Origin of the sequence: Janibacter cremeus (assembly GCF_013409205.1) — a bacterium.
GTDB lineage: Bacteria > Actinomycetota > Actinomycetes > Actinomycetales > Dermatophilaceae > Janibacter > Janibacter cremeus.
This window is the reverse complement of sequence record NZ_JACCAE010000001.1, coordinates 169,168-226,838: the sequence shown is the minus strand read 5'-3', so window position 1 is coordinate 226,838 and position 57,671 is coordinate 169,168. Positions and strand designations below refer to the sequence as shown.

53 protein-coding genes (2 of these 53 only partly in view) are annotated in these 57,671 nt (G+C 70.9%); 40 read left to right on the top strand and 13 right to left on the bottom strand.

Annotated elements, in window-relative coordinates:
- Positions 1-723, top strand: the 3' portion of a protein-coding gene (gene trpD, locus BJY20_RS01090) for an anthranilate phosphoribosyltransferase (RefSeq protein ID WP_185989826.1). 336 nt of this gene lie to the left of the window's left edge; only the last 723 of its 1,059 coding nucleotides appear in the window; its start codon lies off the left edge, out of view; its stop codon occupies positions 721-723.
- Between the two features lie 21 nt (positions 724-744).
- Here trpD and BJY20_RS01085 read toward each other — a convergent pair whose 3' ends face one another.
- Positions 745-1,023, bottom strand: a complete 279-nt coding sequence (locus BJY20_RS01085) for an Lrp/AsnC ligand binding domain-containing protein (RefSeq protein WP_185989825.1) — start codon at positions 1,021-1,023, stop codon at positions 745-747.
- Complete coding sequence (locus BJY20_RS01080) at positions 1,020-2,711, bottom strand: DEDD exonuclease domain-containing protein (RefSeq protein WP_185989824.1); 1,692 nt, start codon at positions 2,709-2,711, stop codon at positions 1,020-1,022. The genes BJY20_RS01085 and BJY20_RS01080 overlap by 4 nt, the downstream gene beginning before the upstream one ends.
- A 67-nt stretch (positions 2,712-2,778) precedes the next feature.
- Here BJY20_RS01080 and BJY20_RS01075 point away from each other — a divergent pair, with 67 nt between their 5' ends.
- Both BJY20_RS01075 and BJY20_RS01070 read left to right on the top strand, forming a co-directional pair.
- Entirely contained in the window at positions 2,779-3,816 is a 1,038-nt protein-coding gene (locus BJY20_RS01075) for a DUF2332 domain-containing protein (protein ID WP_246297078.1), read from the top strand.
- 97 nt (positions 3,817-3,913) lie between these two features.
- Positions 3,914-4,195, top strand: a complete 282-nt coding sequence (locus tag BJY20_RS01070; RefSeq protein ID WP_221935203.1) for a hypothetical protein — start codon at positions 3,914-3,916, stop codon at positions 4,193-4,195.
- 14 nt (positions 4,196-4,209) lie between these two features.
- Here BJY20_RS01070 and BJY20_RS01065 read toward each other — a convergent pair whose 3' ends face one another.
- Complete coding sequence (locus BJY20_RS01065) at positions 4,210-6,000, bottom strand: AMP-dependent synthetase/ligase (protein ID WP_425484104.1); 1,791 nt, start codon at positions 5,998-6,000, stop codon at positions 4,210-4,212.
- A 189-nt stretch (positions 6,001-6,189) separates the two neighbouring features.
- Here BJY20_RS01065 and BJY20_RS01060 point away from each other — a divergent pair, with 189 nt between their 5' ends.
- Genes BJY20_RS01060 through BJY20_RS01035 form a run of 6 tightly spaced genes read left to right on the top strand, consistent with a single transcriptional unit; the run spans position 6,190 to position 10,158 of the window.
- Positions 6,190-6,546, top strand: coding sequence for a polyketide cyclase / dehydrase and lipid transport (locus BJY20_RS01060; RefSeq protein ID WP_185989822.1), 357 nt, complete (start codon positions 6,190-6,192; stop codon positions 6,544-6,546).
- Positions 6,547-6,556: 10 nt separating this feature from the next.
- Positions 6,557-7,003 carry an SRPBCC family protein gene (locus BJY20_RS01055; protein ID WP_185989821.1) on the top strand — a complete coding sequence of 149 codons (447 nt, stop codon included), beginning with the start codon at positions 6,557-6,559 and terminating at the stop codon, positions 7,001-7,003.
- A 7-nt stretch (positions 7,004-7,010) separates the two neighbouring features.
- Positions 7,011-7,919, top strand: coding sequence for a hypothetical protein (locus BJY20_RS16340; RefSeq protein WP_185989820.1), 909 nt, complete (start codon positions 7,011-7,013; stop codon positions 7,917-7,919).
- Positions 7,912-8,223 carry a hypothetical protein gene (locus BJY20_RS01045; protein WP_185989819.1) on the top strand — a complete coding sequence of 104 codons (312 nt, stop codon included), beginning with the start codon at positions 7,912-7,914 and terminating at the stop codon, positions 8,221-8,223. Before BJY20_RS16340 ends, BJY20_RS01045 begins: the two co-directional genes overlap by 8 nt.
- A 7-nt stretch (positions 8,224-8,230) precedes the next feature.
- Positions 8,231-9,193 carry an ROK family protein gene (locus tag BJY20_RS15760; protein ID WP_185989818.1) on the top strand — a complete coding sequence of 321 codons (963 nt, stop codon included), beginning with the start codon at positions 8,231-8,233 and terminating at the stop codon, positions 9,191-9,193.
- A complete protein-coding gene (locus BJY20_RS01035) occupies positions 9,190-10,158 on the top strand; it encodes an ROK family glucokinase (RefSeq protein WP_185989817.1) in 969 nt (322 codons plus the stop codon). Before BJY20_RS15760 ends, BJY20_RS01035 begins: the two co-directional genes overlap by 4 nt.
- A gap of 45 nt (positions 10,159-10,203) precedes the next feature.
- Here the strand turns inward: BJY20_RS01035 and BJY20_RS01030 are convergent, their stop codons facing one another.
- A complete protein-coding gene (locus BJY20_RS01030; RefSeq protein WP_185989816.1) occupies positions 10,204-10,815 on the bottom strand; it encodes a hypothetical protein in 612 nt (203 codons plus the stop codon).
- 109 nt (positions 10,816-10,924) lie between these two features.
- On the opposite strand from BJY20_RS01030, the gene BJY20_RS01025 reads away from it, so the two are divergent.
- The 4 genes from BJY20_RS01025 to BJY20_RS01010 all read left to right on the top strand — a co-directional run bounded on the left by BJY20_RS01025 (position 10,925) and on the right by BJY20_RS01010 (position 15,039).
- Positions 10,925-11,737, top strand: coding sequence for a 1-acyl-sn-glycerol-3-phosphate acyltransferase (locus BJY20_RS01025; RefSeq protein ID WP_185989815.1), 813 nt, complete (start codon positions 10,925-10,927; stop codon positions 11,735-11,737).
- Between the two features lie 3 nt (positions 11,738-11,740).
- Entirely contained in the window at positions 11,741-12,928 is a 1,188-nt protein-coding gene (gene macS / locus BJY20_RS01020; protein ID WP_185989814.1) for a MacS family sensor histidine kinase, read from the top strand.
- Positions 12,925-13,623, top strand: coding sequence for a response regulator (locus tag BJY20_RS01015; protein WP_185989813.1), 699 nt, complete (start codon positions 12,925-12,927; stop codon positions 13,621-13,623). The genes macS and BJY20_RS01015 overlap by 4 nt, the downstream gene beginning before the upstream one ends.
- A 63-nt stretch (positions 13,624-13,686) precedes the next feature.
- Entirely contained in the window at positions 13,687-15,039 is a 1,353-nt protein-coding gene (locus BJY20_RS01010; RefSeq protein WP_343062730.1) for a class II 3-deoxy-7-phosphoheptulonate synthase, read from the top strand.
- Positions 15,040-15,107: 68 nt separating this feature from the next.
- Here the strand turns inward: BJY20_RS01010 and pknB are convergent, their stop codons facing one another.
- Both pknB and BJY20_RS01000 read right to left on the bottom strand, forming a co-directional pair.
- Positions 15,108-17,027, bottom strand: a complete 1,920-nt coding sequence (gene pknB / locus BJY20_RS01005) for a Stk1 family PASTA domain-containing Ser/Thr kinase (RefSeq protein ID WP_343062729.1) — start codon at positions 17,025-17,027, stop codon at positions 15,108-15,110.
- A 34-nt stretch (positions 17,028-17,061) separates the two neighbouring features.
- The gene (locus BJY20_RS01000) at positions 17,062-18,210 is read right to left on the bottom strand and encodes a LysM peptidoglycan-binding domain-containing protein (protein ID WP_185989811.1); all 1,149 of its coding nucleotides are present in this window, start codon (positions 18,208-18,210) and stop codon (positions 17,062-17,064) included.
- A gap of 205 nt (positions 18,211-18,415) precedes the next feature.
- Between BJY20_RS01000 and BJY20_RS00995 the strand changes: the two genes are divergently transcribed.
- The gene (locus BJY20_RS00995) at positions 18,416-18,802 is read left to right on the top strand and encodes an Rv2175c family DNA-binding protein (RefSeq protein ID WP_343062728.1); all 387 of its coding nucleotides are present in this window, start codon (positions 18,416-18,418) and stop codon (positions 18,800-18,802) included.
- 28 nt (positions 18,803-18,830) lie between these two features.
- Here the strand turns inward: BJY20_RS00995 and BJY20_RS00990 are convergent, their stop codons facing one another.
- On the bottom strand, positions 18,831-19,916 hold the full coding sequence (locus BJY20_RS00990) for a polyprenyl synthetase family protein (protein ID WP_185989809.1): 1,086 nt from the start codon (positions 19,914-19,916) through the stop codon (positions 18,831-18,833).
- A 127-nt stretch (positions 19,917-20,043) separates the two neighbouring features.
- Between BJY20_RS00990 and BJY20_RS00985 the strand changes: the two genes are divergently transcribed.
- The 7 genes from BJY20_RS00985 (at position 20,044) to BJY20_RS00955 (ending at position 28,109) form a co-directional block, all read left to right on the top strand.
- Entirely contained in the window at positions 20,044-20,442 is a 399-nt protein-coding gene (locus tag BJY20_RS00985; protein ID WP_185989808.1) for a DUF6504 family protein, read from the top strand.
- 10 nt (positions 20,443-20,452) lie between these two features.
- Positions 20,453-20,947: an SAV_6107 family HEPN domain-containing protein gene (locus tag BJY20_RS00980; RefSeq protein ID WP_185989807.1), complete on the top strand. Its 495-nt coding sequence runs from the start codon at positions 20,453-20,455 to the stop codon at positions 20,945-20,947.
- Positions 20,944-24,714, top strand: a complete 3,771-nt coding sequence (locus BJY20_RS00975) for a DNA polymerase III subunit alpha (protein ID WP_185989806.1) — start codon at positions 20,944-20,946, stop codon at positions 24,712-24,714. Before BJY20_RS00980 ends, BJY20_RS00975 begins: the two co-directional genes overlap by 4 nt.
- Before the next feature lie 297 nt (positions 24,715-25,011).
- Entirely contained in the window at positions 25,012-25,371 is a 360-nt protein-coding gene (locus BJY20_RS00970) for a nuclear transport factor 2 family protein (RefSeq protein WP_185989805.1), read from the top strand.
- Positions 25,372-25,519: 148 nt separating this feature from the next.
- Entirely contained in the window at positions 25,520-26,293 is a 774-nt protein-coding gene (locus tag BJY20_RS00965) for a class I SAM-dependent methyltransferase (protein ID WP_343062727.1), read from the top strand.
- 10 nt (positions 26,294-26,303) lie between these two features.
- Positions 26,304-27,575: a DNA polymerase IV gene (gene dinB, locus BJY20_RS00960; RefSeq protein ID WP_185989803.1), complete on the top strand. Its 1,272-nt coding sequence runs from the start codon at positions 26,304-26,306 to the stop codon at positions 27,573-27,575.
- A gap of 75 nt (positions 27,576-27,650) precedes the next feature.
- Positions 27,651-28,109: a DUF3040 domain-containing protein gene (locus BJY20_RS00955; RefSeq protein ID WP_185989802.1), complete on the top strand. Its 459-nt coding sequence runs from the start codon at positions 27,651-27,653 to the stop codon at positions 28,107-28,109.
- 74 nt (positions 28,110-28,183) lie between these two features.
- On the opposite strand, the gene BJY20_RS00950 is transcribed toward BJY20_RS00955, so the two are convergent.
- Entirely contained in the window at positions 28,184-28,699 is a 516-nt protein-coding gene (locus BJY20_RS00950) for a DUF456 family protein (RefSeq protein ID WP_185989801.1), read from the bottom strand.
- A 19-nt stretch (positions 28,700-28,718) separates the two neighbouring features.
- Complete coding sequence (locus BJY20_RS00945; protein ID WP_185989800.1) at positions 28,719-28,940, bottom strand: DUF7455 domain-containing protein; 222 nt, start codon at positions 28,938-28,940, stop codon at positions 28,719-28,721.
- 177 nt (positions 28,941-29,117) lie between these two features.
- On the opposite strand from BJY20_RS00945, the gene BJY20_RS00940 reads away from it, so the two are divergent.
- Both BJY20_RS00940 and BJY20_RS00935 read left to right on the top strand, forming a co-directional pair.
- On the top strand, positions 29,118-31,283 hold the full coding sequence (locus tag BJY20_RS00940) for a DNA gyrase/topoisomerase IV subunit B (protein ID WP_221935202.1): 2,166 nt from the start codon (positions 29,118-29,120) through the stop codon (positions 31,281-31,283).
- A 119-nt stretch (positions 31,284-31,402) separates the two neighbouring features.
- On the top strand, positions 31,403-32,839 hold the full coding sequence (locus BJY20_RS00935; RefSeq protein WP_221935201.1) for an APC family permease: 1,437 nt from the start codon (positions 31,403-31,405) through the stop codon (positions 32,837-32,839).
- A 108-nt stretch (positions 32,840-32,947) separates the two neighbouring features.
- On the opposite strand, the gene BJY20_RS00930 is transcribed toward BJY20_RS00935, so the two are convergent.
- Entirely contained in the window at positions 32,948-35,383 is a 2,436-nt protein-coding gene (locus BJY20_RS00930) for a DNA gyrase/topoisomerase IV subunit A (protein WP_185989799.1), read from the bottom strand.
- A gap of 124 nt (positions 35,384-35,507) precedes the next feature.
- On the opposite strand from BJY20_RS00930, the gene BJY20_RS00925 reads away from it, so the two are divergent.
- From BJY20_RS00925 to BJY20_RS00910, 4 genes are read left to right on the top strand one after another with little or no spacing between them, the layout of a single operon-like run.
- A complete protein-coding gene (locus tag BJY20_RS00925) occupies positions 35,508-38,192 on the top strand; it encodes a bifunctional acetate--CoA ligase family protein/GNAT family N-acetyltransferase (RefSeq protein ID WP_185989798.1) in 2,685 nt (894 codons plus the stop codon).
- A 12-nt stretch (positions 38,193-38,204) separates the two neighbouring features.
- Positions 38,205-38,816: a DUF5998 family protein gene (locus BJY20_RS00920; protein ID WP_185989797.1), complete on the top strand. Its 612-nt coding sequence runs from the start codon at positions 38,205-38,207 to the stop codon at positions 38,814-38,816.
- Positions 38,817-38,824: 8 nt separating this feature from the next.
- Positions 38,825-39,985 carry an alkaline phosphatase family protein gene (locus BJY20_RS00915; RefSeq protein WP_185989796.1) on the top strand — a complete coding sequence of 387 codons (1,161 nt, stop codon included), beginning with the start codon at positions 38,825-38,827 and terminating at the stop codon, positions 39,983-39,985.
- 1 nt (position 39,986) lies between these two features.
- Positions 39,987-40,667 carry a thymidine kinase gene (locus BJY20_RS00910; protein WP_185989795.1) on the top strand — a complete coding sequence of 227 codons (681 nt, stop codon included), beginning with the start codon at positions 39,987-39,989 and terminating at the stop codon, positions 40,665-40,667.
- 46 nt (positions 40,668-40,713) lie between these two features.
- Here the strand turns inward: BJY20_RS00910 and sepH are convergent, their stop codons facing one another.
- Entirely contained in the window at positions 40,714-42,033 is a 1,320-nt protein-coding gene (sepH, locus tag BJY20_RS00905; RefSeq protein ID WP_185989794.1) for a septation protein SepH, read from the bottom strand.
- A gap of 92 nt (positions 42,034-42,125) precedes the next feature.
- Here sepH and BJY20_RS00900 point away from each other — a divergent pair, with 92 nt between their 5' ends.
- From BJY20_RS00900 to BJY20_RS00870, 7 genes are all read left to right on the top strand, one after another.
- Positions 42,126-43,235 (top strand): ferrochelatase, encoded by a 1,110-nt coding sequence (locus BJY20_RS00900; RefSeq protein ID WP_185989793.1) that lies wholly within the window; start codon positions 42,126-42,128, stop codon positions 43,233-43,235.
- A gap of 1 nt (position 43,236) precedes the next feature.
- Positions 43,237-44,100: an inositol monophosphatase family protein gene (locus BJY20_RS00895; RefSeq protein ID WP_185989792.1), complete on the top strand. Its 864-nt coding sequence runs from the start codon at positions 43,237-43,239 to the stop codon at positions 44,098-44,100.
- A 129-nt stretch (positions 44,101-44,229) separates the two neighbouring features.
- Positions 44,230-44,529 carry a DUF4193 domain-containing protein gene (locus BJY20_RS00890; RefSeq protein ID WP_185989791.1) on the top strand — a complete coding sequence of 100 codons (300 nt, stop codon included), beginning with the start codon at positions 44,230-44,232 and terminating at the stop codon, positions 44,527-44,529.
- A gap of 3 nt (positions 44,530-44,532) precedes the next feature.
- Entirely contained in the window at positions 44,533-45,012 is a 480-nt protein-coding gene (gene dut, locus BJY20_RS00885) for a dUTP diphosphatase (protein WP_185989790.1), read from the top strand.
- Positions 45,009-45,794: a DUF3710 domain-containing protein gene (locus tag BJY20_RS00880; protein WP_185989789.1), complete on the top strand. Its 786-nt coding sequence runs from the start codon at positions 45,009-45,011 to the stop codon at positions 45,792-45,794. Before dut ends, BJY20_RS00880 begins: the two co-directional genes overlap by 4 nt.
- Positions 45,794-46,156, top strand: coding sequence for an OB-fold nucleic acid binding domain-containing protein (locus BJY20_RS00875; protein WP_185989788.1), 363 nt, complete (start codon positions 45,794-45,796; stop codon positions 46,154-46,156). Before BJY20_RS00880 ends, BJY20_RS00875 begins: the two co-directional genes overlap by 1 nt.
- Entirely contained in the window at positions 46,149-46,877 is a 729-nt protein-coding gene (locus BJY20_RS00870) for a DUF3159 domain-containing protein (RefSeq protein WP_343062726.1), read from the top strand. Before BJY20_RS00875 ends, BJY20_RS00870 begins: the two co-directional genes overlap by 8 nt.
- 119 nt (positions 46,878-46,996) lie before the next feature.
- Here BJY20_RS00870 and BJY20_RS00865 read toward each other — a convergent pair whose 3' ends face one another.
- The gene (locus BJY20_RS00865) at positions 46,997-47,683 is read right to left on the bottom strand and encodes a potassium channel family protein (RefSeq protein ID WP_185989787.1); all 687 of its coding nucleotides are present in this window, start codon (positions 47,681-47,683) and stop codon (positions 46,997-46,999) included.
- Positions 47,684-47,686: 3 nt separating this feature from the next.
- Positions 47,687-48,352 carry an NAD-binding protein gene (locus tag BJY20_RS00860; protein ID WP_185989786.1) on the bottom strand — a complete coding sequence of 222 codons (666 nt, stop codon included), beginning with the start codon at positions 48,350-48,352 and terminating at the stop codon, positions 47,687-47,689.
- A 43-nt stretch (positions 48,353-48,395) separates the two neighbouring features.
- Between BJY20_RS00860 and BJY20_RS00855 the strand changes: the two genes are divergently transcribed.
- From BJY20_RS00855 to BJY20_RS00830, 6 genes are all read left to right on the top strand, one after another.
- The gene (locus BJY20_RS00855) at positions 48,396-50,402 is read left to right on the top strand and encodes an amino acid permease (protein ID WP_185989785.1); all 2,007 of its coding nucleotides are present in this window, start codon (positions 48,396-48,398) and stop codon (positions 50,400-50,402) included.
- Entirely contained in the window at positions 50,399-51,724 is a 1,326-nt protein-coding gene (locus tag BJY20_RS00850; protein WP_185989784.1) for a class I SAM-dependent RNA methyltransferase, read from the top strand. The genes BJY20_RS00855 and BJY20_RS00850 overlap by 4 nt, the downstream gene beginning before the upstream one ends.
- A gap of 122 nt (positions 51,725-51,846) precedes the next feature.
- Complete coding sequence (locus BJY20_RS00845) at positions 51,847-54,648, top strand: aconitate hydratase AcnA (protein WP_185989783.1); 2,802 nt, start codon at positions 51,847-51,849, stop codon at positions 54,646-54,648.
- Between the two features lie 202 nt (positions 54,649-54,850).
- Positions 54,851-55,294, top strand: a complete 444-nt coding sequence (locus tag BJY20_RS15755; RefSeq protein ID WP_246297077.1) for a hypothetical protein — start codon at positions 54,851-54,853, stop codon at positions 55,292-55,294.
- Positions 55,295-55,381: 87 nt separating this feature from the next.
- Positions 55,382-57,244, top strand: coding sequence for a 1-deoxy-D-xylulose-5-phosphate synthase (gene dxs / locus BJY20_RS00835; protein ID WP_185989782.1), 1,863 nt, complete (start codon positions 55,382-55,384; stop codon positions 57,242-57,244).
- Between the two features lie 166 nt (positions 57,245-57,410).
- On the top strand, positions 57,411-57,671 hold the 5' end (the start) of the coding sequence (locus tag BJY20_RS00830; RefSeq protein ID WP_185989781.1) for a substrate-binding domain-containing protein. The gene runs 936 nt beyond the window's last position; only the first 261 of its 1,197 coding nucleotides appear in the window; it begins with the start codon at positions 57,411-57,413; the stop codon falls past the right edge of the window.

The window sequence follows — 57,671 nt, the reverse complement described above, 5'->3', positions numbered from 1 at the left end:
GTCAAGCACGGCAACCGTGCGGCGTCCTCGAAGTCGGGCTCGGCCGACGTCCTCGAGGCACTCGGGGTCACCCTGTCCCTGCCGACGGAGACCGTGGCCGAGATCGCCGAGAGTGCCGGCATCACGTTCTGCTTCGCGCAGTCCTTCCACCCCTCCTTCCGGCACACCGCCATCCCGCGGCGTGATCTCGGGATCGGCACGGCTCTCAACGTCCTCGGCCCGATGACCAACCCGGCCCACCCGACCTACTCGGTCGTGGGCGTCGCCGACGAGCGGATCGCGCCGCTCATGGCCGGTGTCTTCGCCCAGCGGGGGACGTACGCCCTCGTCTTCCGCGGGGATGACGGGCTCGACGAGCTCACGGTCGCTGACGGCTCGCACCTGTGGTGGGTGGCCGACGGTGAGGTCACCGAGGTGCACATCACTCCCGAGCAGCTGGGCCTGGCCCGCAGCCCGTTGGACTCGCTGCGAGGTGGCGACGCCGAGGACAACGCGCAGGTCGCCCGCCGACTCTTCGCCGGGGACCGTGGCCCCGTGCGTGACGCCGTGGTGCTCAACGCGGGCGCTGCCGTGGGTCTGGCCCAAGCCGGCCCGGGTGTTCCAGCCGACCCGGTTGCCGCGATCCGGACCGGCATGGGCACGATCGAGACCGTCCTCGACTCCGGCCGCGCGGCCGAGCAGCTCCAGCGCTGGGTCGACGCCACGCAGGCTGCCGCTGAGTAGTCTCCGGTTCCTACGCGAGTGTCACTCGAGACCGATGTTGAATGCTGCGTCGAGGTCGTGGTGGCTGTAGGCGCGGAATGCGATGTGCGTCGAGGTGTCGACGATGCCCTCGACCTTGTTCAGCCGGCCGGCGATGACCTCGTTGAGGTCCTCGTGGCGGGTGACCCGGACCATGGCGATCAGGTCGGCGTCCCCGGCGACCGAGTAGACCTCGCTGACGCCCTCGAGGTCGGCGATGGTCTGGGCGACCTCGGGGATGCGGTCGACCTCTGCATGGATGAGCACGATTGCGGTGATCACGAGGCCCAGCCTAGAGCAGGTGCGAGCTCTTGGTGGGCAGCGGCGGCGCCACCGACGGGGCAGGTCCACGCGCCGTCGACGTGGACCAGGCGGGTGCCCTCGGCCTCGAGCCAGCGTAGGACGAGCTCGGTCTCGTCGGGCAATGCACTCGTGCCCGGACCGGTGGGTGCCGGGACGACCTCGGCGCTGGCCCGCAGTGCGGCGACATACGGCATCGGGTCGGCGCCGGCGGGCGAGTGGGTGCTCCCGGCGAGGCGGCCGTGCCGCACGCACACCAGATCCCAGCCACCACGCGGAGCGCGCCGGCCGGCGACGATCTCGACCGCCTCGCGCACGGGTGCCGCGCGCTGGTTGCGGGAGGCGCCCCTGACGAGGGAGGCGAGCCGGTCGCGCAGGGCGGCGGCCTCCTCGAAGCGCTCGCCCTCGGACAGGGTCCGCATCCGCTCGCGTGCCGCGGCGACGGCGTTTCGGGAGTCGCCGAGGAGCACCCTGGCCGCGTCGGCGACGGTCTCGGCGTACTCGTCGACGGTCACGGCGCCGGTGCAGGGCGCCGCGCACCGTCCCATCTGCGCCAGGGCGCAGGCGGAGGTCGGTTTGCGCGGGGAGATCCGGGTCAGGCACTGACGCAGCGGGACGGCGTCGTGGAGCGCGGCCATGGCCTCCTCGGCACGGCCCCGGGAGCCGAAGGGACCGGCATAGGCGAGGTCGTCCCCGCCCACCGAGCGCACGATCGACAACCGGGGAAAGGCCTCGTCGGTGAGCTTGAGCCACCAGACCCGCTCGGGGTTGCGCGATCGACGGTTGTAGCGCGGCTTGTGCTCGGCGATCAGCCGCAGCTCACGCACCTGTGCCTCGAGGGTGGTCGCGCACACGATCGGGGTCACCCGGACGGCCAGGGCGACCATCTCGCTCATCCGACGTCGCTGCTCGGAGGCGGTGAAGTAGCTGCGCACCCGCGTGCGGATGTCCACGGATGTGCCGACGTAGAGAGGCTCATCGTGCTCGCCGAAGAAGACGTAGACCCCCGGGGCCTGCGGCAGCCCGTCGGCGAGGTGGCGCTTGCGGCGCTGGGCGTCGCTGACTTTGCAGGAGTAGGAGCCGAGCTCCTCGAGGGTGTCCACACCGACCGAGCCGAGGCGTCCGATGAGCCCGTGGAGGACGTCGACGGTCGCCCTGGCATCGTGCAGGGCCCGGTGGTCGGGCGTGGTCGCCGCCCCGAAGTGGCGGGCGAGCGTGCCCAGCTTGTGATTGGACACCTCGTCACGGCTGACCACCTGCCGGGCCAACCGGACGGTGTCCACCACCTGCGACCCGGGCCAGCGCAGGTCGTGGGCCGCACAGGCCGCCTTGAGGAAGCCGATGTCGAAGCCGGCGTTGTGCGCCACGAGCACCGCCCCCTTCGCGAACTCGAGGAATCCGGCCACGGCTGTCCCGGTGCGCGGGGCGTCGCGGACCATGGCGTCGGTGATGCCGGTCAGCGACTGGATGAAGGCGGGGATCGGCACGCCGGGGTTGACGAAGGACTGCAGCTCGCCGAGAACCTCGCCGCCGCGCACCTTGACCGCGCCGATCTCGGTGATCCCGCAGTCACGCACGGACCCACCCGTGGTCTCCAGGTCGACGACGACGAAGGTGACCTCGGCCAACGGGGTGCCGAGGTCATCCAACCTGTCCTGTACGACCTGCATGGACCCGACGGTAGGCGGGCGCACCGACAACGACCGGGAGGCGCTCCGTCGTGGCAGTCTGAGGCGTATGCGCACGATGGACGAGCTGGGCGATGTCGCTGCCTTCTACTGCCACTTCGCCGATCACGAGGCGAAGGGGGAGTCCATCACCTTCGCGCGGTGGGCGGCGGGGGTGGCGCAGGACGCCGAGGTGCTCGCCCTGCTGGGGGACCTACCGCTGGCCAAGCGCCAACCCAACCTCGTCTTCGCCGCCGCGCGGTGGCACGGTGCGGCCACACCCTCCCGCTACGAGGACGACGGGGCCCTGCGGGACGTCCTGCTCTCGAGGTGGCCCCAGGTCCGCGAGACCATCCTCAGCCGTGCGACCCAGACCAACGAGGTCGGCCGCTCCGCGACGCTCCTGCCGCTCCTGGCGGGCCTGCCGGGGCCGCTGGCCCTCGTCGAGGTCGGCGCGAGCGCCGGCCTGTGCCTCCACCCGGACCGCTGGTCCTACCGCTACCTGGACGAAGGGGGAGCGGAGGTCGCCCGGATCGACCCGGCCGGGGGAGCATCGCCGGTCGCCCTGGACTGCACGGTGACCGGGCAGGTGCCGATCCCCCCTTCGCTGCCCGAGGTGGCCCACCGCGGTGGGGTCGACCTCAACCCGCTCGACCTGTCCGTCGACGACAACGGCGCGTGGCTGGAGACGCTCGTGTGGCCGGAGCACGAGGACCGTCGGCAGCGCCTGGCAGCCGCGTGCGGCCAGGTCGCCGACGTGGCGGTCGACGTGCTCTGCGGTGACCTGTTCGACCGCCTCGGCGAGGCGGTCGACCGGGCGCGGACCGCTGCGCCCGGAGCCACGGTCGTCGTCTTCCACACCGCGGTCATCGCCTACCTCGAGGAAGGGGGGCGAGCGGCCTGGCCGGAGGTGGTCACCGAGGCGCTGGAGCGGGTGCGCGCCGACGGGGGAGCGGCCCACTGGATCAGCAACGAGGGGATCGACGTTCTGCCCGGGGTGAGCGCCACCGCGGCGTGCGAGCCGGCCGACTCAAGCTTTTGCCTCGCCCTGGACGGGCAGGCGCTCGCGTGGGCCCACGGTCACGGACGACGTCTGGACTGGTGCTGAGCCGCGGAGGCGGGTCGTTGCGTCGGCGCTGTCGGTGGCCCCTCCTAGCGTTGTCTTCTGCCGGGATCGGCCCGGTGACCAGGAGGAGGTGACGGACATGAGCCGTCGAGCAGGAACGTCCCTGACGATCGACTGCGCCACGTGTCCGGTGCAGGACGTCGGGTGTGCCGAGTGCATGGTGAGCGTGCTGCGCCCGCCGGTGCCCCTCGAGGACCCCAGCGCGTCGGATCTGCCGTTGGACCGTCGTGAGCGTGAGGTCGTCTCGCGGCTCGTCGCCAGCGGACTGGTCGGTGCCGAGAACGCGACCAGGGCCCGCGCACAGCGCGAGCCCTGGTCGAGCTACGACGGGGTGGCCAACGTGGCCAACCGCGCGGGGTGACCTGACCGCCCGGCTCAGCTGCCGTAGAGGCTGTCCACCGCTTCGACGAAGTCGCGCATGATGACGTTGCGCTTGAGCTTCATCGACGGGGTGAGGGTGCCGTTCTCCTCGGTGAAGTCCTCCTCGAGGACGGTGAACTTGCGGATCGACTCGGCCTTGGACACGGCCTTGTTGGCCTCGTCCACCGCGCCCTGGATCTCGGCGAGGACCGTCTCGTTGGTGCGCGCCTGCTCGACGGTCAGCCCGTCGAGGCCGTTGTTGGCGGCCCACCCCGGCAGCATCTCCTCGTCGAGGGTGACGAGCGCGGCGATGAAGGGCTTGCCGTCACCGACGACGAGGCACTGGCTGATGATCGGGTGCGCCTTGAGGCGGTCCTCGAGGACGGCGGGGGCGACGTTCTTGCCGCCGGCGGTCACGAGGATCTCCTTCTTGCGGCCGGTGATCTTCAGGTAGCCGTCCTCGTCGAGCTCGCCGAGGTCACCCGTGTGGAACCAGCCGTCCTTGAGCGCCTCGAGGGTGGCCTCCTCGTTGTCGTGGTAGCCACGCAGGACGTTCACGCCCTTGACCAAGACCTCGTTGTCATCGGCGAGTCTGATCGAGACGCCCGGCAGCGGCGGGCCGACGGTCCCGATCTTGACCTTCTCCGGGATGTTGACCGTCGCCGGGGCGCTGGTCTCGGTCAGGCCGTAGCCCTCCAGGATCGTCACGCCGATGCCACGGAAGAAGTGGCCCAGACGGGTGCCCAGCGGTGCGCCACCGGAGACGGCGTACTCGACCTTGTTGCCCATCTTCGCGCGCAGCTTGCTGTAGACGAGCTTGTCGAAGACGCCGTGCAGGATCTTGACCTTCAGCGGGACGGAGCCACTGTCCTGGCCCTCGGACCACGCGATGGCGGTCTCGGCGGCCTTGGCGAAGATTGTGCCCTTGCCGTCTGCGGTGGCCTGCTCGTTGGCCTTGTTGAAGATCTTCTCGAACACGCGCGGCACGGCGAGGATGAAGGTGGGCTGGAAGGACTGGAAGTCGTCGAGGATGTTGGCGATGTCGGCACTGTGTCCCATGCGACGGTTCGCCGCGACGGCGAGCACCTCGATGAAGCGGGCGAAGACGTGGGCGAGCGGCAGGAAGAGCAGCGTGGACGCATCGTCCTTGTTGAGCACGTCGCCGAGCTTGGCGATGGCGTTCTCCGCCAGGCCGAGGAAGTTGTCGTGCGTCAGCTCGCAGCCCTTGGGGCGACCGGTCGTTCCGGAGGTGTAGATGATCGTGGCGATGGAGTCGCGCTGCTGGCCGTCGATCCGGGCCTGCAGGTCCTCGTCGCTGATGGTCGAGCCGGCCTCGACGAGCTGGTCGAGGTCGCCCCTGTCGATGACCCACAGCTCGTCGACGCCGCTGAGGTTGCCACGGGCCTCGGCGGCCACCTCCTCGTGCTTGGCCGTCTCGACGACGATGAAGCGGGTGCCGGAGTTCTTGACGATCCACTCGACCTGCTCGGCGGAGCTCGTCTCGTAGATCGGCACGGGGACGCCACCGGCGGTCCACGCCGCAAAGTCCAGCAGGGTCCACTCGTAGCGGGTGCGGGCCATGATGGCCAGGCGGTCGCCGGCCTCGAGCCCGGCGGCGATCAGGCCCTTGGCCAGGCCGCGCACGTCCTGGTTGAACTGTGCGGCGGTCACATCACGCCACGCGCCCTGCTCCTTGATCGTGAAGGAGACCCGTTGCGGCTCACTCGCCGCGTTCCGTCCCGGCAGGTCCGCCAAGGAGTCGGTGGGGTTGCCCTCGATGAGTCGAGGCATCGCACTGTCGTTCACGAGTTCTCCTTCGTTCGCCGTCCAGGCCAACCGTGCCTAGGGTTGCTGGGATCGTCAGCGAGCCTACCGCCGCGCCGTGGACACGGTCAGCGGACGCCGACGGTGACTCAGGCCATAACGTGGTCGGCGTCCCGCGGCCGGTCACACCGGTCCCTGCCCATCGATCACGCACCTGCCGAAGGAGGCACCATGCGCGTGCAACGCCCCGGAGTCGTCGATGTCGTCGACGAGACCTTCGTGCGCGCCGAGCCACTGACGGTCCGGGCCGCGCTGGAGGAGCCGGGTGTGCTCGACCGGCTGTGGCCGGGCCTGCAGCGCGAGGTCGCACAGGACCGGGGGGCGAAGGGGGTGCGCTGGTGGACCCGGGGTGAGGTCACCGGCCGGTTGGAGATCTGGTTGGAGGAGGTGCCGGGCGGCACGATCGTCCACCACTTCATCCACGGGGAGCAGCAGTCCGGGCGGCGTGGGTGGGAGAAGCGCCACCGTCGTCGGTGGAAGGACGGGGTCCACGAGATCAAGGACCGACTCGAGGGCCGTAGGCGATAGTCTTCCCGCCATGGCCGACAGCACCCGCTCCAGCATCGTCGTGGACGCACCCGCCGGTGACGTCCTCGACATCATCGCCGACCTCGAGGCCTACCCGGAATGGATCACGGAGTTCACGGCCGTGGAGATCCTCACCGAGGACGGCGACGGCTGGCCCGACCGGGCGCAGTTCAGCCTCGACGCCGGCCCGATCAAGGACACCTACATCCTCAAGTACCTCTGGGACGTCGAGGAGGACGGCCAGGGGGTCGCCTCGTGGAGCCTCCTCGAGGCCTCCGTGCTCAAGGCGATGGACGGTTCCTACACCCTCACCTCGACGCCCGAGGGGAAGACCGAGGTCGTCTACGAGCTGACCGTGGACCTCAAGGTGCCGATGCTGGGCATGCTCAAGCGCAAGGCGGAGAAGGTCATCGTCGACTCCGCGCTGCGCGACCTGAAGAAGCGCGTCGAGGTCTGATCTGCCCGTGCGTGCACATCTCGTCGTCGGTGGGGGCGAGCATGCCCCCACGGTGACGGGGCGTGTCGCCGCAGGCACCTCCCTTCGCCCGACCGTGCGCAGCCACCGGGCAGGAGAGGGCACCGACCCCGTGCTCGAGGCCATCGAGCACCACCTGGACCGCCTGCTCGACGCCCTGGACCTGCCGTCCCCCGTCGTCGCCGACCTCGTCGGCCGGCTGCTGCCCCCGGAGCTGCCGACGCTGTTGCGTCTCGCGCGCTCGCTCGATCAGGCCGAGAGCGATGACCACGAGCTCGTCGCCGAGGTCGACCTCGAGGTCGCCCGGGTGCTCGACCTGCCGCAGCGGGTGGCCCGTGCCTTCGCGGCCTTCGTGCCGGTCGTCGCCCGGTGGGAGGTGCTCGTCGCGCCCGAGGGCGTGGGCGCTCTGCCCGCCCCGGAGCCACCCGTCCTCGCCGCCCTGCGTGAGGGCGCGGACCTGCTGGAGCGTCTCGACGCCGCGATCGCCGACCCTGAGGTGACCGCTGTGCACCTCGCCGCACCGGCCGGTCCCGTCGGAGCAGCCCGCCGCGCCGACGCAGAGGTGCTGCTCGCGCTCATGGGCCGCACGCTCACCGCGGTCCACCCCGACGGCGGCTCCGGTGTGGAGAACCTGCCGGTGTCACCGGCCGCGGACCTGCCCTCGCTGGAGCGCCGCGGCGAGGAGTGGCTGCTGCACATCGACCTGCCGGGGGTGCGGGCCGCCGACCTCGACCTCGTGCGCCACGACGACGAGCTCGTCCTCGGCTGTGCCGGACGCACGCGCCGGGTGCTGCTGCCCTCCGTGCTGCGCCGGTGCGACATCGAGCGCGCCGGCGTCGCCGGGGGTGTGCTCACCCTCACCATGACCCCTGATGAGAGGGTGTGGCCCCGTGGATGACACCTCGCAGCCCCAGGACGTGGTCGTCCAACTCCTGCGGATCCTCTCGGAGGTCGACCTCGACGGGCTGGGCGAGGACCTGCGCCGGGTCGACGGAGCCACCGCCCGACGGGCGATGACCGGCGCGAGCATGCTCGCGGAGGCCCTCACCCGTGCCACGTTCGGCAGCAACACCGTCGCGGACGCGTTCGGGGTCGACTTCGGTGACCCGCCCTTCCACGAACCCCAGCGCTCCCCGGGTGTGCGGATCACCGTGCACGACGACGAGGACACCACGGCCCTGGACACCCCGAGTGAGGCGTGATGCAGCAATGAGCCCGGCACCAGCAGTCGGCATCGACATCGGGGGCACCAAGATCGCGGGGGCCCTCGTGGACTCCATGGGCCGGATCACCCACCGGGAGCAGCTGCCCACCCCCGGGGAGGAGACCGTCGACGTCCTCGACACGACCGCCCAGATGGTCACCACCCTCGTGGCCGCGGCCGGTGGCGATGTCTCGGGCATCGGGATGGCCTGTGCCGGGATGGTCGACGGCCGCGCCGGTCGCCTGTGGTTCTCACCCAACCTGCCGCTGCGCGACCTGGACGTCGCTGCGGAGATCCGGCAGCGCACCGGGCACGACGTCGTCCTGGAGAACGATGCCAACGCCGCCGCGTGGGGCGAGTACCGCTTCGGTGCCGGCATCGACTGCAACGACATGCTGCTGGCCACTGTCGGCACCGGCATCGGCGGCGGATGCATCATCGACGACCGGCTCCTGCGAGGTGCCTTCGGCATCGGCGGCGAGATCGGGCACATCACCATCGACCCCAACGGCCCGCGCTGCGGCTGCGGCAACGACGGTTGCCTCGAGGTCTACGCCTCCGGGACCGCCCTGGAGCGGTACGCCCGAGAGCTCATCGCCTCCGGTGAGGCGAAGGGGGCCGGCCTGCGCCACCGCTGCGGCGGCACCCCCGAGGCGCTCACCGGCCAGGACGTGACCGAGCTGGCCCGTGCCGGGGACGAGGGCGCGGTCGCGCTCTTCGCCCAGCTCGGGGCCCGCCTGGGCGAGGGCCTGGCCTCGGTGTGCGCTGTCGTCGACCCGGCCGTCGTGGTCATCGGCGGGGGAGTCGCCGACACCGGTGCACTCCTGATCGGGCCGACCACGGAAGCCTTTGCCGCGCACCTCATCGGGCGGGGCCATCGCCCGTCGCCGACCATCGTGGTCGCCGCCCTCGGCAACGACGCGGGGCTCGTCGGTGCCGCCGCCCTGGCCCGGGAGTCCACCGCGTGAGCACGCGCGTCGGCATCGACATCGGAGGGACGAAGGTCTCCGGCGGCGTCCTGGACGACGACGGCCGGATCCTCGTGCGCACCCGACGCGACACCCCGGACCGTTCCAACGCGCCGCGCATCGTCGAGGACACGATCGTCGAGGTCTTCGAGGAGCTGCTCGCGCTCGCGGATGAGGCGGGGGTCGAGCCGCCGGCCACGGTCGGTGTCGGCGCCGCCGGCTTCGTGGCCGCCGACCGGGCGACCGTCGTCTTCGCGCCGCACCTGTCCTGGCGCAACGAGCCGCTGCGCGAGTCCCTCGGCAAGCGCATCGACCTGCCGATCGTCATCGAGAACGATGCCAACGCCGCACTGTGGGCCGAGTACCGATTCGGCGCTGCGCGCGGGGTCACGCACGCCGTGATGATCACCCTGGGCACCGGCATCGGCGGCGCCGTCCTCGTCGGCGGCCACCTGGTGCGTGGGCGCTACGGGATCGCCGGCGAGTTCGGGCACATGCAGGTCGTGCCGGGTGGCCAGCGGTGCGAGTGCGGCAACCGCGGCTGCTGGGAGCAGTACTCCTCCGGCAATGCTCTCGTGCGCGAGGCTCGGGGCCTGGCGATGGCCAACTCCCCGATGGCGGCCGACCTGATCGCCCACGTCGGCGGTGACGTCGAGGACCTGACCGGGCCGCGCATCACCGACGCGGCCAAGGAGGGCGACGCGACGGCCATCGAGCTGCTCGCCGAGATCGGCCACTGGCTCGGGGTCGGCATCGCCGACCTCGCGGCCGCGCTGGACCCCGAGGTCTTCATCGTCGGTGGGGGAGTGAGCGCTGCGGAGGACCTGCTCCTGGGCCCTGCGCGCGACACCTTCTCGCGACAACTGGCCGGACGCGGTTACCGACCGGCCGCGCGGATCGTCACCGCACGCTTCGGTCCCGACGCCGGGCTCATCGGTGCGGCCACGCTGGGTGCCGAGGGCTGACCCGAGCCCTCGGCCGGATGGTCTCGATGCGGCGCGCCCCCACCGTCAGACGCGGGCGCCGTCGTCGGGGTCGTAGCCGCGGTCCGTCGGCTGGCGCAGCACGAGGCACGCGAAGCCCCCGAGGATCAGCGCGATGACGATCGTCGTCGACCAGAAGCCGCTCGAACGCGTGAGCACGATCCACAACAGCCCCAGCGGACCGAGGACGAGACCGACCATCGCCCCCCAGAACAGGCGGTCGCCCCACGGAGGCAACGGGGCCGGTGGGGGCGGAGTGAAGCCCTCGTCCTCGTCGGCATCGCCGAGGAAACCGTCGTCGTTGCCCAACAGCGCGTCCGCGACGGAGTTGGTCGGGTCGGTGCGCCACGGCACCGGCTCGGGGACCTCCGGCTCACGCGGCCGGCCACCCCGGCCGGGCATCGGGACGTCGACGTCGCCGGTGGACTGGGCCGGTCCCCGTCGTGCCGCAGGTGGGGGCAGCCGGACGTCACCGGTCGACTGGCGGCGAGGCGGGGTGGCGGGGGTGTCGGATGGACCCTCGGTCACCGTCGATGCGCCGGTGGCCGGCCCCTCGTGCGGGGTCTCGTCCCACCGGGCGACGATGGACTCGAAGATCGCATCCACATCCTCTCCCTCGGGGTGCTGTCGCTCGGCCATCTGCTTCTTCCGCCAATCCGTGACGTCCTGCTGCGCTTCCCCCAGTCTCGCACGCGTGCGCACGGCCGGACGTGTCGTAGAGTTCGGTGCGATCAGGAGGAGGCACCAGGTGTTCTATTGGATGCTCAAGATGGTCTTCGTCGGACCATTGCTCAAGCTGTTGTTCCGACCACGGGTCGAGGGCTTGGAGCACCTCCCCGACGAGGGGGCGGCCATCCTGGCCAGCAACCACCTGTCCTTCTCGGACTCGATCTTCCTCCCGCTGGTCATGGAGCGTCGCCTGACCTTCCTCGCGAAGGCCGACTACTTCACCGGGAAGGGGATCAAGGGTCGACTGACCGCGGCCTTCTTCCGCGGCGTCGGTCAGCTGCCGATCGACCGCAGCGGTGGTCAGGCGAGTGAAGCCGCACTCAGTGCCGGACTGAAGGTTCTCGAGGGTGGTGACCTCCTGGGGCTCTACCCGGAGGGCACGCGCTCGCCCGACTCGCGCCTCTACCGCGGTCGTACCGGTGTTGCCCGCATGGCGCTGACCGCCGGCGTGCCGGTCATACCCGTCGCCATGATCGACACGGACAAGGCCCAGCCCACCGGTCAGATCGTCCCCAACATCCGCCGGATCGGGATCAAGATCGGCAAGCCGCTCGACTTCTCCCGCTACGAGGGGATGGAGGGCGACCGCTTCGTGCTGCGCTCCATCACCGACGAGATCATGTACGAGCTGATGCAGCTGTCCGACCAGGAGTACGTCGACATGTACGCCACGTCGATGAAGGAGCGTCTGCTCACCAGGGCGAAGCGGCGCGCTCGCGAGCTGCAGGAGGCCGCACGGCCGGGACGCGCCGCCCCGGAGTTGGAGGAGGCCCTCGGTGGCGACGGGGACGAGAACAACCCCTGGTCCGACGAGAGTCGGGACGGGCTCTAGACCATGGCCATCGAGCCGGGGGGTGGGGCAGCGCCGCGTCGCTACAGCCCCTCCCCGCTCTTCGACAGCGCCGCAGGGCGTGGTCTGGCCGCCTACCGTTTCCTTGCCTTCGTCTACGCCGGGGTCCTCGTCGTCGGCCACCGTGACCACGTCGTCCTGTGGTGGCCGATCATCGCTTACGGCATCGTCGTCCTGACCTGGTCGGTCATCGCCCCGCTACGGCCACGGCCCACCACGCTGGCCGTCGGCATCGAGCTGCTCATCGCCTGCGTCGGCATCTTCCTCACCAGCGAGGTCTACGACCCCGCGTCGGTCGCGGACGGGATCTCCACCGTCCCCGGTGTCTGGGCCGCCTCGCCGGTGATAGCGGGGGCGCTGCTCGCCGGGATGCGCGGGGGAGTCCTCGCCGCGCTCGTGGTCTCGGTGGCCAACATCATCCAGGCCGTCGAGCCCAGTCAGCTGACCTACCACAACATCGTCCTGCTGCTCCTGGTCGGCGCGCTGATCGGCCTGGCCGTGCAGCTGGCACGGGAGAGCCAGCAACGCCTCGAGCAGGCCGTCGCCGCCAGCGAGCGTCTGGCCGAGCGCGAGCGGATCGGACGCCAGGTGCATGACGGCGTCCTCCAGGCGCTCGCCCTGATCCACCGCCGCGGTCGAGCCATGGGTGGCGAAGGGGTGGACATCGCCGAGCTCGCAGCGGACCAGGAGCGGTCCCTGCGCACGATGATCTCGCGGCTCGACCCGGTGCCGCCGAGGGCGGGAGCCGCCACGGCTCGGGCCGAGTGCGCCGATCTCGCCGTGACCCTGAGCCGGATGCGGTCGGCCCGGGTCGAGGTCGTCCTCCCCGCAGGCGAGGTGCGCCTGCCCACCGCGACGGCCAGGGAGGTCGAGGCGGCCGTGGTCGCCGCCCTGGACAACGTCGAGCAGCACGCCGGTGGCGACGCGCGGGCGTGGGTCCTGCTGGACGCCGATGACGAGCGCATCGAGGTCGTCGTCCGGGACAACGGCACCGGCATCGCACCAGAGCGCCTCGTCGAGGCGGCGGCCCAGGGTCGGCTGGGGGCCAGCAGCTCCATCCGCGGTCGGATGGTCGACCTCGGCGGGGACGCGAGCTGGCGATCCCCAGTCGCCGGGGGGACGACGGTGACCCTCACCCTGCCGGCGGAGCACATGGCAGGCTCCGGACCATGACTGCTGCCCCGACCGCACTGACGGTCCTCGTCGCCGACGACCACCCGCTGTGGCGGGACGCGCTCGTGCGTGATCTTCACCAGGCCGGATTCGACGTCGTCGGCACTGCCTCCGACGGACCGTCGACGGTGCGCCGGACCCGCGCGACCACACCCGAGGTCCTCGTCCTCGACCTCAACCTCCCGCAGATGCGCGGCGACGAGGTCTGCCGCGCCATCAGTGACCTGCCGACCCGGGTCCTCATCCTCTCGGCCAGCGGTGAGGAGAAGGACGTGCTGGCGGCGGTCAAGGCCGGCGCGAGCGGGTACCTCGTCAAGTCAGCATCACCGGGGGAGATCCGGGAGGCGGTGACCGCCACCGGTGCCGGGGAGGCCGTCTTCACGCCCGGGTTGGCGGGCCTGGTGCTCGGCGAGTTCCGTGAGATGAGCAGCCGGGCCAAGGCCGCGCCCGAGGACGCAGCCGGCGCTCCCGGGCGATCCAACCCAGCCGACGTGCCGGAGCTGACCGACCGGGAGGTCGAGATCCTGCGGTACGTCGCGATGGGCATGACGGCCAAGGAGATCGCCGCGGATCTCGTCCTCTCCCACCGGACGGTGCAGAACCACGTGCAGAACATCCTCGGCAAGCTCCACCTGCACAACCGCGTGGAGCTGACGCGCTTCGCGATCAGCCGCGGCCTCGACCAGCCGGAGTGAGCACCGGGCGCCGCAGAGTGGACGGGTGTCCGCCGACCGGGCACGGGTGCCTATCCTTGGGTGGTGACCACTGCAGTGCCGACCTCCGCTTCCACCGACCCCTCGCTGCCCGTCGACCGTCCGGCGGCCCAGCAGCCCGAGTGGCCGGACCGTGCTGCCCTCGACGACGCGGTCGCGACGCTCGGCAGCCTGCCGCCCCTCGTCTTCGCCGGGGAGTGCGACGACCTGCGTGACCGCATGGCGGCCGCCTCGGTCGGGGAGGCCTTCGTCCTGCAGGGTGGTGACTGCGCGGAGACCTTCGTCCACGCGACCGCCGACAACATCCGCGACCGGATCAAGACGGTGCTGCAGATGTCCGCCGTGCTCACCTACGGCGCCGGCATGCCCGTGGTGAAGATGGGCCGCATGGCCGGTCAGTTCGCCAAGCCGCGCAGCAAGAACACCGAGACCCGCGACGGCGTGACCCTGCCGGCCTACCGCGGTGACATGGTCAACGACTTCGCCTTCACGCAGGAGTCGCGCACCCCGGACCCGCAGCGGCTCGTCCACGGCTACCACACGAGTGCCTCGACGTTGAACCTCGTGCGCGCCTTCACCCAGGGCGGTTTCGCCGACCTGCGGCGCGTGCACGACTGGAACGTCGGCTTCGTCTCCAACGCCGCCAATCGCCGCTACGAGGGTCTTGCCCGCGAGATCGACAAGGCGATGCGTTTCATGGCCGCCTGTGGTGTCGACTTCGACGCGATGAAGACCACGGAGTTCTGGTCCGCCCACGAGGCGCTGCTGCTGGACTACGAGCGTCCGATGACGCGCGTCGACTCGCGCACCGGCGACCTCTACGACACCTCGGGGCACTTCCTGTGGGTCGGCGAGCGCACTCGGCAGATCGACCACGCGCACCTGGACTTCGTCAGCCGGATCCGCAACCCCATCGGGATGAAGGTCTCCGACAAGGCCGACCCGGAGGAGCTGCTGCGGATCATCGACCTGCTCGACCCGGAGCGCGAGCCCGGCCGCCTGACGTTCATCACCCGGATGGGCCACGACACGATCCGTGAGGCGCTGCCGCCGATCATCGAGAAGGTGCGCGACTCCGGCGCGATCGTCACCTGGATCTGCGACCCGATGCACGGCAACACCTTCGAGTCGGCATCGGGCTTCAAGACCCGCGACTTCGAGCACGTCGTCGACGAGGTCCGCGGTTTCTTCGAGGTGCACCAGTCGCTGGGCACGGTCCCGGGCGGTCTGCACGTCGAGCTCACCGGCAACGACGTCACCGAGTGCCTCGGTGGGGCCGAGCGGATCCTCGATGCGGACCTGAACAAGCGCTACGAGAGCGTCTGCGACCCGCGACTGAACCACCAGCAGAGCCTGGAGCTGGCCTTCCTGACCGCCGAGATGCTCAGCAGTCGCTGAGGTCTCCCCGCACCGCGGACGTCCGCACGCCCCCTTCGCCCTCATGGGTGGAGGGGGCGTCCTCGCGCTCAGAGGCCGTAGATCTTCACCGTCGAGCCCTTCTCCACGCTCTGGCCGCTGGACGGCCGGGTGTCGATGACCTGGTCGAGGAGACTGCCCAGGCCCGGCTGGGGGGCGCCCGTGAGTCCGGCAGCCTTGAGCTTGCGCTTCGCCTCCGCCTCGGACAGGCCCTGCACGTCGGGCACGGTGACCATCTCGGGGCCCTTGGACACGGTGATCGTGACCGTCTCACCGCGGGTGAGGGTGCCGTCGGCGGGGGACTGGCTGGCCACGAGGCCCTTGTCCACCGACGTGGAGTAGACGTCGTCGGTGCGGGTGACGGACAGGTCTGCCTTCTCGAGGGCGGCGATCGCCGCGGCGGCGCTCTGGCCGGTGACGGAGGGGACCGGGATCGGCTCGGGACCCTTCGAGACGGCGACGGTGACCTCTTGGTCCCGCTTCAGCTCGGTGCCGGCCCCGGGGTCGGCGGAGATGATCTCGCCCTTCGCGACCGACTCGTGCCACTGCTGGGTCGTGTCCCCGAGGGCAAGGTTTCGCTTCGCGAGGGCGGCCTTGGCGGCGTCGACCGTCAGTCCGGCGAGCTCGGGGACCTCGTAGCGCTCCGGACCCTTGGAGAAGACGACGGTGACCTCGCTCCCCTTCGCCAGCTCGGTCTCGGCAGGAGGATTGGACGTGATGGCGTTGCCCTTGGCCACGTCTTCGCTGAAGGCGCTCTGCTCGGTCAGCTCGAGGTCGTGCCCGTCCAGGGTGGTGGCGACCTCGTCGCGTGTCTGACCGGCGACATCGGGCACGAGGACGGATCCGCCGGGGCCCGCCGTGACGTACCAGTAGCCGGCGCCACCGGCGAGCAGGAGCAGCGCGAGCAGCGCAGCCAGCAGACCACGACCCCGCCGACGGGACGAAGGGGGGCCCTCCCGGCCGGTGTCGACCGGCACCTCGGCAGTGACGTGGGGAGTGTGGCCCGCGGTGGCGGTCGCCCCCAGAGCGCGCGTGCGAGTCGGTCTGGGGTGGGCGAGGGTCGGCGTGCCGGCTGCCGCACCGGCCGCCCCGGTACCCGTGGGTCGGCGGTCGAGCTGCTGCGATGTCAGCTCGTCCCGGGTGGCGTGGAGCGACTTGAGGTACTCGCCCGCGCCGCGGGGCCGCTCGTCCGGATCCCGGTGCGTGGCCAGGGCGACGAGGTCGTCCAGCGGTGCGGGCAGACCCGTGACCCGCTCGGAGGGCGCCGGGACCCCGCCGTGGACGTGCTGGAAGGCGGTGTGGATCGGGGACTCTCCCTCGATGGCGCGGGTGCCCGTGAGCAGTTCGAAGAGGACGAGCCCGGCGGCGTAGATGTCGCTGCGGGCGTCGGCGATGCCGCGTTCGACCTGCTCGGGAGAGAGGTAGGCGACGGTGCCGTAGAGGACCCCGTCGTCGACGGTCGCCGTCTGCGAGGTGACGGCCCGGGCGAGACCGAAGTCGGCGACCTTCACCTGGCCGTTGTCGGCGATGAGGATGTTCTCGGGCTTGACGTCCCGGTGGATGTAGCCGGCGTCGTGGGCGACGGACAGGCCCATCAGGACCGACTCCATGAGGTCGAGGGCGGCGCGGGGGGTCAGGGCACCCTCGGCGTCGACCAGCTCACGTGCGCTCCGTCCCTCGACGTACTCCATCGCGAGGAAGACCTGTCCGTCGTCCTCGCCCTGGTCGTAGACCGGGACGACGTTGGGGTGGCTCAGCCGGGCGGCGGAGCGCGCCTCGCGACGGAAACGGGAGACGAAGGTCTGGTCCGCGGCGAGGTCGGGACGCATGACCTTCAGGGCGACGTCCCGGTCCAGACGGGTGTCGGTGGCGAGGAGGACCGTGGCCATGCCGCCGTCGGCGAGGTGGCGCAGCACGCGGTACCGCCCGTCGACGAGCTCGCCGACGAGGGGATGGGATGCCGTGGTCACGTCCAAAGTGTAGGTTCGCCCCTTCGCCCGTGAGTCACATGCGCTTGCGCAGCGCCTTGACGTTGGCCACGTACTGCTTGGTGTCGTCGTACATGCCGTTGGCCTCGACCGAGGCGAGGCCCTGGTAGTAGCCGGCGATGGCGTCGGAGTTCGACGAGGCCTGCTGGGTGAGGACCTTCAGCAGCACGACTCCGGCGGTCGCGTTGTCCTGGGTGTCGAGCAGGTCGAGGTCACGGCCCACGAGGGACGAGGTCCACTCGCCCGAGGAGGGGATGACCTGCATCGCGCCGACGGCGTTGGCGACGGAGACCTGACGCTGGTTCCACCCCGACTCCAGGTAGGACACGGCCAGGGCGAGTGAGGGGTCGACGCCGTGCTGCCGGGCGACGCGGGTGATGATCGCCTTGGTCTCGGCGCGACCGGGCATCGAGCGTCCGGCGAGGGTCGCGCGGTTCTTCTCGGCCGCTGAGACGATCGAGTCGGAGTAGGTGCGACCCGCGAAGGAGTTCTTCTTGGTCGCGGCCGGGCCCTCCTGCGAGCTCTTCTTCGGCGAGCCGGTGACCGTCAACCTCTGGCCCGCGTGGATGTGCTTGCTCGTGGAGATGCCGTTGAGCTTGGCCAACTTTGTCACGCTCATGCCCTGGCGTGTTGCGATGCCGCTGAGGGTGTCACCGCTGCGGACCGTGTACGTCGAGTTCGCCGGGCGGCTGGTCGAGCGCTTGGCGGGCTTGGCCGGCGCGCCGCTGACGCGCAGCTTCTCGCCGGGGTGGATGAAGCCGTTGCCGAGGTTGTTGAGGGAACGCAGCCGGTCCAGGCTCATGTTGTGGCGTGCGGCGATGCCGGTCAGGGTGTCGCCGCTGCGCACCGTGTAGGTACGGGTGGACCCGGAGCGCGAGGACGTCTTCCCCTGGCGCCCCTTCGCTGCGTGCGAGCCGGAGCGCTGGGGCACCGTGAGTTTCTGCCCCGGGTGGATGAAGTCCTTGGCGTGGAGGTTGTTGCGCGAGAGCAGTGCGTTGGTGGAGATGCCGTAGCGCTGCGCGATGTCGTAGGCCGTCTCGCCCGGGCGGACCGTGTGCTGCTTGGATCCTTCGGCGCTGATGGCGGTCTCGGTGCCGGCGACGGTCAGGTCGAGCGCCGGGGCAACGGGGGTGGCCGGGACGGGGACGAAGAGCGGCAGAACCAAGGGAGACTCCGATGTCGGCGGGCGAGGAGGAGGTGCCCGGGCGGTGCGGTCAGGGGAGGTGCACGACGTGCCGTGGCACCTGTGAACCATGTGGCGTATGTGGTTGCAGTGGCGACGGTATCGAAAAATGGAGGATTTCGCGCGGATTCCTCGACGATCGGGCTCGAGATCCGTCGTCGTCTCCCGCTCTGTCACACTGGCCCGCGTGAACGACACGCCTGAGAATGTTGCCGCCTCCGAGCCGACCGAGTCGTCCGGGCCCGTGTGGCTGACCCTCCCCGACATCGCCGAGCAGCTCGGTGTACGCATCACCCAGGTGCACCGGATGCTCAAGGACGGTGAGCTCGTGGCGGTGCGCCGCGGGGAACGCAACGTCCTGTCCGTGCCGCAGGAGTTCATCGGTGAGGACGGACCGCTGCCGGAGCTGCGTGGGACATTCACCGTGCTCCACGACGGTGGCTTCACCGACGAGGAGATCGTCGAGTGGATGTTCGCCCGCGACGACCGCCTGGTCGGCGGCACGCCGATCGGCGCCATCCGTCAGGGGGCGAAGACCGAGGTGCGTCGCCGGGCCATGGAAGAGGCCCTCTGACGAGTCAGCGGGCGGGGCGGGGCGCTGGCTAGGTACTGCGCGCGGTCGTGATCTCGATCAGCTCGGCGAGCAGCTCGCGTGCCTCCGGGGCCACCCCGGACGCCTGGGCCAGTGCTGCGCGGGCGGTGTCCGCCCCCTTCGCGATGTCGGCCTCGACGCCCTCGAGCGCCCCGGTGTCGGTGAGCAGCTGCTGGAAGGCGCGGACCTCATCGGCCCCGAGGTCGGGGGCCCCGAGCCACGTCTCGATCCGGGACGTCGTGCTCTGGTCGGCGCCGGCGAGTGCCCGGGCGATGAGCACGGTGCGCTTGCCCTCACGCAGGTCGTCCCCGGCCGGCTTGCCGGTGACCTCCGGGTCGCCGAAGACGCCGAGCACGTCGTCGCGCAGCTGGAAGGCCTCGCCGAGCGCGAGCCCGTAGCGCGAGAGCGCGCCGAGGTCCTGCGCGCAGGCGCCGCCGGCGGCGGCGCCGATGAGCAGCGGGTGCTCGACCGAGTACTGGGCACTCTTGTACCGGATGACGTGGCGGGAGCGCTCGATGCGCTCCGCGTCCTCGAGCTGGTGCCACGGGCGCATCGAGGTGACGATGTCGAGGAACTGCCCGGCCATGAGCTGGCCGCGCATCTTCTCGAAGGTCGGTCGGGCGGCGGACAGGGCCGGCGCGGGCAGTCCGGAGTCGGTGAAGAGGTCGTCGCACCAGCCCAGGCAGAGGTTGCCGGCGAGGATCGCGCCGGCGGTGCCGAAGCGGTCCGCGTCGCCGTTCCACCCGCGGGCGGAGTGGGCATCCGCGAGTGAACGGTGCATCGCCGGCCTGCCGCGACGGGTCTCGCTGTCGTCCATGACGTCGTCGTGGATGAGGGCGGCGGCCTGGAAGAACTCCATGGCGGCGGCCAAGGAGACCGCGCCCTCGTGGTCCTGCTGGCCTGCGGCACGCCATCCCCAGTAGGCGAAGCCGGCGCGCAGCCGCTTGCCGCCCTGCAGCAGGCTGCGCACGGGGTCGATGAGGTCGGCGACGTCGGGGCCGATCTCGGCGAGCTCACTCTCCCACCGGTCCAGCTCGGCATCCAGACGGGCCTGGACCCGCGTACGCAGGTCTACCCGGTCCAGGGGGTGCGGCACGTGTTCTCCAGTCGCGAAGGGGGAGGGGTGGCGGGGTCATGACGGGCCCCTCGGGGCGTCGGGAGCCAGCCTACGTGGCTCGCGTTTGACGCACTGTCGGGCCCTCGGTCTACTGTTGTTCGAACAGATGTTCGACGAAGAGGAGTTGATCATGGTCCGGCTCGTGGAGGAGACCATCGAGGTGCGGGTGGCCGATCCGCAGCGTACGGGGGAGCAGGGACAGCTCTGCGACCGAAGCAGTGATCGACGCGGGAGGCCGGAGCAGTTCCTGTGGCGCGGGCGGCTCTACCGGGTCACCGAGGTCGTCGCCCACTGGCAGGAGCGGCACCCGTGGTGGCGGACGGCCACCGAGCAGCCGCTGGCGCAGGTCCCGCTCGCCCGGGACGTGTGGCGGGTGAGCGCCAGCCGTGGGCTGAGCAGCGCGCCGGGGATCTACGACCTGGGTGTCGACGGTGCCACGGCGACGTCCGCCGGGCCCGTCGGGTCCGTCGGGCCCACCTGGCTGCTGCTGCGGACGCAGGACTGAGGTGGTGACGATGGCTGCCACACCGCTCCTGCACCCCGACCGCGTCGACGGCGCGGTCCACCTGCTCTCCTGCGCCGGCGAGAGCCTGGCGAGCGCGCACTGGGCCCGCACGGCCCATGGGCGCAGCGCCGGGACCCGTCTGGCTGTGCTCCGGGCTGCCGCCGCCGTCCTCGCCGTTCGGGGTCGGCCACGCACGACCGACCCCGAGGCGCTGGGTCCCACGCGCCGCGGGGGCGGCCGACCCGAGCCCCGCAGCACCGGCCCGCTGGACGTGTGGTGCCTGCTCCCGCGGGTGGCGCCCGAGCTGACCGAGTGGGCGCAGTTCTTCGGGGCCGTGCTGCCCGCAGATGCGCGCAGCACGGTGCCGATGAGCGTGCGCGAGGTCGACGACCTGCTGCGCCAGGGGGAGGAGTTCGTCCAGCTCGTCGCGGGCCTGCTCGGCCTGCCTCCGGTCCCCGTCACCGGTGAGCTCACCTCGCTGACCACCCCGGGAGGGCGTGGATGAGTTTTGCCCATCTGCACGTGGCCTCTGGCTTCTCCCTCCGCCACGGCACGAGTACACCGGAGGACCTCGTCGCCCGGGCCGTCGAGCTCGGACAGCCCGCGCTCGCCCTCACCGACCGGGACGGGCTCTACGGGGCCGTCCGCTTCGTCCGTGCGGCGAGCGCGGCCGGCGTGGCGCCGGTGCTCGGGGTGGACCTGGCCGTCGGTGCGCGGACGGGTCCGGCGCAGCGACGAGGGAGCCCCACCCGTACGCCGGTGCGTGGCGGTGCCGAGGTGGACCCGCGCCACCCGCGGGTGACGGTGCTGGCACGGGGTGCCGGTGCGGGGGTGCCACACGGCGTCGGGTGGGCCCGGCTGTGCCGCCTCGTCAGCGAGGTGCACCTGACCGGCGAGCGGGGCGATGCGCTCGCCGACTCGCAGATGATCGCCCGGCACGCCGCCGCGCCCGGGCCCGCGGAGCCGGCGCCGCTGCTCGTCCTGCTCGGCCCGGCCTCCGACGTCGGCGCCGCGCTGCTCGCCCGCCGGCCGGACATCGCCCGGGAGCGTCTCGCGGCCTGGCGCCGCCTGCTGCCGGCGGGCGCCCTCGCCATCGAGGTCGTCGACCACGGCGGTCCGCCCGGCTCGCCCGCCTCGACCGGGCACGCCGCGCACCTGCTCGGGCTGGCCGACGCGACCGGCACCCCGGCCGTGCTCACTGCGGTGACCCGCCACCTGCACCCGCAGGACGCGGTCGTCGCCGACGTGCTCGACGCGACCCGCCGCCTCGTCGTCCTCGACACCCGCCACCTCGACCGGGTCACCGAGGCCGGTCACCTCGCCGACACCCCGACGATGGCCGCGTCCGCACACCGGGTGGCGACCGCGCTCGGCGGCGGGGCCGGCGGTTTCGGCTGTGCCGGCCCGCGCCAGCGCGCCGAGGCACTCCTCGAGACGACGACCCGCACCGCCCTGGAGTGTGCCCAGGACGACCGGAAGGACCTGGGGATCGGCCGGGTCCACCTGCCCGAGGCCCGGGTGATCGGCCTGGGCCCCGACGAGGACCCGCAGGCGGTGCTCGCGCAACGCTGCCGGGCCGCCATCGGTGAGCGGTACCCACAGGCCTCGCCGAGCACGCTCCGGCAGGTCGAGGAGCGACTCGAGGACGAGCTCGATGTCATCGCGGCGCTGGGCTACCCGACCTACTTCCTCACCGTCGCCGAGGTCGTGGACCTCATTGTCGACGCCGGGGTGCGGGTGGCCGCCCGCGGCTCCGGAGCGGGCAGCCTGGTCAACCACCTGCTCGGTATCAGCGCCATCGACCCGATCCGCCACGACCTGCTCATGGAGCGCTTCTGCTCGCCACTGCGGGCCGAGCTGCCCGACATCGACATCGACGTCGAGTCCGCCCGCCGGACGCAGATGTACGAGCGGGTCCTGGAGCGCTTCGGCCGGGACCGGGTCACCTGCGTGTCGATGATGGACACCTACAAGGCCCGGCACGCGATCCGCGACGTCGGGGCGGCGCTGGGCATCCCGCCCGCGGAGGTCGACCAGGTCGCCAAGGCCTTCCCGCACATCCGGGCCAGGGACGTGCGCAGCGCACTCGCGGAGCTGCCGGAGCTGCGCACCCGCGGGCTCGGGTCCGACCCGCACGGTAGGCCCGAGGGGCCCGATGGGCACAGGATGGGGGCCCTCCTCGACCTGGTCGAGCGCCTCGACGGACTGCCACGGCACATCGCCATGCACCCGTGCGGGATGGTCCTGTCCGACGGAGGACTGCTCGACCGCACCCCGGTCGAGTCGAGCTGGCTGGGTTTCCCGATGAGCCAGTTCGACAAGGAGGACGTCGAGGCGCTGGGGCTGCTCAAGCTCGACGTCCTGGGGATCCGGATGCAGTCGGCGATGGCGCACGCGGTCGGGGAGGTCGAGCGGGTCGAGGGCACCCGGGTCGACCTCGACGACCGGGATGACGTCCCGCTCGACGACGCGGCGACCTTCGCGATGATCCGCACGACCCGCACCCTCGGGTGCTTCCAGATCGAGAGTCCGGGTCAGCGTGAGCTCATCGGCAAGCTCGCCCCGACGGCCTTCGAGGACCTGGTCATCGACATCTCGCTCTTCCGACCCGGCCCGGTGAAGTCGGACATGATCCGCCCCTTCCTCGAGGCCCGGCACGGCTGGTCGCGACCGCAGTTCCTCCACGAGCGCCTCGTCCCGGCGCTCGCCGAGACCGAGGGGGTGGTCGTCTTCCACGAGCAGATGCTGCGGATCATCGCCGAGACGACCGGGGTGACCCTGGCCCAGGCCGACGAGGTGCGCCGGACGATGGGCAGCCCCGACGGGCAGGTGCGCATCGAGGCGTGGTGGCGTCCGGCGGCTGCTGCCCGGGGCTACCCGGCGGAGGACGTCGAGCGGATCTGGGCGGTGCTCGCCGCCTTCGCCTCCTTCGGGTTCTGCAAGGCGCACGCTGCTGCCTTCGCCATGCCGACCTACCAGTCGGCGTGGTTGAAGACCCACCACCCGGCGGCCTTCCTCGCCGGGGTGCTCACCCACGACCCGGGCATGTACCCCAAGCGGCTGCTCCTGGAGGAGGCGCGCTCCCTGGGCATCACCGTCCTGGGGGTCGACGTCAACGCGAGCACGGGGGAGTACCGCGCCGAGCGGGCGCCCGTGCCCGGTACCCGCCCCACGGACCCGGACCTGCCGGACGGGTCGGGGTGGGGCATCCGACTCTCCCTCGCGGACGTCAAGGGCATGAGCGAGGGGGAGATCGCACGCGTCGTCGCCGGGGCGCCGTACGACTCGCTCGCCGACTTCTGGCAGCGAGCGCAGGTGAGCCGGCCCGTCGTCGAGCGGCTGGTGCTGATCGGGGCCTTCGACTCCGTGCACGGCACCGGTGCGGGCAGCGGGGGGCCGGGGCTCGGCCACCGGGGTCGGCTGACCCGTCGGGACCTGTTGCTGCACGTCGCCGAGCTGGACCGGTGGACGCGGGCGGGTTCCGTGCGGTCGCGCGGTCGGCCTCGACGCGCTGCGCCGCCGGCCTGGGCCGCGGGCGAGCTCGGTGCGCAGCAGGTGCGCACGACCACCACGACCCCGGTGGCCAGCCAGCTCACCCTCGACCTCGGGGACTCCCCGGAGTTGGGCGAAGGGGTGGGCCTGCCGGAGATGACCGTCCCCGACCAGGTCAGTGCCGAGCTGGAGATCCTCGGCCTGGACGCCTCCCGACACGTCATGGAGTTCTACGCGCCGATGCTCCGGGCGCTCGGGGTCACCCGCAGCGCCGATCTGCTCTCGGTGCGCAGCAACGCCGAGATCCTCGCTGCCGGGGTCAAGGTCGCCACCCAGACCCCGCCGATCCGCTCCGGGCGCCGGGTCGTCTTCCTCACCGTCGACGACTCGACCGGGCCGGTGGACGCGACCTTCTTCGAGGACACCCAGGGCCCCTATGCAGCGACGATCTTCCACTCCTGGCTGCTGCTCGTGCGCGGCACCGTGCGACGGGCGGGTGACCGCGGGGTCTCCGTGCTCGCCTCCGGCGCGTGGGAGCTGTCGGGGCTGTGGGACGCCTGGCAGCGCGGCGGTATCGAGGCCGTGCACGCCGCGCTCGAGCAGGCCGACGACCTCGCCCGGGCCCGCGACGTCGCGCACCAGCGGCCAGACGGGCATCGGGTCCTCGTCCACGCCTCGGGGTTCCGGCAGTCGCCCTGGGCGGACACCCGCCCCGCCGGCTCGGGCGTGCAGCCCCCGCGCAAGCTGTGGCACTCATCGCCGGGCAGCTCGGGCCACTGACGCACCGTCTCTAGTCACACCAGTCACACAAGTCACATGAGCCCCACGATTATCGGGTCACCCGGAAAACCCCTGGTTCGCAAGAGTTTGATCCTGCTGCGAACCCGGGGGAAGTCATGCCGAGTGCTCGTCAGGGCGAGTTGCTACCCCCTTCGCCGTCGTCCCCCGGCCGGGTCGAGGTACTGGGGACCGGACAGCCGGTCGGGGTCACCTCGACCGAGTGGGTCGCGCACGATTGCCCCGCGCATGAAATACGTCGCGCACGTCCCCACGTGCGAGATGTATTTCAATGGCTGCATGGATGACACCGCACTGGCCACGATCCTCGACCTCGAGCGGGAGCTGCAGTCGTCCGCTGCACGCGCTGATGAGGGGCGGCTGCGGGAGTTGCTCGCGCCGGACTTCACCGAGGTGGGCGCCTCCGGGCGGGAGTGGGACCGCGAGTCGATCCTCGGCATGCTGCGCGAGCAGTCCGACGACGAGGCCGCCCCTCCCATCGGGATCCACGACCTGCGTGGCAGGGTCATCGCGCCCGGGGTCATCCGGGTCTCGTGGGACTCCAGCACAGGTGGGAGCCGAGCGCGGCGCACCTCGATCTGGTGCGAGCGGGACTCCGGCTGGCAACAGGTCCACCACCAGGGGATTCCGCTGCCCTGACCCTCCGGGTAGAGGTATCACCGCGTGCTGGGGCCCGCGCCAATACATCGACCGGATGAAGGCGGACCGCCGTCAGGGGCGGCGACTAGGGTTGGAGGATCCGCCGGAGCAGGCGGCCGATCGAGCACCCCACGAGCAGGAGCGACACGTGAACGACGAGCGAGGATGGTCCCGCAGCAGCGGGGTCGAGGCCAACATGCGCACCGCCGCCGTCTGGTCCCAGCTCCGCGAGCTCAGCGAGTCCCGTCGTCAGGAGCTGGGACGCCCACTGCGCGTCCTCGACCTGGGGGGCGGCACCGGGGGGCTGGCCGTCGCGCTCGCCGAGCAGGGCCACACGGTCACCGTCGTCGACCCCAACCCCGACGCCCTGGCCTCCCTCGCCCGCCGGGCCGAGGAGTCCGACGCCGCCGAGCGGGTCAGTGCCGTTCAGGGTGACGCCGACACCTTCGCTGCGTCCGTCACCCCCGGGTCCATCGACCTGCTCTGCTGCCACGGCGTCCTCGAGTACGTCGAGGACCCCGCGTCCACCCTCACCCGCGTCGCCGAGGTGCTCGCCCCGGGCGGCCACCTGTCCCTGGTGACCGCGCAGCGTGCCGCCGCCGTGCTGGCCCGCGCCGTCGCCGGGCGCTTCGACCAGGCCACCGCCGCGCTGACCAGCGCCGACGGCCGCTGGGGTGATGAGGACCCGATGCCGCGCCGCTTCGACCGCGCCGACGTGGCCGACATGCTCAGCCGCGCCGGGTTCACCACGCTCGACGCCCGCGGCGTGCGCATCTTCAGCGACCTCGTCCCGTACGAGTACGTCGACACCGAGGCCGACCGGCAGGCGCTGCTGGAGCTCGAGGAGCTCGCGGCCGGCGACCGCCGGATGGGCCTGTCCACGCTGGGTGCCGCGGTCCACGTCATCGCCCGCCGCGACTGATCGGGCCACGATGAGCCGGCGTCAGTTCCGGCCCCCACCACGGGCCGGCCAGGGCCCCCCGGACGACACCGGGTGCACTGTCCTGCACGTTGACATGGACGCCTTCTTCGCCGGTGCCTCCCTGCTCGCGCGCCCCGACCTCGTCGGGACCCCGGTCATCGTCGGGGGTGGCAACCGCGGCGTGGTCCTCTCCGCGACCTACGAGGCCCGCGCCTTCGGAGTCACCTCCGCCATGCCCATGGGGCGGGCGCGCCGGCTGTGCCCCCAGGCGACCATCCTCCCTCCGGACCACGAGCTGTACGCCCGCATCTCCCGGTCGGTGATGGCGACCTTCGCCGACATCACCCCCTACGTCGAGCCGCTCAGCCTCGACGAGGCCTTCCTCGACGTCGCCGGGGCAGTGCGCCTCATGGGTTCCCCCGCGCAGATCGCCCAGCGCATCCGCGACACCGTCGCCGACGAGCAGGGGGTCACCTGCTCGGTCGGCGTCGCCAGCACCAAGTTCGTCGCCAAGCTGGCCTCCTCCCTGGCCAAGCCGGACGGCCTGCTCGTCATCCCCGCCGCTGAGGTCGTCACCTTCGTCCAACAGCTGCCGGTGGCCGCCTTGTGGGGTGTGGGCGACAAGACCGAGGAGTCCCTGGCCCGGCTGGGCCTGAAGACCGTCGCCGACATCGCCCACACTCCGCGCGAGACCCTGGTGCGCGCCCTCGGGAACGCGACCGGCGCGCACCTGCACGACCTCGCCTGGGGCCGAGACCCACGGTCCGTCGAACCCGTGCGCCGGGAGCGCAGCATCGGCAACGAGCGCACCTACGACCACGACGTCGACGACCCGCAGGCCGTCCACCGCACCCTGCTCGGCCTGAGCGAGAAGACCGCGAGCCGGTTGCGGGCTGCCGGCCTGGTCGGCCGGACGGTGAGCATCAAGGTGCGCTTCGCCGACTTCACGACGATCAGCCGGTCCCGCTCCCTTCGCGACCCGACCGATGTCTCCCGGGACATCGCCGCGATGGCCCGCGACCTCTACGACGCCCTCGGGCTGCAGCGCGCCCGCATCCGACTCGTCGGTGTGCGCGTCGAGCAGCTGAGCGAGGCAGCGTCCACGCCGGTGCAGGTCGCCCTCGACGAACCCGAGCACGGATGGCGCGAGGCCGACCGGGCGATCGATCGGGCGAGTGCCCGTTTCGGCGCCGGAAGTGTACGTCCGGCGAGCCTCCTGGGTGGTGGCGACGATCGTCGCCCCCGCCCGCCTACCGCAAGCCCGGGGAGCGACCTAGAATGAAGAGACCACGGCTGGGTACCTGTCGTGGCGACACGGGTCACCGGGCCCGTCCGAAGGAAGCGTTGGGAGGTCACCGTGGCGCTGTCAGAGCGTGAGCGGCAGATGCTCGAGGAGATGGAAGAGGCCATCCGGGCCGAGGACCCTCGCTTTGCATCCCAAATGAAGGGCCGCAGGACGGGGCCCGGCGGGACGGACCGCCGTCGCGTCGCGGTCGGTGTCGTCGGCGCGATCATCGGTCTGGGTCTGGTCCTGCTGGGGATCAACACGACCTTGTGGATCGGCGTCGCCGGCTTCGTGATCATCGTCGCTGCCGTCGCCTACGCCTTCACTCCCTCCCGGCAGACGGCCGCACTCGGTGTCGTCGATGAGGACGGTTCGGTGAAGAAGCCAACCCAGACCGGGCCCAGCAGCAAGCCCAAGCCCAGACCCGGCTTCGGTCGCAGCCCGGGCCGCCCCGCCAAGGCGCCGCGATCGGGCACCTTCATGGAGCGGATGGAGCAGCGCTGGGAGGAGCGCCGCCGTCAGGGCTGGTAGCGGGCGACAGACCAACGCATGACGAAGGGGGCGGGGCACCCGCCCCCTTCGTCATGCCTCGACACGGGGTCGGATCAGTGCAGCAGGATGCCGACCGTCCAGCTGATCGCGATCGCCAGTGCGGTCGTCAGCTCGATTCCCATGCTGTGCAGGACACCGCGCAGGGCCGACTTCGTCGCGGACCATGCCCTGTCGAGCTCGTGGAACCGCAGGTACTCCGCAGCGAAGATCCCCGCGACGAAGCCGATCGGCAGGCCGAGCAGGGGGATGACGAAGAGGCCGATGATCGCGCCGACGACGCCGAGGACCAGGGTCAGGCCCCCGACCCCCTCCCGCTTCATCCGGCGTCCAGGGATGAGCAGCTGCAGGCTCACCCCGATCAGGTACAGCACGAGGGCCACCCCGAAGGTGGCCCACGCGAGGGTGCCGCCGGTGTCGATGGCCCAGAGCAACACCGCGCCGACGCACAGCAGGAGCCCGGGGAGGACCGGCAGGACGATACCGAGGACCCCGACGACAAAGATCGCCACAGCGACCACCAGGCCGAAGCCGATCGGGTCGGGGGCGGTCTGGGCCGCCAGGGTCAGCACGGGTCGTTACGTCGCAGCGTCAGCGCTCTTCGACCGGCGCCGAGGCCGGGACCTCTTCGAGCCGCGAGGACTCGTCCTCGATCTCCGCGAGGTCCTTCAGTGCGGGGATGTGCTCACGCCCGTGGTGGGCGCAGAAGAGAAGTTCGCCACCCGCGTGGAGGCGGGCGCGCACATAGGCCTTGGCGCCGCAGCGGTCGCAGCGGTCGGCTGCGGTCAAGGGGCTGGCCAGGGTCGCGTTCACGTGTGCCTCATTTCCTACGTCTGTAACCGTGGACGTCCGTGACAACAGTCAAACACGCCGAAGGCTTCCTGCGAAGCACCCGTATCGCGTGACGTGACCGACAACACACCCTCGTCAGGCGCGGGGGCGCGCCTCCCGAGGTGGCCCGCGAGGGCGGTCTAGTCTGCAACCACACCCATGACCCGACGAGAAGGACCGGCCCACCTCGTGCCTCCGGCAGCCAGCACCGCCAAGAAGACCGCCAGCAGCAAGTCCGTCAAGGACTACTCGGCGCACCACCTGCAGGTCCTCGAGGGCCTGGAGGCCGTGCGCAAGCGACCGGGCATGTACATCGGCTCCACCGACCAGCGCGGCCTCATGCACTGCATGTGGGAGATCATCGACAACGCCGTCGACGAGGCGCTCGGTGGTCACGGCGACACGATCGACATCACGTTGCGCGCCGACGGCTCGGTCGAGGTCAGCGACAACGGCCGGGGCATCCCGGTCGACATCGAGCCGCGGACCGGTCTGACCGGTGTGGAGGTCGTCTACACCAAGCTGCACGCCGGCGGGAAGTTCGGCGGCGGTTCCTACACCGCCTCCGGTGGCCTCCACGGCGTCGGCGGGTCGGTGGTCAACGCCCTCTCCTCGCGGCTGGACGTCGAGGTGGACCGGTCGGGCAAGACATATGCGATGAGCTTCCGCCGGGGCGAGCCCGGCACCTTCTCCGACGTGGCCGGGGCGAAGGGGGCGAAGTCGCCCGACAACGAGTTCACGCCCTACGACAAGGGCAGTGAGCTGGACGTCGTCGGCAAGGCCAAGCGCGGTGTCACCGGTACGCGGGTGCGCTACTGGGCCGACCCCCAGATCTTCCTCAAGGACGCGACCATCGACGTGGCCGCGCTGAACGCCCGCGCACGGCAGACCTCCTTCCTCGTGCCCGGCCTGACCCTCGTCGTGCGTGACGAGCGCGGCGACGAGCCGGTCGAGGAGGTCTTCCACCACGACGGTGGCATCAGTGAGTTCGTCGACTTCCTCGCCCCCGACCAGCCGGTGACCGACGTCTGGCGGCTGGAGGGCACCGGGACCTTCACCGAGACCGTCCCGGTCCTCGACGACAAGGGGCACATGACCCCGACGGACGTCGAGCGCGAGTGCGGCGTCGACATCGCGCTGCGGTGGGGGACCGGCTACGAGGCCAGGGCATCCTCCTTCGTCAACATCATCGCCACGCCCAAGGGCGGCACCCACGTCGCGGGCTTCGAGCAGGCACTGCTGAAGGTCTTCCGCAAGCAGCTCGACGTCAACAGCCGCAAGCTCAAGGTCGGCAACGACAAGGTGGACAAGGACGACCTGCTCGCCGGGCTCACCGCGGTCGTCACCGTGCGGTTGGCCGAGCCGCAGTTCGAGGGGCAGACCAAGGAGGTCCTGGGCACCAGCGCCGTGCGCTCCATCGTCGCCAAGGTCGTCGAGACCGAGCTGACCTCGCGGCTGACCTCCACCAAGCGGGGGGACAAGCAGATGGCCGCCCAGCTGCTGGAGAAGGTCGTCGCCGAGATGAAGTCGCGGATCTCGGCGCGTCAGCACAAGGAGACCCAGCGACGCAAGAACGCCCTGGAGACCTCGACGCTGCCGCCGAAGTTGCGCGACTGCCGCAGCACCGACGTGGAGGCCACCGAGCTGTTCATCGTCGAGGGGGACTCGGCCATGGGCACGGCCAAGGAGGCTCGAAGCAGCGAGTTCCAGGCATTGCTGCCCATCCGCGGCAAGATCCTCAACGTCCAGAAGGCCGCGGTCGGGGACATGCTCAAGAACGCCGAGTGCGCCTCGATCATCCAGGTCATCGGCGCCGGCTCCGGCCGTAGCTTCGATCTCGACGCGGCGCGGTACGGCAAGGTCATCATCATGACCGACGCCGATGTCGACGGTGCCCACATCCGCACCCTGCTGCTCACGCTCTTCTTCCGCTACATGCGACCCCTCGTCGAGGCCGGCAAGGTCTTCGCCGCCGTGCCCCCGCTGCACCGCATCGAGGTGGTCAACCCCGGCTCGAAGAAGAACGAGCTGATCTACACCTACTCCGAGGCGGAGATGCGCAAGAAGCTCGCAGCGCTCAATGCCAAGGGCAAGAACATCAAGCAGCCCATCCAGCGCTACAAGGGCCTGGGCGAGATGGACGCCGACCAGCTGGCCGAGACGACGATGGATCCGCAGCACCGCATGCTGCGCCGGGTCACCAGCGAGGACCTGGAGATCGCCGAGGAGGTCTTCGAGCTGCTCATGGGCAAGAACGTCGACCCGCGTCGGGACTTCATCGTCTCCTCCGCCGATCAGCTGGACCGCAAGCGCATCGACGCCTGAGGCCGGCCTCCGACCAATCCACTCGGCGTGTCGTCGCCCATGCAGTTGCGCAACGGGGTGAGGGGGACCACCGTTGGGGAAGCGGTGCGCACTTGCGCATCCGGAGTCAAGGAGGTCCCATGTCCGAGGTCACGTCGGATCGACCCGCTCAGGGGTCGGGCGAGCTCAAGCGGGTCATGGGGCCCAAGCTCCTCCTCCTGTTCATCGTCGGAGACATCTTGGGCACCGGCGTCTACGCCCTCACCGGCGATGTCGCCGCCGAGGTCGGTGGCGCCGCATGGGCGCCCTTCCTGGCGGCCTTCGCCGTCGCGACGCTGACCGCCTTCTCCTATTTGGAGCTGGTGACGAAGTACCCGACGGCCGGCGGCGCGGCGACCTTCATCCACAAGGCCTTCGGGATCCACTTCGTGACCTTCATCGTGGCCTTCGCGGTGATGGCCTCGGGCATCACCTCCGCGTCCACCGCGTCACGGGCCTTCGCCGGGTTCCTCCGCGACGGGCTGCAGACCGGCTGGGACGACAGCTCTCCGGCGCTGCTGCTCATCGCCCTGGGCTTCATGACCGTCATCGGCCTGATCAACCTGCGTGGCGTCGGCGAGAGCGTCAAGGCCAACGTCGTGCTCACCCTCGTGGAGCTGTCCGGTCTGCTGATGATCATCTTCATCGGCCTGTACGCCATGACCCAGGGGCGGGCGGACTTCTCCCGGGTGATCGTCTTCGACAGCCCCGACGAGAAGGGCACCTTCCTCGCGATCACCTCCGCCACGGCCTTGGCCTTCTTCGCGATGATCGGCTTCGAGGACTCGGTGAACATGGCGGAGGAGACCACGGACCCGGCCCGGGACTTCCCGAGGATGATGCTCACCGGCCTCGGTCTCGCCGCCGTGATCTACACGCTCGTCTCGATCACCGCGGTCGCCCTCGTCCCCGTCGGGCAGCTCGTCGGCGGGGAGCAGTCGGCCCTGACCCAGGTGGTCGCGGTCGGTGCGCCGGACCTGCCCTTCGACCGGATCTTCCCCTGGATCGGGATGTTCGCCGTGGCGAACACGGCGCTGATCAACATGCTCATGGCCTCACGACTCGTCTACGGCATGGCCAAGCAGCAGGTGCTCCCGCCCGGTCTGGGGCGGGTGCACGCCGCCCGGCAGACGCCGTGGGTGGCCATCATCTTCACCACCCTGGTCTCCTATGCCCTGATCACCTACGTCACCCTCGACAGCGCGTCGGAGGTGGTCTCGCTGCTCGGTGGGACCACGGCGCTGCTCCTGCTGGTCGTCTTCGTCGTGGTCAACGCGGCCGTGCTCGTGCTGCGCAAGGACCACGTCGACCACAAGCACTTCGTCGCACCCTGGGGCCTGCCGATCCTCGGCGCCGTGACCAGCGCCTTCCTCGTCGGCCCGTGGGCCCGAAGTGCCGAGCAGCAGCAGCAGTACGTCATCGCCGGTGGCCTGCTCCTGCTGGGCATCATCCTGTGGGTGATCACCTGGGTGATCAACCGAGCGGTCTACGGCAGGCGCACCTTCATGCGCGACCCGGAGCACATCGACCACGAGTGACCACACCCGGGGGCTCACGGTCGCTGGGCGACCTGCGCCCCCGGGACCCCCCCGAAGAGAGCCGTGCCACCCCTGCCCTTCGCCCACGCCCGCCTCGCGTCGGCCGGGTCAGAGGGAGCCGATGCCCCCGATGACGGCGCTGGCCGGCACACCGGAGCCGTCGCGGCGGCCCTCGGGGTCGGGGAGGGTGATCGCGACGCCATTGGGCTGGGCGGCGCGGGCGTCGGACCGGCCGACCCAGGCGAGCAGCAAAGCGTCCTCACCCTTGAGGAACCGGTGGGCGCGCACGCCACCGGTGGCGCGGCCCTTGCCCGGGTACTCGTCGAAGGGGGTGACCTTCCACGCGCCGGCGTCAGTGCCGGGCAGGGAGTCGCTCGACCCGGAGACGGTGACGACGATGTTGTCCGCGCGTGGGTCGACGGCGCCGAAGAAGACGACGGAGGCGCCGTCGGTCAGGCGCACGCCCGCGACGCCACCACCCGTGCGTCCCTGCGGGCGCACCTCCTGCGCGGAGAAGTGCAGCAGGCTTGCCTGCGAGGTGACGAAGACCAGCTCCTCCTCGCCGGTGGCCAGCTCGACCGCGCCGACGACGCGGTCGCCGTCCTTGAGCGAGATGCACTCCCAGGCGTGGCCCTTGGGGTACTCGGTCGTCACCCGCTTGACCACGCCGTGGGCGGTGCCCAGCGCCAGGCCGGGGGAGTGGGGGGAGAGGCTGGTCAGGGTCAGCGCCCGCTCGTCACCGGGCAGGTCGACGTAGGCCGCCAGCGGGGCACCGCCGGAGAGTGCGGGGGCGCCGTTGGAGGGCGGTAGCGTCGGCAGCTCCAGCGCGCTCAGGCGCACCATCCGGCCGGCGGAGGTGACCACGGCGATCTCGCCGCGGGCGGTGGTGCGCACGGCGGCGACGACCGCATCGTGCTTGGCGCGGGCACCCTCGCGGCCCAGCGGCTCGTCGTCGCTGGTGCGAGCGAGCAGGCCGGTGCTCGACAGCAGCACCCAGCAGGGGTCGTCGGCGACCTCCAGGGGTGCGGAAGCGGCAGCCGGGACCCCGGCGGACTCGAGCAGGACCGTGCGGCGCGGGTCGCCGTGCTTCTTGGCGACGTCCGCCAGCTCGCCGGAGATCAGCTTGGTCAGCACCCTCTCGTCGCCGAGGATCTCCTCGAGCTCGGCGATCTGGGCGAGCAGGTCCTTCTGCTCCTGCTCGAGCTCGATGCGGGAGAACTTCGTCAGTCGGCGCAGCTGCAGGTCCAGGATGTAGGTCGCTTGCGGCTCCGAGAGGTCGAAGACGCTGCGCAGCCGGTCACGGGCGCTCGCCGCATCGTCGCTGGAGCGGATGACCTGGATGACCTCGTCGATGTCGAGGATGGCGATGAGCAGGCCCTCGACGAGGTGCAGTCGCTCACGCCGCTTGGTCAGGCGGTACTCGGTGCGGCGCAGCACGACCTGCCGACGGAAGTCGACGTAGACGGTGAGCAGCTCCTTCAGCCCCATCGTCCGCGGTTGGCCGTCGACGAGTGCGACGTTGTTGATGGAGAAGGAGTCCTCCATCGGCGTGAGCTTGTAGAGCTTCTCGAGCACGGCCTCGGGGTTGAAACCGTTCTTGATCTCGATGACCATCTGCATGCCCGAGGAGCGGTCCGTCAGGTCCTTGACGTCGGCGATGCCCTGCAGCTTCTTGGACTGGACGGCGTCCTTGATCTTCTCGATGACCTTCTCGGGGCCGATCAGGTAGGGCAGCTCGGTGACGATGATGCCCTGACGACGCGGGGAGACCTTCTCGATCCGGGTGGTCGCCCGGATGCGGAAGCTGCCGCGACCGGTGAGGTAGGCGTCGCGGATCCCCTCGAGGCCGACGATGCGGCCACCACCGGGCAGGTCGGGGCCGGGGACGAACTTCATCAGGTCGTCGAGGCTGGCGTCGGGGTGGGTCAGCAGGTGGCGTGCCGCACCGACGACCTCGACCAGGTTGTGCGGCGGCATGTTCGTCGCCATGCCCACGGCGATGCCGGTGGTGCCGTTGACGAGCAGGTTGGGGTAGGCCGACGGGAGGACGTCCGGCTGGAGGAGCTGGTCGTCGTAGTTGGGCACGAAGGGGACGGTGTCCTCGTCCAAGCCGGTGACCATGAGCAGGGCGGCCGGGGCCATGCGCGCCTCGGTGTACCGGCTGGCGGCCGGTCCGTCGTCGAGGGAGCCGAAGTTTCCGTGCCCGTCGACCAGCGGCACCCGCATCGAGAACGGCTGGGCCAGGCGCACGAGCGCGTCGTAGATCGCCGAGTCCCCGTGCGGGTGGTACTTGCCCATGACCTCACCGACGACGCGGGAGGACTTCACGTGACCGCGCTCGGGACGCAGACCCATCTCGCCCATGGCGAAGAGGATCCGGCGATGGACCGGCTTGAACCCGTCGCGGGCATCCGGCAGGGCCCGCGCGTGGATGACCGAGTAGCTGTACTCGAGGAAGGCATTGCGCATCTCGTCCGCGACGTCGATGTCGACGATCCGCTCAGGGACCTCGGGTCGGGGTGCGGGCGCGGAACGACGGGCCATGCTGGCGGTGGACTCCTGGTCAGGACGGGGCAGTGACCCGCCCATCCTCGCCCCTGCGCGTCCGTGAGGACGGTTGCGACACACATACCGGTCGAGCGAGCCCCTGTCTGGCAGGATTGTCGGCATGACGCAGCTCCCACCGGGGTACCCGGTGCTGGCGGAGGCCGACGTCGTCCTGCGGGACGGCTCGGTCTGCAGATTGCGACCGATCAAGCCCTCGGATGCCGAGGCCATCCGTCGATTCCACGCCGGCCAGTCCGACGAGTCGATCTACCTGCGTTTCTTCGCCCCGATGCGCAACCTCAGCGACCGGGACATCAAGCGCTTCACCGAGGTCGACTACCACGACCGGATGGCGCTGGTCGCGACGATCCGCGACGAGATCATCGGCATCGGCCGCTACGACCGGGTCAGCGAGCACAGCGCCGAGGTCGCCTTCAACATCTCTGACCACTACCACGGCAAGGGCGTCGGCTCGGTGCTGCTGGAGCACCTCGCCGCCCTCGCGCACCACCGCGACATCGAGGCCTTCGAGGCGGAGGTGCTCCCGCACAACCGCAAGATGCTCTCGGTCTTCGCCGATGCCGGTTACCAGGTCAGCCGACGCATCGAGGACGGCATCGTCACCCTGCACTTCGACATCGAGCCCACCGCGGAGTCGCTGTCGGTGCGCTTCGCCCGGGAGCACCGTGCGGAGTCGCAGAGCGTACGGGCGATGCTCCATCCGGCCTCGGTCGCCGTGATCGGGGCCAGTCGCCGCGAGCGTGCGATCGGTCACCAGGTCCTCAAGCACATCCTCGTCGGGGAGTTCACCGGTGAGGTCCACGCCGTCAACCCCAGCGCGGACAGCGTGCTCGGCGTGGACGCGGTGCGGTCCGTGACGGACCTGCCCCACGGCGCCGAGCTCGCGGTCATCGCCATCCCGGCGCAGGAGATCCTCTCCGTCGTCGCCGAGTGCGCCACCGCCGGAGTGAAGACCCTGCTGATCATCTCCTCGGGCTTTGCCGAGATCGGGCAGGAGGGGACCCGCCTGCAGCACGAGGTGCTGCGACTGGCGCGCACGCACGGGATGCGGGTCGTCGGCCCCAACTCCTTCGGCCTGATCAACAACGACCCCTCGGTCAGCCTCAACGCGACCCTGACCCCGACGATCCCCCACAAGGGCTACCTCGGGCTGTTCTCGCAGAGCGGCGCCCTGGCGATCGCGAACCTCGACTCCGCCGCCCGCCGCAACCTGGGCATCTCCGTCTTCGCCTCGGCGGGCAACCGCGTCGACGTCTCCGGCAACGACCTGATGCAGTACTGGGTCGACGACGAGCGCACCCACGCCGTCGGGCTGTACCTGGAGTCGATGGGCAACCCGCGCAAGTTCTCCCGGATCGCTCGCCACCTGGCCTCAAACAAGCCGGTCATCGTCGTCAAGGCCTCCTCGGCCAGCTACGGCGTGCCGCCCGGCCACCGGGTGCGCCAGCCCAAGGTCAGGCCGCACGCCTTCACCGCGATGCTCGACCAGGCCGGGGTCATCCGGTGCGAGAACGTGCACCAGATGTTTGACGTGGCCCAGCTGCTCGTCCACCAGCCACTGCCCAAGGGTCGGCGCGTCGCGGTCGTCGGCAACTCCAGCCAGCTGGCCGCGCTGTCCGCGGACAACGCGACCTCCCGTGGCCTGGAGGTCGTGCACGGGCCCAAGGCCGTGCGCACCGAGGCCTCCGCCCAGGAATTCCGCGAGGCCGTCGACGCCGCCTTCGACGACCCGGAGGTGGATTCGGTCATCACCTGCTTCATCCCCCCGGTCGGCGCCCTCGACCAAGAGGTGGTCGACGCCCTTCGCCATGCCGCCTCGCGCTCGGACAAGCCGTGCGTCGCCACCCTGCTCGGGATGCGCGGAGTCGACACCGGCAGCGACAACGCCTACTTCGCCCACGAGTGGGGCGAGGTCGCGGAGGGGCAGCCACGCCAGGCGATCCCGCTCTACCCGATGCCCGAGGAGGCGATTCGCGCTCTCGCCGCGGCCACCAACTACGGGCAGTGGCGCGAGAAGGACAAGGGCGAGACCGTGGTCCGCGAGGGGATCGACCGGTGGGCCGTGCGGGCGCTGCTCGACCGGATCCTGCAGGAGGACCCCGAGGGGCGTGCGCTGACCACCGACGAGGCCCAGGAGCTGCTCGCGGGCTACGGGATCCCGGTGTGGCCGCGCCACGAGGTGGCCACCGCCGACGAGGCCGTCGCGGCGGCCAACGAGGTCGGGTACCCCGTCGTCGTCAAGTCCCTCTCGCCGCTCGTGCGCGGGCAGGCGGTGCTCGAGGGCATCCGCGTGGACCTGCACGACGAGATCGCCGTGCGGGCCGCGTTCGAGACGATGGACCGGCGCCTGGCGCCGATGGACGCCAACTACTTCGTCGTGCAGCGGATGGCCGGCCCGGGCGTCTCCACCGTGCTCTCGACCGTCGAGGACCCGCTCTTCGGGCCGGTGGTCTCCTTCAGCGTCGCGGGCGCACCGACGACGATGCTCGACGACGTCGCCTACCGGATCCCGCCACTGACCGACATCGACGTGGGTGAGCTCCTGGACGAGATCAAGTCGGCGCCGTTGCTGCACGGATACCGGGGTTCGGCGCCGGTCGACCGGGCCGCGCTCGAGGACATCCTGGGTCGTCTGTCGCTGATGTCGGACGACTTCCTCGAGCTGTCCTCGGTCGAGCTCAACCCGGTGATCGCGCACCCGGACGGCGCGACCGTCCTCGGCGCGGAGATCATCATCGCGCCGGCGCAGCGCCGCACCGACCCCGGCGCCCGGAGCATGACCTGAGGCTGGGGCACAATGGCGGACATGTCCGTTCCAGCCGACCTCACGGCGATCACCCTGCCTGACGACCTCACCGCCGACATCGAGCGCGCGGGGTACTACCCGGCGCTCGTGGCCGACGTCGTCAGGGCGGCCGTCGGTACCGAGGAGGTGCGCAGCCACCTCGTCCACCAGGAGACGACCTTCGACCAGGACTCGGTGCGCCGCCACATCACGGTCTTCGTGCGCACGGACACCCGCCTGGTCATCGCACACGCCGACGACTTCGTCGACCACCTGGTCACCGACGCCTCGCGCGAGGTGGCGACGGCGACGACCGAGTGCATCCCGTTGTCGGCCGTGCGGGGCGTGATGCTCACCCACGTCACCGAGAACCCCTCGGAGTACGTCCCCGGCTCCCTCGGCCGCGAGATGACCCTGACGATCGGCTGGGGAGCGGTCAGTCGGGTGGACCTGCTGCCCGGCCAGTGCAGCGACCCGGACTGCGAGGGGGGCGACCACGGCTACGAGGGCACCATCGCGGCCGACGACATCGGCCTGCGCATCAGTGCCGAGGCCGAGGGCCGCGCTGCCCTGGACCGGGCGATCGAGTTCGCCCGCGACCTGTCCTCGAGCATCGGCCGCTGAGCACGACGATGAACCACCACGGCGCGCAGCCAGTCCCGCTCCTGCCGACGACCCCACGCCTGGACCGAGTCCTTCCGTCCGTCGCCACCAGTCTGGGCGTCCCCGGCCTGGCGAAGGGGGGAGACCGGCACCTCGCGCCGGCCCGCCGGACGGTCGTCGTGCTCGTCGACGGGCTCGGGGCGCAGCTGCTGGCTCGCCGCGGTGGACACGCCCCCTTCCTGCGTCGCCTGCTGCACGACCCGCAGCGGGCCGTGCAGCTGGACTGCGGTTTCCCGTCGACGACCGCGACGTCGATGGGCAGCTTCGGTACCGGCACGCTCACCGGTGTGCACGGGCTCGTCGGCTACGAGGCCTACGACCCCGGGACCGACACCGTCTTCAACGAGCTGTCCTGGGAGGACGGGCCGGAGCCGCACCAGTGGCAGCCGCACCCGACGGTCTTCGAGGCGGCGCAGGACGCCGGGATCGCCGTCACACGCGTCGGCCCGGGCTACTTCGACGGGTCGGGACTGACCAATGCGGCCCTGCGAGGTGGGGCTTTCGTCGCGGCCCGGTCGCTGGCCGAGCGCGTCGACGCGACGGTCACCGCGGTCCGGGCGAGGCCACGATCACTGGTCTACCTCTACTGGGGTGACGTCGACAAGATCGGCCACGTCCACGGCAGCGACTCATGGCAGTGGGGTGAGGAGCTGGAGGAGGTCGACGCGCAGCTCGCGCGGTTGGCCAACCTGCTGCCGCCCGACACCTCGCTGCACATCACCGCCGATCACGGGATGGTCGACGTGCCCCTGGACGCGCGCCCGGACGTCGCGCAGGAACCGGACCTCGATGCCGGGGTGCGGCACCTCTCCGGTGAGCCACGGTGCCTGCAGCTGCACGTGCAGGAGGGCTCCTTGGAGGACGTCCTCTCCGCCTGGCGGACGCGTCTGGGTGACGATGCACACGTCATCGCGGGTGAGGAGGCCATCGAGGCGGGTTGGTTCGGTCCGGTGGCCGACGAGGTGCGTCCGCGCATCGGGGACGTCATCGCCGCCATGACCGGACCGGTCGCGGTCGTCGACTCGCGCCGCCACCGGCCGCTGCTGCGCGGCCTGATCGGGGTGCACGGCTCGATCACCGCCGACGAGGTCGCCATCCCGTGGCTGGAACTGCCGGCGCGGGAGTCCTGACGTGGCGCAGCTGTGCTTCTTCGCCGGGACGATGGACTGCGGCAAGTCGACCCTGGCGCTGCAGATGGACCACAACCACCGGGCCCGTGGCCTCGTCGGTGTCATCTTCACGCGGCTCGATCGCTCGGGGGAGGCGCGCCTGTCCTCGCGGCTGGGGCTGTCGACCGAGGCGGTCGAGGTGGGGGAGGACCTCGACTTCTGGGAGACGACCGTCGCGCAGCTCAGCGCAGGGGCGCGCGTGGACTACCTCATCTGCGACGAGGCGCAGTTCTACACCCCGGAGCAGGTCGAGCAGCTGGCACGGATCGTCGACGAGCTGGACATCGAGGTCTTCGCGTTCGGCATCACCAGCGACTTCCGCACCGAGCTCTTCCCCGGCAGCCGGCGCCTCATCGAGCTCGCCGACAGCACACAGGTGCTGCAGGTGGCAGCGCTGTGCTGGTGCGGGCGGCGGGCCACGCACAATGCCCGCGTCGTCGACGGAGTCATGGTCGTCGAGGGCGAGCAGGTCGTCATCGGCGACACCGCGGAGCCGGTCGAGCAGGGCGAGGTCGAGTACGAGGTCCTCTGCCGTCGCCACCACATGCGTCGGATGAGCTCCACCTCGGCCCACGCGGCAGCGCTCTCGGCCGACGTGCTGCCCTTCGACCTGAACGCCTGCCCGGTCCCGCCGCCGGTCTGACCGGAGCCGCCCCGAGCCGAGAGCAGGGGGCCAGGCCCCGTCGTCGTCAGTCCCGGGTGGTCCCGAACATCACGTCGTCCCAGCTCGGGACGCTCGCGCGGCCCTTGCGGTTGCGGCCGCGACCGGACTTCGACTTCTTGTCGGACGCGCCCTCGACGTCGGCCTCGTCCGTGGCCGCGTCGGGCGTCTCCTGGGTCTCGGAGGTCTCGGCCTCGTCCGCCGCGTTCCGGGCCGTCTCGTCGGGGGCCCCCGACGGTGCGCCGTCGTCGGAGGTGGCGCCGGGCGTGGCACGGGGCTTCGTGGCCGGCGCCTCCGTCCGGTCGCGGTCCGTCTCCGCGGGGGAGACCGTCTCCGCGGGCGAGTCCCGCGTCACCTCCGCCTCGGACGCCGCGTCCTTCTCCGGAGCCCTGGTGGTGGCCGTCGGTGCCGTCGAGGAGGTGGGCTCCTCGGCCCCCCCGGACTCGTCGGGGTCCTGCGTGTTCGGCGTCTGCCGGCTCGACGCGGCCGGCGCAGGCGCGTCCGCGACGTCCTTTGCATGCGGCCCGCGGGCGGCAGGCGGACGCTCGTCGTCCGTCTCGAAGGGCAGGGCGTCGTCCGTCTCCGGGACGTCGGCACTCTGATTGCGCTTGCGGCCACCCTTGCGCCGACGTCGGGCCCCCGAGTGCTCACGCATGGAGGCGATGAGCTCGTCCGGGTCCGCACGGTTGGCGCGCTCGGCCCGCGACTCCTCGACCTCGACGTCGAAGACTGCGGTCGGTCGGTGCACGGCGGTGGGGACGGGGCCCGCGGGCGCGTCGGCCTCGGAGAGCCACTTCGCCTCGTCGTTCTTGGCGACGACGCTCATCCCGGGAACGTCGAGCCACCACACGGCGTTGCGCTCACGGCCGCCCGCGGTGAAGGAGGCGGACACGGTCCACTGGCCCTCCTCGTTGCGGCGGGCGTCCCAGTGGACGGACGAGTTCTCCACACCCCGACCGGCGAACCTGGCCTTGGCCCGGTCCCCGAGGGTCTCCGGGTCCCCGTTGGCGTTGGTGCCCCGCATGCGTACGGCCTGGGCCCGCTCGGCCATGTGCTCGCGCTCGGCGAGCACCGGCCCCTCGAACCGGGCGATCTTGTCCAGGTCCCACCCGGTGCGTGCGGAGACCTCGTCGGCGGTCGCGCCGGCACGGATCATCGCCTGCACCTCGCGGGGGCGCACGTTGTTGTCGATCGCGATCTGCAGCTGCCCCAGGCGCGGGCGGTCCCGCCGGGCGGCCGCGCGCAAGGGCTCGTCGATCCGCAGGCGGTACTCCTCGCCCGTGGAGTCGTCGATCACCACGAGGTGCTCACCGTCGTCGTGCACACCGATGAGTCGCAGGTCGCGCATCAAGATCCCTCTCGTCAGTCGTCCTCGGCACGACTCTGCCACCTGTCGTGCCCGATCCGTGACCGCACACGCCGCAGGGATATCTTGTGTCCATGCCCAGCCCGGATGATGAGCACCCACTGCACCCCTACGACGCGGTCCTCGTCCAGTCCTTCGGTGGACCGGAGGGGCCCGACGAGGTCCTGCCCTTCCTCCGGCGGGTGACGGCCGGACGGGGGGTACCCGACGAACGCCTCGCCGAGGTGGGGGAGCACTACGACCGTGTCGGCGGGGTCAGCCCGCTGCCCGCCCTCAACCGCCGCCTCGTGGCCGACCTGTCCGCCGAGCTCGCGGAGCGGGGCCACCCGCTGCCGGTGGTGCTGGGCAACCGCAACTCCGCTCCCTTCGTCGAGGACGCACTGGGTGAGCTGGTCGCGAAGGGGGCCGGTCGGGTCGTCGTCATCGCCACCAGCGCCTGGCGCAGCTATTCCTCGTGCCGCCAGTACCGCGAAGGCCTCGCCGACGCGGTCGAGGCCCTCCCGGGGCTGTCCGTGGACAAGGTGCGTCCCTTCGGTGAGCACCCCGGCTTCGCCGGCATCTTCGCGCGCGACACCCTCGCCGCTGCCCGGGGTGCCGTGGAGCGGGTCGGCCCCGAGCACGTCGCCCTGCTCTTCGTCACCCACTCCATCCCCGAGGCGATGGACGAGACATCCGGGCCCGGCGACAGCGAGGGCCGCGCGTACTCCGCCGACCAGGCCGAGACGGCCGCGGCGATCCTCGCGGAGGTCGACACCGTCCTCGGCACGGACCTTCCGGGCGGGTTGGCCTTCTGCTCCCGCTCGGGGTCGCCTCGCACGCCGTGGCTGGAGCCGGACGTCAACGACCGGATCCGCGAGCTCGTGGACGAGGGGATCCACCACGTGGTGGTGGTCCCGCTCGGCTTCGTCTCCGACCACATGGAGGTCGTCCACGACCTCGACGTGGAGGCCGCGCAGACGGCCGCCGAGGTGGGGATCGGCCTGACGCGGGTGGCGACACCGGGGGCGGACCCGGCCTTCGTCGCCGGGCTGGCCGACCTGCTGCTCGAGCGCGCCGCCGAGGCGAGGGGCGAAGGTCCCGTGCGTGCCACCTGGCGGGACCTGGACTCCCACCCCTCGGTGTGCCCCCTCGGGTGCTGCCCCAACCTGCGCACCGCCGCGTCGGCACTCTGCGGGAAGGACTGAGATGCACATCCCCGTGCCCGGCGCGGTCGATCCGGTCGCACTCCGCGAGATCGCTGAGCAGGTCGCGCTCGAGGCCGGCCGACTCATCCTTCAGGAGCGTCCCCGCGACCTCGGTGTCGCCGAGACCAAGACCTCGGCCACCGACGTCGTCACGGTCATGGACCAGCGCAGCCAGGACCTGCTGCTGACCCGTCTGGGTGAGCTGCGACCCGACGACGGCTTCCACGGCGAGGAGCGCGGTGGTCGCACCGGTACCTCGGGCATCTCCTGGGTCGTCGACCCCATCGACGGGACCGTGAACTACCTCTACGACATCCCGGCCTACGCGGTCTCGGTCGCCGCGGTCGTCGGTGACCCGACCACCCCGGGGGCGTGGCGGCCCGTGGCGGGGGCGGTGGTCAACCCGATGACGCAGGAGTGCTTCACCGCGGCCCTGGGTGGTGGGGCACGCCGGGTCGTGGGCGCTGGTCCCGGCCGCACTCTGCAGGTGGGCGACTCCCCGCTGAGGATGTCCCTGTGCGGGACCGGCTTCGGCTACGACGCCGACCGCCGACGCCGGCAGGGCGCGGTCGTCGCCGAGGTCCTGCCGCAGGTGCGGGACATCCGGCGCCTCGGCAGCGCGGCCCTGGACCTGTGCCGGGTCGCCGACGGGAGCCTCGACGTCTACTACGAGCGCGGTCTCAACCCCTGGGACATGGCGGCCGGCTGGCTGGTGGCCACGGAGGCCGGGGGAGAGGTCACCGACCTGCACGGCGGTCACCCGGACGCGACGATGACCATCGCCGGTGGGCCCGGCAACCACGCCGATCTGCGTGCTCTGCTCGCCCGACTGGTGGACCGGATCGGTCCGGAAAACGACCACTGAGCGGTTCGAGGTGGCGTATGACGGGTAGATGGGGCACAATCCGGCGCGCCGGGCACAAATTCGGCAGTTGCTGCGTTGACAACGGCGCATCACCGTTCCAGCCCTGCTAACCCCAAGGAATCAGGAGAAATGGCGACTGACTACGACGCTCCCCGCAAGTCCGACGACGATCTGTCCGAGGACTCGATCGAGGAGCTGAAGACCCGACGCGGAGACGCGAGCTCGTCCAATGTCGACGTCGACGAGACGGAGATGGCCGAAGGCTTCGAGCTGCCCGGCGCTGACCTCTCCGGCGAGGAGATGTCGGTGCGGGTCGTTCCCCGCCAGGCGGACGAGTTCACCTGCACGAGCTGTTTCCTCGTGCACCACCGCAGCCAACTGGCCGAGGACGGGAAGAACGGACCGGTCTGCACCGAGTGTGCTGCCTGACCGGTGTCTGACACCGCCCGACCTCGCGTACCGGTGCACCTCGTGCACCGGAACGCCGTCCTGCCCACCTACGCCAAGGAGGGCGATGCGGGCGCGGACCTGACCTCGGTCGCCGAGATGGTCCTCGCCCCGGGCGAACGCGCCCTCGTGCCCACGGGGGTCAGCCTCGCGCTGCCCCGGGGGTGGGTCGGGCTGGTCCACCCACGATCCGGCCTCGCGGCCCGGCACGGCATCTCGGTCGTCAACGCGCCGGGGACAGTGGACTCGGGGTACCGGGGGGAGATCCTGGTCAACCTGGTCAACCTGGATCCGCGTGAGTCCTTCACGGTGCGCGTCGGGGACCGGATCGCGCAGCTGGTGCTGCAGGAGGTGGGTGAAGGGGAGTTCCTCCCCGTGGATTCGCTTCCACGCAGTGACCGGGGGGACACTGGACATGGATCCAGCGGGGGCTTCGGCCCCGTGTCGACGACAGGACGAGGATGATGTTCGGCCGGAAGAAGAAGCAGGTCTCGCAGGACACGGCGAACGAGAGCCCGCAGACACAGTCGTCGCAGCCGGACGTCTCCGGCGCGGATCCTGCTGTCCGGGACGTGCCGGAGACCCCCGCCGACACCGCCGGGGAGGCTCGCGCCGTCGGTGCTGTCGACGGGCCGCGGGACAGCGTCGACGTCGACGACCTGGGGTCGATGGTCGACCTCGGGTGCGTGCACGTACGACCGGCGCCCGGCATGGAGCTGCGCCTGGAGCTGGACGCCAAGACCAACGACGTGTCCGGCCTGCAGTTGGGCAACGACGACGGCGCCGTCCAGGTGCAGGTCTTCGCGGCGCCCCGCTCGAGCGGGATCTGGGACGAGATCCGCGGCGAGATCACCGAGATGATCTCCGGCAACGGAGGCACCGTGGAGGAGACCGACGGCACTTTCGGTACCGAGCTGCGTACCCGACTCGCCCAGACCGGACCGCAGGGCCGCACCGTCTTCGCCCCGGCCGTCTTCGCGGGTGTCGACGGGCCCCGATGGTTCCTGCGCGCGGTCTACTCCGGCGCTCCCGCGATCGACGAATCGGCACGAGCGGCGTTCGACGAGTGTGTGCGCTCGATCGTGGTCACCCGCGGTGAGGAGCCCCGCGCGCCCCGCGAGATGCTCCCGCTGACGATGCCCGCCAACGCGGAGCAGGGGCAGGCCGGGCCCGGCGAGGACGGGACTCCTGTCGACGATGACCTCAAGCCCTTCGAGCGAGGCCCCGAGATCACCGAGGTCCGCTGATGGCCACACTCCTGCGGCGGCTGGTCGACCTCGGTCGCTCCGACGACGACGTCGCCGCGGGAGAGCTGCGGGAGGCAGCGACCGCCCACGGATGCCGACCGGTCCAGCCGGACACCGACCGCGAGATCGTCACCGTTGCCGGCGCGATCGCCGCCGTCACCCTGCGGCCGCGAGCGACCGTCCCGGCGCTGGTCGCGGCGCTCGACGACGGCTCCCTGACCATCCAGCTCGTCTGGCTCGGCCGTCGACGCATCGCCGGGATCGAGCCCGGTGCCTACGTGAAGGTACACGGCCTGCTGTGCCGGCCGGGTGGTGTGCCGACGATCTACAACCCGGCCTACGAGCTGGTGCCCCGTGGCTGAATCCGCCCGCCCCACGGCAGAGCCCGCGCAGCCCACCGTCGAGGCCCTCATCCGGCGCCGGCTCGGCGAGGCCCTCGGTGGCGTGCGCGGGTCCCTCGAGACGACCATGCCGATGCTCGCCTTCGTCATCGTGTGGGCGACGACGAAGGACCGCGACCTGTCCCTGGGCGCTGCCGCCGGCCTGACGCTCGTGCTGGCACTCGCACGCATCGTGCAACGGCAGACGCTGCAGTTCGTCCTCAGCTCGGTCATCGCCACCGCGCTCGCGGCCTTCTTCGCCCTGCGCTCGGGACAGGCCGAGGACGCCTTCCTGCCCGGCATCCTCACGTCGCTCGCCTGGCTCGTCGGCTCGATCGTGTCGGTGCTCGCCCGGTGGCCCATCGTCGGCCTGATGGTCGGTGCGGTCGACCAGGAGGCGGTCGCCGAGGGTGACTGGTTCCGGTGGCGTCGCAACCCGGCGGCGGTGGCCGTGTGCACCCGCCTGACCCTGGTCATGGTCGGCGTCTACGCCATCCGCGTCGGCATCATGGGTCCGCTCTACCTGGCCGACCACATCGCCGGCCTGACGATCACCAAGATCCTGCTCGGGTGGCCCCTGTGGGCCGGCGCCGTCGCGGTCATGGGCGCGATGCTGCTCAAGGGCCACACGCCCATCGACCCCGACGACGAGCTGGTCCACCGCACCGACCTCGGACAGCAGCCGGCCACCTCGCACGACTGACTCCTCGCGCTGGTGGAGCGGTGCGGGCCGAGATGGATACGGCCCGACTCAAGGCCCGAGGAACGAGGGCCAAGGGCCGTGTGCTTCTCGGTCTGCACTGCGGGTCCGGTCGGTTGTGCTCAGGCGCCGCTGTGGTGGCGGGCAGGTTGCCCCGGGCGCATCATCGCCTCGAGGTGGGGTTCCGCTTCCGTCGTGGTGATGAAGAGCAGCTCGTCGTGCGCCTCGAGAGCATCGTCGACGCTCGGACCGATCGGCCGGGCGTCGCGGATGATCCCTACGAGGAGCGTGTCCTGCGGGAAGTCGATGTCCCCGACCCGACGACCGACGTTGGGGTTGTCCGCAGGGAGGGTGATGCCCGCCATCGAGGCGTTGCCCTGCTGGAAGTCGAAGATGCGCACGAGGTCGCCGACACTGACGGCCTCCTCGACGAGGGCGGTCATCAGGCGCGGTGTGGAGACGGCGACGTCCACCCCCCAGGACTCGTCGAACATCCACTCGTTCTTCGGGTTGTTCACCCGGGCGACCGTTCGGGGGATGCCGAACTCGGTCTTGGCCAGCAGCGAGACGACGAGGTTGGCCTTGTCATCACCGGTCGCGGCGACCACGACGTCGCCCGTCTGCAACTCGGCCTCCTGCAGCGTGGCGATCTCGCAGGCGTCGCCGATGAGCCAGCCGGCCCGCGGGAGCCGGGACATCCGCTCGTCGGTCGTCGCCTTGTCGATGAAGAGCACCTCGTGCTCGTTGTCGAGCAGCTCCTGGGCGATGGACATGCCCACGGCGCCGGCTCCGACGATGGTGACGCGCATTGCTCAGTACTCCCTCGGGGGTGGGCTGTCGAGGATCCGCTCGACCTCGTCGAGACGGGGGCGCTCGATGACCAGGTGGAGCAGGTCCCCCTCCTGGTGGACCGTCTGCGGTCCGGGGAGCATGCCCTCACCGAGGCGGGTCACGTAGGCCACGCGGGTGTCGGTCAGCTGCTCGACCCGGGACAGCGTCACGCCCACCCAGCTCTCGTCGACCGCCATCTCGGCGATGATGATCCGCCCGGACGCGTCGGCCATCTCGCTGGCCAGGCCCTGGGGCAGGAGGCGACGCAGCATCTGGTCGGCCGTCCACCGGACGGTGGCGACGGTCGGGATCCCCAGGCGCTGGTAGACCTGCGCCCGGTCCGGGTCGTAGATCCGGGCGACGACGTGCTGGACGCCGAAGGTTTCGCGGGCGACGCGCGCGGCGAGGATGTTGGAGTTGTCGCCGCTGGAGACGGCCGCGAGCGCGTGGGCCTCCTCGATGCCCGCCTTGAGCAGGGTGTCCCGGTCGAAGCCCACACCGGCGACGCGCCGGCCGGTGAACTCGCTGCCGAGGCGCTGGAAGGACGCGGGGTTCTGGTCGACGACGGCGACGTCGTGACCCATCTTCTCCAAGGAGCGAGCCAACGACGCACCGACCCGGCCACAGCCCATGATCACGAAGTGCACATGACGACGTTACTCTCTGGCACACGCGGCCTACACTCGCCGGGTGTCTTCAGGACAACTTCTCAAGCGCGTCGTCGTCGGTCGCGCCAAGCGCAGCGACCGACTGGGCGAGACGTTGCTGCCGAAACGCATCGCCCTGCCGGTCTTCGCCAGCGACACACTGAGCTCGGTCGCGTACGCGCCGGACGAGATCCTGCTGACCCTCGGCCTGGCCGGTGGCGCGCTCGCGGTAACCAGGTCGTGGCCGGTCGCCCTCGCCGTCGTGGTCGTCATGGTGGTGGTCGTGGCGAGCTATCGGCAGAACGTGCACGCCTACCCGTCCGGGGGTGGTGACTACGAGATCGCCAGCACCAACCTCGGGCCCCGTGCGGGACTGACCGTCGCCAGCGCCCTCATCGTCGACTACGTGCTCACGGTCGCGGTGTCGATCTCGTCCGGGGTGCAGAACGCCGCCGCCGCCTTCGGCTTCCTCGAGGGGCACGAGGTGATTGCCGGCCTCGTCCTCATCGCCGCACTGACCGCGGTCAACCTGCGTGGCGTCCGCGAGTCCGGGCGCACCTTCGCCATCCCCACCTATCTCTTCATGCTCACCGTGCTCGGAATGGCCCTCGTCGCCGTCGTACGACGCACCACGGGGACGCTGCCGCAGGCCGAGAGCGCGGGTCTCACGCTCGCCCCCGAGCCGGGCTTCGAGCAGCTGGGCACCTTGGCCATGGCCTTCTTGGTGCTGCGGGCCTTCTCCTCCGGGTGCGCGGCCCTGACCGGCGTACAGGCCATCAGCAACGGTGTGCCGGCCTTCCGGCCGCCGAAGAGCCGCAACGCCGCGTCGACCCTGGTGCTCATGGGCGCTGTCGCCGTCACGCTCTTCGTCGCGATGATCGCACTGGCCCGCTGGACCGGTGTGCAGATCGCCGAGGACCCGGCCACGCAGCTGCTGCGCGACGGCGAGCCGGTCGGTGCGGACTATGTGCAGCACACGATCATGGGTCAGGTCTCGCAGGCGGTGTTCGAGGGCTTCCCGGCCGGGGTCTTCGTCGTCGCGGTCGTCACCGGGCTGATCCTCGTGCTCGCGGCCAACACCGCCTTCAACGGCTTCCCCGTCCTCGGGTCGATCCTCGCCCGGGACGGGTACCTGCCCAGCCAGCTGCACACGCGCGGTGACCGGTTGGCCTTCTCCAACGGGATCCTGCTGCTCGCCGGGGCGGCCGCGCTGCTGATCACCGTCTACGACGCCAGTGTCACGCGACTGATCCAGCTGTACATCGTCGGGGTGTTCGTTTCCTTCACGGTGAGCCAGGCCGGGATGGTGCGGCACTGGAACCGGCACCTCGGGGTGGAGAAGGACCGGCGCTCACGGCGAGGCATGCTGCGGCGTCGGGCGCTGAACATCGTCGGCGCAGTCCTGTCGGGCTTGGTGCTGCTCGTCGTCGTGGTGACGAAGTTCGTCGAGGGCGCCGGGTTCGCCATCGCCGCCATCGCCGCGTTCTACCTGCTCATGCGGGCGATCCAGCGCCACTACGAGCGGGTGCGCACGGAGCTGTCCGTGGCGGAGGACGACACCTCCCAGCAGGTGCTCCCGTCGCGGGTGCACGCGATCGTCCTGGTGAGCACGATCCACAAGCCGACGCTGCGCGCCATCGCCTATGCGAAGGCCACCAGGCCTTCCAGCCTGGAGGCGATCACGGTCGATGTCGACGCCGAGACGACGGCGGCACTCCAGGGCGAGTGGGACCGCCGGGGGATCCCGGTGCCGCTCACGGCACTCGACTCGCCCTACCGCGACGTCACCCGGCCCGTGGTGCAGCACGTGAAGTCGATCCGGACCGGCAATCCGCGTGACCTGGTCGTCGTGTACATCCCGCAGTACGTGCTGGGGCACTGGTGGGAGCAGGTCCTGCACAACCAGTCGGCACTGCGCCTGCGCAGCCGGTTGATCTTCACCCCGGGTGTCATGGTCGCCTCGGTGCCCTGGCAGCTCGCCAGCTCCGAGGGGGCCGAGGAGAAGCTGGACCGACCGGCAGCCGGTGACGTGCGACGCGGAGGAGGATGAGCAACGTGGGAGCCGACGAGTTGACGACCGGTGACGTGGTGGACGTCGAGGTCGGTCCGATCGCCCACGGCGGCCACTGCGTCGCCCGGTACGAGGGGCGGGTGCTCTTCGTGCGACACACCGTCCCCGGTGAGCGGGTGCGGGCGCGGATCACCGAAGGGGGCCCGGGTGACCGGTTCCTGCGGGCGGACGCCGTCGAGATCGTCGAGGCGTCGCCGCACCGGGTGTCGTCACGCTGCCCCGTGTCCGGCCCCGGCGGGTGCGGCGGGTGCGACTTCCAGCACGTGTCGACCGCCCACCAGCGGGAGCTGAAGGGGCAGGTGGTCGCCGAGCAGCTCCACCGCCTGGCCGGCATCGAGCGCGAGGTGGCCGTCGAAGCCCTCGACGACGCCGACGGACTCGGGTACCGCACCCGGGTGGAGTTCGCCGTGGACAGCCCGACGATCGGCCTGCGTCGGCACCGCAGCCACGAGATCGAGCCCGTGCCGGGCTGCCCGATCGCCGTGCCCGAGATCGACACCGCGCTCGCCGACGCCCGTGCCGAGGTCGTGGACGCACCGCACGCCCTGGACGGGATCGCCGCCCTCGACGTCGTCGTGCCCTCCGGCGAGGACGACACGGTGGTCGTCGAGGTGCCCGTGGGGACGGCGACACCCCCCATCCCGATCACCGAGGTCGTGCCGGTCCCGACCGGACCGATGGCCATGGGCGTGGACGCCCGTGGATTCTGGCAGGTCCACCGTGACGCCCCGCGGGTCTTCGTCGAGGCGGTGCTCGCCGCGGCCCGCGTCGAGCCGGGGGAGCGGGTGCTCGACCTGTACTGCGGCGTGGGGCTGTTCTCGGTGCCACTTGCGGCGGCGACGGGCGAGTCCGGCCAGCTCATCGCGATCGAGTCGGACGTCCGGGCCACCGAGCACCTGCGCGACAACCTGGCAGATCGGCCGTGGGCGCTCGTGGTGCCGGGGCGGGTCGATGATCTCCTCGGGGTGCCCCGCAAGGGGCCGAAGGGGAGCCGGAGCCGTGGTCGTCGGCGTGCTCCGGCCCGCTCCGACCTCCTCCCGCCCAGCGCGGACGTCGTTGTCCTCGACCCGCCGCGCACCGGTGCGGGCAAGGGGGTCGTGGCGGCACTGTCCTCCCTTCGCCCCCGGCGCATGGTCTACGTCGCCTGCGACCCGGCGGCGTTGGCGCGGGACACGGCCTACCTGGCGGACCTCGGCTACACGCTGACGAGTCTGCGCGCCCTCGACGCCTTCCCGATGACCCACCACGTGGAGTGCATCGCGGTCTTCGAGCCGGCCCGGGAGGAGCCACTGCGCCCGTGACGTGGCGACCGATCTGCGGGAGAGTGGTCAGCAGTGCCCCCTGCGTCGGGTCCTCGCACCGTGGCGAGGTGGCTGTGATAGATTTATCTTGACGTCAAGATACCTACCTCAAGGAGTCGACTGTGGCCAGTGCGAACACCTTCAACGCGAAGGACCAGCTCACCGTCGGTGACTCGTCCTACGAGTTCTATCGGATCGATGCGGTCGAGGGCTCGAAGAACCTCCCGTACAGCCTCAAGGTGCTGCTGGAGAACCAGCTGCGCACCGAGGACGGCGAGAACGTCACCGCGGAGCACATCAACGCACTCGGGTCCTGGGACGAGAACGCCGACCCGAGCACCGAGATCCAGTTCACGCCGGCGCGCGTGATCATGCAGGACTTCACCGGCGTGCCGTGCATCGTCGACCTCGCCACCATGCGCGAGGCCGTCGCCGAGCTCGGCGGCAACGCCGAGAAGATCAACCCGCTGGCTCCGGCCGAGCTGGTCATCGACCACTCGGTGCAGATCGACGTCTTCGGCTCCGACGACGCCTTCGAGCGCAACGTCGACTTCGAGTACCAGCGCAACAACGAGCGCTACCAGTTCCTGCGCTGGGGCCAGACGGCCTTCGACGACTTCAAGGTCGTCCCCCCGGGCACCGGCATCGTCCACCAGGTCAACATCGAGCACCTGGCCCGCGTGACGATGACCCGCGACGGCCTCGCCTACCCCGACACCTGCGTCGGCACCGACAGCCACACCACGATGGAGAACGGCCTGGGCGTCCTGGGCTGGGGCGTCGGCGGCATCGAGGCCGAGGCCGCGATGCTCGGCCAGCCGGTCTCGATGCTCATCCCGCGCGTCGTCGGCTTCAAGCTGACCGGGGCCATCCCGGCCGGCGCCACCGCGACCGATGTCGTCCTGACGATCACCGAGATGCTGCGCAACCACGGTGTCGTCGGCAAGTTCGTCGAGTTCTACGGCGAGGGCGTCGCCCAGGTGCCGCTGGCCAACCGCGCCACCATCGGCAACATGAGCCCCGAGTTCGGCTCGACCGCCGCGATGTTCCCCATCGACGACATCACCCTGGAGTACCTGCGCCTGACCGGACGCCCCGAGGAGCAGGTCGCCCTCGTCGAGGCCTACGCCAAGGAGCAGGGCATGTGGCTCGACCCGGCGGTCGAGCCCCGCTTCTCCGAGAAGATGGAGCTCGACCTGTCCACGGTCGTCCCCTCCATCGCCGGCCCGAAGCGTCCGCAGGACCGCATCTCGGTCAGCGACGCCAAGGAGCAGTTCCGTGGCGACCTGAAGAACTACGTCGTCGACGGCCACGGCATCACCAAGAGCTCGGTGGACGACGAGCTGCGCGACACCTTCCCGGCGTCCGACTCGCCGAGCCACGACGCCCAGGAGCTGTCCGAGGAGGCCGGCCGCCCGGAGCACTCCGCGATGCGGGCCAACGGTGACCGCGCGAGCAACCCCGTCGCCGCGACCCTGGACGGTCAGCAGGTCGACATCGACCACGGCCACGTCGTCATCGCCTCGATCACCAGCTGCACCAACACCTCGAACCCGTCGGTGATGATGGCCGCGGCGATGCTCGCGAAGAACGCCGTCGAGCGGGGCCTGCAGGTCAAGCCCTGGGTCAAGACCTCCATGGCGCCCGGCTCCAAGGTCGTCACCGAGTACTACGAGAAGGCCGGCATGTGGCCCTACCTCGAGAAGCTCGGTTACCACCTCGTCGGCTACGGCTGCACGACCTGCATCGGCAACTCCGGCCCGATCATCCCGGAGGTCTCCGAGGCCGTGAACGCCAACGACCTCGCGGTCACCTCGGTCCTCTCGGGCAACCGCAACTTCGAAGGTCGCATCAACCCCGACGTGAAGATGAACTACCTGGCCTCCCCGCCGCTGGTCATCGCCTACGCGCTCGCCGGGACGATGGACTTCGACTTCGAGTCCGAGCCGCTGGGGGTCGACGCCGACGGCAAGGACGTCTTCCTGCAGGACATCTGGCCCGCCCCGGCCGACGTGCAGAGCACGATCGACACCGCGGTCAGCCAGGAGATGTTCACCGAGAAGTACGCCGACGTCTTCGCCGGTGACGAGCGCTGGGCCGCGCTCGAGACCCCGGAGGGCAACACCTTCGAGTGGGCGGAGGACTCCACCTACGTTCGCAAGCCCACGTTCTTCGACGGCATGACGATGGAGCTCGACCCGGTCGAGGACATCTCCGGGGCCCGGGTCCTCGCGCTGCTCGGCGACTCGGTCACCACCGACCACATCAGCCCGGCCGGTGCGATCAAGGCCGACAGCCCGGCCGGCGTCTACCTCACCGAGAACGGCATCGACCGCAAGGACTTCAACTCCTACGGTTCGCGCCGTGGCAACCACGAGGTCATGGTCCGCGGCACCTTCGCCAACATCCGGCTGAAGAACCTGCTGCTCGACGGCGTCGAGGGTGGCTTCACCCGCAACTTCCTGGCGGGTGGGGAGCAGACGACGATCTTCCAGGCCAGCGAGGCCTACATCGAGGCCGGCGTCCCGCTCGTCGTCCTCGCCGGCAAGGAGTACGGCTCCGGGTCCTCGCGCGACTGGGCGGCCAAGGGCACCAGCCTGCTGGGCGTCGGCGCGGTCATCGCCGAGTCCTTCGAGCGCATCCACCGCTCGAACCTCATCGGCATGGGCGTCATCCCGCTGCAGTTCCCCTCGGGGGAGACCGCCGAGTCGCTCGGCCTGGACGGCACGGAGACCTTCGACATCTCCGGGATCACGGCCCTGAACGACGGCCCGGCCCCGGAGACCCTCAAGGTCACCGCGACGAAGGAGGGTGGCGAGACCGTGACCTTCGATGCGGTCGTGCGTATCGACACCCCCGGTGAGGCGGGCTACTACCGCAACGGCGGCATCCTGCAGTACGTGCTGCGTTCGCTCGCTGCCTGACGGTGACACGACGAAGGGGTCCGCTACGGCGGGCCCCTTCGTCGTGTTCTGGTGCCCGGCGACCCGGGCTGAAGGCATACGGCCCTTGGTCGTTCGTTCCTCACTCCCTGAGCCGGGCCGCATCCCTCCTGCCCGCGCCACCTCCCTCCATCGATCTCCCTCGCCTTCCTGAGATCGCTCATCATGCCGTAGACTCGAACAGGTGTTCGATCAGTCTCCCACGAGCCCGCCGGTGCGGACTGCTGCTCCGGGGTCGCCGGGGGCTTTCGCCGCGGCCCGGGCGAAGGGGGGACCGCCCGGCTGGCCGGACCGGGTGCCGCCTCCGGGGGTGCGTGGGTGGCAGCCCGCGGCGGTCTCGTGGCTGCTCGACCTCTGCCCGCCCGAGTACCGCAGTCACGCGGTGCTGCGCCGTCACCCGGTCGCCCTGGCGTGGCTGGCGGACCATCACGTGAGCGCGCAGGTCGAGTCGATGCGCCAGGCGTACCGGACCGTGCGGATCGACCTCGGCGAGGCGTTGCCCACCGGTACGGTCACTGCCGTCCTGGTCTGCCTCGAGCAGGAGGGACTGCGCCTGCGTGCGGCGCAGCGGGGGATCACCCTGATCCGCGAGGTGATCGACGGCAATGTCTTCATCGAACGGTTGTGACCCCCGACTGGTGCAGGTGCCGGTGCTGAACACCTCCCGGTCCGGGGGACGTAGACTCGGGCGGTCCCCACAGGAAGGAACGCCAGCGTGGCAGTCCTGAAGACGATCACCTCTCCCGTCGACCTCAAGCGGCTCCCTGCCGAGCTGCTCGAGACACTCGCCGAGGAGATCCGAGCCTTCCTCGTCGAGCGGGTCTCGCGCAGTGGGGGACACCTCGGGCCCAACCTCGGTGTCGTCGAGCTGACTCTGGCGATCCACCGGGTCTTCGACTCACCGAACGACACCGTCGTCTTCGACACCGGTCACCAGTCCTACGTGCACAAGTTGCTCACCGGGCGACAGGACTTCGAGGGGCTACGCACCCGCGGTGGCCTGTCCGGTTACCCGAGCCGTGACGAGTCCGAGCACGACGTCGTGGAGAACAGTCACGCCTCGACCTCCTTGTCATGGGCGGAGGGCATCGCCCGGGGATACCACCTGCGTGGCGAGGACCGGCACGCCGTCGCGGTCATCGGTGACGGGGCCCTGACCGGCGGCATGGCCTGGGAGGCGCTGAACAACATCGCCGCCAACAAGAACCTCCCCCTCGTCATCGTCGTCAACGACAACGAGCGCTCCTACTCCCCGACGATCGGCGGGCTCGCCGACCATCTGGCGATGCTGCGGACCAACCGCCAGTACGAGCAGGTGCTCGACTGGGGCAAGGAGACGCTGCACCGGACCCCCTTCGTCGGCCGGACGGCCTACCAGGCCTTCCACTCGATGAAGAAGGGAGCCAAGGACTTCTGGGCACCCCAGGGCATGTTCGAGGACCTGGGCATCAAGTACGTCGGTCCCGTCGATGGTCATGACGAGGCCAGCGTCGAGCAGGCGCTGCGCCGGGCGAAGTCCTTCGGTGGTCCGGTGCTCGTGCACGTCATCACGCAGAAGGGCCGCGGTTACGACCACGCCTGCAACGATGTCGCCGACCAGTTCCACACCGTCGGCAAGATCAACCCCGAGACCGGCCTGCCGCTGGAGATCGCCGGACGATCGTGGACCGACGAGTTCAGCGACGAGATGCTCGACCTCGGTCGCGAGCGCAACGACATCGTCGCGATCACCGCGGCGATGATGATGCCGGTGGGCCTGAAGCCCTTCGCCGATGCCTACCCGGAGCGGATCATCGACGTCGGTATCGCCGAGCAGCACGCCACGACGATGGCCGCGGGCCTGGCCTTCTCCGGCATGCACCCGGTCCTCGCCATCTACGCCACCTTCCTCAACCGCGCCTTCGACCAGCTGCTCATGGACTGCGCGATGCACAAGGCGGGGGTGACCTTCGTCCTCGACCGCGCGGGGGTCACCGGGCCGGACGGCGCGAGCCACCACGGCATGTGGGACATGTCCCTGGTGTCCATCGTGCCCGGACTGCGTCTGGCTGCGCCCCGGGACGGGCAGCAGATCCGTCGTGCCCTGCGTGAGGCGGTCGACGTCGACGATGGGCCCACCGTCATCCGATTCCCCAAGGGCAGTGTCGCCGAGCCGCTCGAGGCGATCGCGACCACCGACGGTCTGGACGTGCTGGCCGGCGACCACGAGAGCGACCCCGAGGTGCTCATCGTCTCCGTGGGTTCCATGGCGGGCACCGCGACGACCGTGGCGGAGAAGCTCGGGGCCGAGGGGCACGACGCGCTCGTCGTCGACCCTCGCTGGGTGCTGCCCGTGCCCGACGGCGTCGTCGAGCTCGCCCGCCGTGCCGGCCGCGTCGCGGTCATCGAGGACAACAATGTCGCCGGCGGTGTCGGGGCAGAGGTCTCCCGTGCCCTCGAGGACGCGGGCGTGGCCGTACCGGTGCACCGCTTCGGCCTACCCAAGGAGTTTCTCGGGCACGCCTCCCGTGGTCAGGTCCTCGAGGCGGCCGGACTGACCCCCGAGCCGATCGTGGAGCGACTGCGCACCCAGATGTAACCCTCGGCCCGGGTGTGTCCTGGTGGGACATGCGCTGGTGTCGAATATGGGGCGCCGGACCACCCCCCCTCACCCGTGCCCGGGTTACCTTCTCGGCAACGGTTGGGCGTCAACGGTTCTCGTTGCAGCAAAGGCGCGAGCGCTCGCCGAAGGTGGAGGTCATCCCATGACGAAGCGTTGGATCATCCTGACGGGTACGGCCCTGAGCCTGTCCTTGGCGGCGTGCGGCACCCCCGGCGAGGCCAGTGGGGGTGGGGACGACGGCGGGAGCGAGGACCCCTTCCAGGTCGGTCTCGTCTACAGCAAGTCGGGTCCGCTCGCTCCCTACGGTGCGCAGTACAAGGCGGCCTTCGACGTCGGCCTCGACTACGCCACCGACGGCACCGGCGAGGTCGATGGCCGTGAGATCGAGATCAGCGAGAAGGAC

Coding starts and splice junctions, on each gene's coding strand:
- BJY20_RS00850 (WP_185989784.1), top strand. CDS start 50,399: ATGAGCAACGTGGGAGCCGACGAGTTGACGACCGGTGACGTGGTGGAC.
- BJY20_RS00935 (WP_221935201.1), top strand. CDS start 31,403: ATGTCCGAGGTCACGTCGGATCGACCCGCTCAGGGGTCGGGCGAGCTC.
- BJY20_RS00895 (WP_185989792.1), top strand. CDS start 43,237: ATGCACATCCCCGTGCCCGGCGCGGTCGATCCGGTCGCACTCCGCGAG.
- BJY20_RS00915 (WP_185989796.1), top strand. CDS start 38,825: ATGAACCACCACGGCGCGCAGCCAGTCCCGCTCCTGCCGACGACCCCA.
- BJY20_RS00940 (WP_221935202.1), top strand. CDS start 29,118: ATGACCCGACGAGAAGGACCGGCCCACCTCGTGCCTCCGGCAGCCAGC.
- BJY20_RS01070 (WP_221935203.1), top strand. CDS start 3,914: ATGAGCCGTCGAGCAGGAACGTCCCTGACGATCGACTGCGCCACGTGT.
- BJY20_RS00920 (WP_185989797.1), top strand. CDS start 38,205: ATGGCGGACATGTCCGTTCCAGCCGACCTCACGGCGATCACCCTGCCT.
- BJY20_RS00875 (WP_185989788.1), top strand. CDS start 45,794: ATGGCCACACTCCTGCGGCGGCTGGTCGACCTCGGTCGCTCCGACGAC.
- BJY20_RS01015 (WP_185989813.1), top strand. CDS start 12,925: ATGACTGCTGCCCCGACCGCACTGACGGTCCTCGTCGCCGACGACCAC.
- BJY20_RS00880 (WP_185989789.1), top strand. CDS start 45,009: ATGATGTTCGGCCGGAAGAAGAAGCAGGTCTCGCAGGACACGGCGAAC.
- BJY20_RS00925 (WP_185989798.1), top strand. CDS start 35,508: ATGACGCAGCTCCCACCGGGGTACCCGGTGCTGGCGGAGGCCGACGTC.
- BJY20_RS00900 (WP_185989793.1), top strand. CDS start 42,126: ATGCCCAGCCCGGATGATGAGCACCCACTGCACCCCTACGACGCGGTC.
- macS (WP_185989814.1), top strand. CDS start 11,741: ATGGCCATCGAGCCGGGGGGTGGGGCAGCGCCGCGTCGCTACAGCCCC.
- sepH (WP_185989794.1), bottom strand. CDS start 42,033: ATGCGCGACCTGCGACTCATCGGTGTGCACGACGACGGTGAGCACCTC.
- BJY20_RS01055 (WP_185989821.1), top strand. CDS start 6,557: ATGGCCGACAGCACCCGCTCCAGCATCGTCGTGGACGCACCCGCCGGT.
- BJY20_RS15760 (WP_185989818.1), top strand. CDS start 8,231: ATGAGCCCGGCACCAGCAGTCGGCATCGACATCGGGGGCACCAAGATC.
- dinB (WP_185989803.1), top strand. CDS start 26,304: ATGAGCCGGCGTCAGTTCCGGCCCCCACCACGGGCCGGCCAGGGCCCC.
- BJY20_RS01030 (WP_185989816.1), bottom strand. CDS start 10,815: ATGGCCGAGCGACAGCACCCCGAGGGAGAGGATGTGGATGCGATCTTC.
- BJY20_RS01060 (WP_185989822.1), top strand. CDS start 6,190: ATGCGCGTGCAACGCCCCGGAGTCGTCGATGTCGTCGACGAGACCTTC.
- BJY20_RS01075 (WP_246297078.1), top strand. CDS start 2,779: ATGCGCACGATGGACGAGCTGGGCGATGTCGCTGCCTTCTACTGCCAC.
- BJY20_RS01080 (WP_185989824.1), bottom strand. CDS start 2,711: ATGCAGGTCGTACAGGACAGGTTGGATGACCTCGGCACCCCGTTGGCC.
- BJY20_RS00865 (WP_185989787.1), bottom strand. CDS start 47,683: ATGCGCGTCACCATCGTCGGAGCCGGCGCCGTGGGCATGTCCATCGCC.
- BJY20_RS00975 (WP_185989806.1), top strand. CDS start 20,944: ATGAGTTTTGCCCATCTGCACGTGGCCTCTGGCTTCTCCCTCCGCCAC.
- BJY20_RS00890 (WP_185989791.1), top strand. CDS start 44,230: ATGGCGACTGACTACGACGCTCCCCGCAAGTCCGACGACGATCTGTCC.
- BJY20_RS00970 (WP_185989805.1), top strand. CDS start 25,012: ATGGATGACACCGCACTGGCCACGATCCTCGACCTCGAGCGGGAGCTG.
- BJY20_RS00980 (WP_185989807.1), top strand. CDS start 20,453: ATGGCTGCCACACCGCTCCTGCACCCCGACCGCGTCGACGGCGCGGTC.
- BJY20_RS00930 (WP_185989799.1), bottom strand. CDS start 35,383: ATGGCCCGTCGTTCCGCGCCCGCACCCCGACCCGAGGTCCCTGAGCGG.
- BJY20_RS00985 (WP_185989808.1), top strand. CDS start 20,044: ATGTTCGACGAAGAGGAGTTGATCATGGTCCGGCTCGTGGAGGAGACC.